Genomic DNA, 53998 nt, shown 5'->3' with positions numbered 1-53998 from the left:
CGGGCCCCGCCGTTCACTTCGAACGGCGGGGCCCGGCGTCGTCGTACCCCGACCGGAACCGACGTTCCCCGCCCCCGGTTCCGCCGTCGTCGTCCCGGCATCGGGCCCGTTGTGTCACCCAGGTGTGACATGTGTACGAAACCATGGCGTGAAGCTGCGTAGTCTGCTGTGCGTCGGTGGAAAGAACGAGATGGGGAAGGGAGAAGAGCCGTGTCGATGCCCGAGGATCACCAGCGGGACAAGAAGGACGACAAGGAAATCCTCCGGGTCGGCACCGCCGTCCGGAGGCGGCGCCGCGCCCTGGAGCTCACCCTTGCCGTGGTGGCCGAGCGCAGCGGCCTCTCCGTGCCCTTCCTCAGCCAGATAGAGAACGAGCGGGCCCGCCCCAGCATGCGCTCCCTCCAGCGGGTCGCCGAGGCGCTTGAGACCACCGTCGACCAGCTGCTCGCCGCCGCCGACTCGGCGCTCTCGGTCGGCCTGGTGCGCGCCGACGACGACCCCGGGCTCGAACTCGGTGCGGGGGTACGCCCGTTGGTGCGCGGACACCACCAGCTGCACGCGCTGGAGTTCACCGGCATGCAGGACGCGGGCCGCGAGTACCAGCACCGCAACGACGAGCTGATGTACGTAGCGGAGGGCGCCGTCGAGGTCGAGGCGGAGGGCCGCGCCTACCGGCTCTCGCGCGGCGACGCACTGCACCTCTCCGGGGGTGTGCGCCACCGGTGGCGGGCCACCGAGCCGGACACCAAGATCCTGGTGGTGGCGGTCGCCGAGCACATCGACGCGGCCGACGAATCGCGGAGGTGAGGGTGCGGCCCCGGGTGGTCTCCCTCGTCCCCTCCCTGACCGAGGCGATCGCCGTCACCGCGCCCGGCGTGCTCGTCGGCGCCACCGACTGGTGCACCCACCCGGCCGACCTCGGGCCCGGCGTCGTCCGGGTCCGGGGCACCAAGAATCCCGACGTGCCCGCGATCCTCGCCCTGCGCCCCGACCTCGTCGTCGCCAACGAGGAGGAGAACCGGGAGCCCGACCTCGCCGCCCTCCGCGCGGCGGGCCTGGACGTCCTGGTCACCGAAGTGCGCACGCTGGAGCAGGCGTTCACCGAGCTGGAACGGGTACTGCGGGCCTGCGGCGCGAACCCTGGGCCGCACTGGCTGGAGACGGCGCGCACCGCCTGGGCGGACCTGCCCGAGGCGGCGGTGCGCCGGGCCGTCGTGCCGGTCTGGCGCAAGCCCTGGATGGTCCTCGGCCGCGACACCTTCGCCGGTGACCTGCTGCGGCGGCTCGGCGTGGTGAACGCGTACGCCGGTCACCCGGACCGCTACCCGCGCGTCCCCCTCGACGAACTCCTCTCCTGCGGGGCCGAGTTGGCTGTCCTCCCCGACGAGCCCTACCGCTTCACCGCCGACGACGGCCCCGAGGCCTTCCCCGGCCTCCCCTGTGCGCTCGTCGACGGGCGGATGCTCACCTGGTACGGCCCCTCGCTCGCCGAAGCCCCTACGCTGCTGGGCGCGGCGCTGCGAGCAGCACACCGCTGAGCAGGCCCCGTACCGTACGGAAAGCGGTCACGGCCCACGCCAGGGCCAGCAGTGCGAACAGGGCCGCCGCCAGCCAGCCCAGCGCGTCCAGACCGGTGTGCCTGGCCAGGCCCGCCGCGCCCGTCACGCACGTACCGACGGGGAAGGTGAAGCCCCACCAGGTCATCGCGAACGGCATCCCGGCGCGGGCGGCCCGCACCACCAGCGACACCGCCAGGGCCAGCCACAGCAGGGCGAAGCCCAGCACCGGCACCCCGTAGACGACCGCGAACGCCTGGAAGCCGTGCGCGTACGCGGGCCCGATCGCGCCCGGTGCGACGTCCGCGAGCTGGTTGACGGCGGTGGTCGACTGGCCGAGGGGGCCGAGCACCAGGAAGAGGGTGGGGGTGAGCGCGAGCGGCAGCGGGCCGTGGGTCAGCAGCCGGGCGAAGACCAGCGGCAGCAGGAGGAGCGTCGCGAGCAGGCTCAGCCCGAACATCGCGTAGCAGCCCAGCAGCATCGCCGTCCTGGCCTGCCCCTCGGGCAGGTGCGGGATCAGCTGCGGGCCCAGCGCCGCCGCGACCATCGGGGCGACCACCGGCAGCAGCCACACGGGGGTGGCGCTGCCGACCCCGTCGATCCGGTGCCGTACGACCATGAGGTACGGGACGACCAGTGCGGCCAGCAGCGACAGGGCCGTGCCCGCCGTCCAGAGCACCCAGGCGACGGCGAGGGCGGCCGGCTCCCCGACGACGTCCTTCCCGGCGGCCATGGTCGCGCCGCCCACCGCCAGCACGCCCATCGCGAAGCAGCCGTAGAAGGGGGCGACGGAGGCGTCCAGGAGGTGGGCGCGGGCCTGGTCGCGGTGGTGGCGCCAGTGCAGGGCGCGGGCGGCCAGGAGGACGAGGAGGGCCAGCGCGGACAGCGCCCAGGCGGCGTCGAGGAGGGGGCGGGGCGGGGTGAAGGGGGCCGGGAGGGAGTTTCCGGCGGTCGCCAGGATCGCGGTGCCCATGACGGCGGCGTACCAGTTGGGGCCGAGGTGGCGGGTGAGGGGGGCCGGGGGACGTGCGGTGGTGACCATGCCTTTTATGCTCCGCCGGATGGATTGCCCCTGGTAGAGGACGGTTTGCGATGGGGGCATAAGCTGGCTTTATGAGTCAGGAGCCGTCGATACCGCTGTCCCACCGGGTGCCCGATCTGGGGGCGCTGGAGCTGCTGCTCGCCGTGGCCCGGCTGGGGAGTCTGGGGCGGGCCGCCAAGGAGCTGGGCATCACCCAGCCCGCCGCGAGCGGCCGCATCCGGTCGATGGAGCGGCAGCTCGGGGTGACCCTGGTGGAGCGCTCCCCGCGCGGGTCGCGGCTGACGGCGGCCGGGGCGCTGGTCACCGACTGGGCGGGGCGGATCGTGGAGGCGGCCGAGGCCTTCGACGCGGGCGCGCGGGCGCTGCGCGGGCGGCGGGACTCGCGGCTGCGGGTGGCGGCCAGCATGACGATCGCGGAGTACCTGCTGCCGGGCTGGCTGGTGGCCCTCCAGGCGGAGCGGCCCGGGACCGCCGTCTCCCTGCTCGCCGGGAACTCGGCGGCCGTGGCCCGGCAGTTGCTGGAGGGGGCGGCGGACCTCGGGTTCGTGGAGGGGCTCGCGGTGCCGGAGGGGCTGGACGGGGTGGTGGTCGCCCGGGACCGGCTGATCGTGGTGGTGGCCCCCGGACATCCGTGGGCGCGGGCGGGCCGGGTGGTGACGGCCCGCGAACTGGCGGCGACCCCGCTGATCCTCCGGGAGGAGGGGTCGGGCACCCGGCAGGTCCTGGACGCGGCACTGGCCGAGCACGGCGGCCTGTCCGCCCCCCTCCTCGAACTCTCCTCCACCACGGCCGTCAAGGCGGCGGCCGTGAGCGGGGCGGGCGCGAGCGTGCTGAGCGAACTGGCCGTGGGCGAGGAGGTCGGGGCGCGGCGGCTGGTCCGGGTGGAGGTGGCGGGCGTCGCGCTCGCCCGCGACCTGCGCGCGGTCTGGCCCACGGGACCGGCCCCGGCGGGCCCCGGCCGCGACCTGCTGGCGCTGACCCGGCGGGGGTAGCTGCCTAGACCGTACGGGCCACGCCCAGGGCGTCGAGGCGGTCGCCGTGGGAGGCCAGGCGGCGGGTGAAGTCCGGGAAGGAGCGTTGGCCGGGGGCGGCCCAGGCGACCTCGGCCAGGGCGCACAGGCGGGGGAAGGCCAGGTACTCCGCGTGGGAGGGGGTCGACCAGTATTCGCTCCAGAGCTGGGCCTGTGTGCCCAGGACCCGTGAGGCGGTCTCGGGGGGCCAGTCGGAGGGCGCCGGTTCGAAGGCGTAGACGTCTTCGAGGGTGACGATCACGCCGGGCTGGGCGGGGGGTTCGGTGGGGGCGGGGGACTGGGCGTAGTCCAGGTAGGTCGAGCGGTGGGGGGCCATGATCACGTCGTGGCCCGCGTCCGCCGCCGTGCGGCCGTGGTCGGCGTCCAGCCAGCTCATCGAGGTGAAGCGGGGGCCGAGGTCGGAGCCCGTCGAGGTCCAGCCGATCGCCGTGCGGCCGTGCGAGGCGAGGAAGGCGGCGATCTCGTTCATGAACCAGCCGTGGAGGGCCTGCGGTCCCGGCAGGCCGAGTGCGGCGGCGCGCTCGCGGGCGTAGGGGGTCGCCTCCCACTCGGCCGTCGGGCATTCGTCGCCGCCGACGTGGAGATGGCGGGAGGGGAAGATCGACATGGTTTCGCGCAGGACGTCGCGGCAGAAGGCGAGGGCGTCCTCGTGCACGCCGAAGGTCGTCTCGCAGACGCCCCAGCGGGTCCAGACGTCGAGGTGGCGGGTGGGGTCGTTGCCGAGGGCGGGGTAGGCGGCGAGGGCCGCCCGTGCGTGGCCCGGCATTTCGATCTCCGGGACGACGGTGATGCCGCGTTCCGCCGCGTGGGCCACCAGGCCGGTCAGTTCGTCGCGGGTGTACGAGCCGCTGTGCGGCGTTCCGTCGCCCAGCGTCTCGGACCGTACGGACCCCACTTCCGTCAGTCGCGGCCAGCCGGGTACCGGCAGCCGCCAGCCCTGGTCGTCGGTCAGGTGGAGGTGCAGGACGTTCAGCTTGTGGAAGGCGAGCAGGTCGACGAAGCGGTGCAGGAAGGACACCGGCTGGAAGTGGCGGGCCACGTCCAGCATCGCCCCGCGCCAGGGGAAGCGGGGCACGTCCGTGATCTGGGCGCAGGGGAGTGTCCAGCGGACGCCCGGCACGGGGGCGTTCAACAGGCACTCGGGCGGGAGGAGTTGGCGCAGGGTCTGGATGCCGTTGAGGAGTCCCGCCGGGCGGGCCGCCCGCAGCATCACCGCGTCCGTGCCCACCGTCAGCCCGTACCCCTCCTCGCCGAGCCCGCTCAGCGCCGGGTCCACCGCGAGCACGATCCGGCCGTCCGGTGCGGCGGGGAGGGGGAGCCCCGTGGCCGGGCGGAGCAGTGTGCGCAGCAGTGCGGCGGCGGCCTCCGCGCCGGGTCCGACGCGCAGGGCGGTCTCCCCGTCGAGGACGAACTCGCCCTGGATGCGGGCGAATTGGGTGGGGCGCGGGACCAGGTTCAGTCCCGGGGAGGTGCGAGGTGCGGGCATGGCGGGTGGGGGCTCCCTTGGAGAGGTGGTGAGTGGGACACGTACAGCCGTGGCGCCGTACAGCCATGGCGTCGTACAGCCATGGCGCCGTACAGCCGTACAGGCGTACAGGCGTAGCGCCGTACAGCCGTAGCGCTGTCAGCCCTTGACGGCTCCGCCGGTCATCCCCGCGGCGACCCGCCCCTGGAGCACCAGGAAGAGGATCAGGACCGGCAGGGCGAAGAGGGTGGAGGCCGCCATCGTGGCGCCCCAGTCGGTGCCGAAGACGTTGGAGAAGGAGGACAGCCAGACCGGGAGCGAGCGGTCGTCCTGGCTCTTGATGATCAGCATGTTGGCGTACGCGAACTCGTTCCACGCCGTGATCGTCCCGAAGAGCGAGGTGGAGAGCAGGCCGGGTGCGAGGAGCGGGAAGGTGATGCGGCGGAAGGCCCCGGCGCGGGTGCAGCCGTCGACCTGGGCGGCCTCCTCCAGCTCCACCGGGATGCCGACCAGGAAGCTGCGCAGCGTCACGATGGTGAAGGGCAGGTTGATCATGAAGTAGATCAGGGTCAGCATCGGGAGCTTGTCGAGCATGTCGGTGTCCCGCGCGATGATGTACATCGGGATCAACAGTGAGCCCCAGGGAGCCACTTGGGCCATGAAGACCAGCAGGTAGAAGCCGCGCCGGCCGTGCCAGCGCAGGCGGGCCACGGCGAAGGCCGCACCGAGCGCCACCACCAGCGCCATCAGCACGCTGCTGAAGGTCAGGAAGAGGCTGTTGCGCCAGAACATCCAGAAGCCGTCCGCCGCGATCGCCTTCGAGAAGTGGTCGAGGGTGAAGGAGGTCGGGAAGAAGAGCGGGGTGTCGGCCTGGATGTCCTGGGTGGGCTTGAAGGCGGTCGTCACCATCCAGTAGACGGGGAAGACCGAGAGGACGAAGGTCAGCAGGGCCGCCAGGTTCAGCGGCAGGCGGCGCAGGAGGCGGCGGGGCTCGCGGGCCGTCGCCGCCGGGGCGGCGGAGGCGGCACGTGCCGTGCCGGGCAAGGTGGTTGTCGGCGCGGTGGTGGTCACAGGTCCGCCTCTTCCTTGAACATCTGCCGGGCGTACGCGATGAGCATCACGACCAGGATCAGCACCGTGACGGTCGACGCCGCGCCCGCCAGGTCGTACCGGTGCAGCGACTGCGCGATCTGGTACGCGTACACCGGCAGGGTGGTGGTCGAGCCGTCCGGGCCGCCCTTGCTGATCGCCCAGATCTGCGCGAAGCAGGTGAACGTCCAGATGATCTCCAGGCTCAGGACGAGGCCGAAGATGGGGCGCAGGATGGGCAGGGTGATCGAGCGGAACATGCGGGAGCCGCTCGCCCCGTCCAGCCTGGCCGATTCGTACAGCTCGGTCGGCACCGTGATCAGCGCCGAGTGGATGGTGATCGCGGCGAAGGGCACCGACTGCCAGACGATCAGGACGACGAGGATCGCGAAGGTGGCGGGGCCGTTCGCGAACCAGGAGTAGTTCTCGTAACTCTCGAAACCGAGGTGGACCAGGACCCAGTTGACGACGCCGTAGCGGGAAGCGAAGAGCCACTGGAAGACGGTCGTGGTCGCGATGACCGGGCTCGCCCACGCCAGGACGAGCCCGCTCATCACGAGGATGCGCATTACTTTGCGCAGCCGCTGGATCATCAGCGCGACCAGGGTGGCGATCACCATGATCAGCGCGGTGTTCAGGGTCGTCCACCACAGGGTGCGCCAGACGACCGTCCAGAACTCCCCGTCGCCGAGGATCTTCTGGTAGTTCTCGAAGCCCACGAACTTCGCGTCGCCCCGGATGAGTTCGCCCATGCCGTAGCGCTGGAACGAGATCACGATGTTGCGCACCAGCGGATAGACCAGCAGGTACGCGGCTCCGGCCACCGCCGGTGCGATCAACAAGTACGGCCGATACGTGCGCGGCAGTGCGCGCGGCAGGGTGAGACTCATGGTCCGGGGCGCCAACCTTGCTTGTGTCAGGGCTGCTTGGGCTCAGTGGCTACTTGGTCAGGGTCTTGGTGATGTTGTCCGAGGCCTTCTTCGCCTCGGCGGCCATGTCCTTGCCGGTGAGCACCGCCGTCATGTAGCCCTTGATCGGGTTGGTGGCCTCGACGGCCGCCCACTCGGGGGAGTTGGGGGTGGCCCGGCCGTTGGCGGCCGCGGCAGCCATCGCGGCGCCGCCCGCGTCGCCGTCGAGCGCCTTGGCGAAGGACGTCTTGTTGGGGACGTAGCTCATGGTCTTGGCCATGTCCGTCTGCCACTTCTCGCCGGTGAACGCCTTGATCACCTCGTACGCGGCGTCCTGGTGCTTGGACGCCTCCGGGATGATCAGGTCGGAGCCGCCGGTGAAGGACGCACCGGGCTTGTCGGCGGTCTTGCCGGGGACCGGGAAGAAGCCGAACTTGCCCTTGAGGGCCGGGTTCGCCTCCTCGACCAGCTTCACGTTGCCGGGGACGGCGATGTACTGCGAGACGTCGCCCTTGGAGACCACGTCCGCCAGGTTCGGCTTGGCCTCGTCGGAGTCCTTGGGGCCCTTGCCGAGCGCCTGGAGCTGCTTGTAGAACTCCATGCCCTTGAGTGCCTCGGGGGTGTCGAGGGCGCCCTTGTAGTTCTTGCCGTCCTTGACGGCGAGGTCGCCGCCTTCGTCCCAGATGAAGCCGGCGAGGGTGTACCAGGTCTGGCCGGGGAGGTAGATCCCCTGGTTCTTGCCCTTGTTGAGCTTCTCGGTGATGGTGATCCACTCTTCGCGGGTCTTCGGCGGGGCCTTGATCCCGGCCGCCTCGAAGTGGTCCTTGTTGTAGATCACCACGCGGTTGGCCGCGTACCACGGGATGCCGAACTGCTTGCCGTCGATGTTGCCCGGCTCGGCGAGACCGGGCAGCCAGTCGTCGCCCTTGAGGTCGGCCTTCTTGTCGCTGAGGTCCTTCACACCGCCGCTCGCCGCGTACTGGGCGACCTGGGTGTTGCCGACCTCGATCACGTCGGGGGCGTCATTGCTGGCCAGCGCGGCGGTGACCTTCTCGCCGATGCCGTCCCACTCCTGGATCTGGACGTCCAGGGTGACGTTCTTGTGGGTGGCCGCGAAGTCCTTCTTGAAGCGGTCGAGGTACTCCTTGGTGACGCTGTCCTTCATCATCCACATCGTGACCTTCTGCGGTCCGTCGGTGGAGGGTTCGTCGGAGGAGCCGCCGCACGCGGAGAGGGCCAGGGTCAGTCCGAGGACCGCGCAGCCCGCGACGAGGCGGAACGTCCGGGGGAGGGCTGAGGATGCAGAGGGCGCTGTAGGCACTGAGGACACCTCGAAGGGGATGTGACCAGTTGGTCAATTGGTCAACTGGTATAGACATTTCCAGAAGGTGGCACGGAGGTGGCGTCCCGTCAATACCCTTGCGCACAAGGGGTTTTCGACATGCCGCCAATGGTTACGATGGCTTTACCAGTTCGCAATGAGTTGACCAGTTGACCGGAGACACCCCGTATGGAGATCCACAGTCAGGGCGGGCCGCCCGGCGCCGTGCTCAAGCGCGAATGGGTGCGCGAGCATCTGCTCGGCATGATCGAGACGCGCTCGGCCGGCGACCCGATCCCCTCCGAACGCGCCCTGAGCGCAGAACTCGGCGTGTCACGGCCGACGTTGAGGGCCGCCGTCGACGAGCTCGTCGCCACGGGGCTGCTGGTGCGGGAGCACGGACGGGGCACCTTCGTCGCACCCGCGAAGATCACGCAGGAGCTCGTCCTGGACGACGCACGGTCCCCCCGCTTCCACGCCCCGATCGCCACCGGCGTCTGGACGAGTTCCGTACTGGAACTCATCACCCGGCAGGCCGGCGCCCGCATCGGCCGCAAGCTCCGCATCTCGCCCGCCGCGGACCTCGTCTACATCGCCCGCCTGCAACGCGTCGACGGCATCCCCATGGCCATCGAACACCTGCATTTCCCGGCGGAGTTGGTGCCGAACCTGAGTCGGGAGGAGCTGGAGGCGGGCGAGCTGTACGACCACCTCCGCGACCGTCATCAGGTGTACGTCCGCGAGGCCACCCAGTCCATCGAGCCCACCGTCGTCAACGAGGCGGAGGCAGCGGTGCTGGACGTGCCCGTCCTCTCCCCGGCCCTGCTGATCGAACGCCTGACGACGGACACCTCCGGCCGCCCCATGGAGTACGTCCACTCCCTCTACCGGGGCGACCGCTACCGCATCATGTCCCGCCTCTCCTTCGGTACGTCACCTGGGGCGCCGGCGGTGCCGTCCGCGCCGGAGGCGCACCTGCCGGGGCTGCCGCCGGGGGACTTCGCGGCGGGGGGCGGGATCCTGTCGTCGACGCGGGGGGATGTGCAGGACGGGGGGTGAGGGGCGGTTTGCGAAGCTCACTTGCGGTTACCCGATGGCCATGACTGCACAGAACGCCAACGCCAAGTCCACTGCTGCCAAGTCGACCGCCGCCGCGGCGAAGAAGACCGCGGCGAGCGCCACAGGTCAGGCCAAGGAGGCCACGAGCACGGCGAAGGACGCCACGACGAAGGCCTCCACAGCGGCCCAGACGGCGACGTCCGCGGGCCTCAAGGGAGTTCAGGCCGGGAAGCAGGCCCTGGAGTCAGCCTCCGGCAAGGTCGTCTCGACGGCGACCACGGCCTGGACCTTGATCCAGAACCGCAAGGCGATCGTCGCCGGGGCGGGGGCCGGAGTGGTCGCCATCGGCGCGGTCTCCTTCGCGGTGGGCCGCAAGGTGGAGCAGCACAGCCGGGGCCCGCTGACGAAGATGCTGGCGGGCACGAAGCTCTGACGAGGTGCGGGTGCGTCGTGCCCGGCGCTTCGCGCAGTTCCCCGCGCCCCTGGAAGGGGCGCGGGGAACTGCGCGAGCAACCCAAAAACAAGCCGCGCGGCGAGCGCTTTAGGTGAAGGGGCGGGACAGGGGCACAAACCGGGGGTCCGGGGGCGGAGCCCCCGGCAGGAACANGGGCGGAGCCCCCGGCAGGAACAGCACCCCCCACCGTCCCGCACGGCGGCTCCCCGGCCCCACGCCTAGTGGCTCGCCGCCGCCGCGATATTCCGCACCATCCCCCCGAACACCACCCCGTGGAACGGCGCCACACTCCACCAGTACGCATGCCCCGCCAGCCCATGCGGATGGAACACCGCCCGCTGCCGGTACACCGTCCGTCCCTCCCCGTCCCGCTCCACCCCCAGCTCCAGCCACGCCAGCCCCGGCACCCTCATCTCCGCCCGCAGCCTCAGCAGCCGGCCCGGCTCGATCTCCTCGACCCGCCAGAAGTCCAGCGAGTCCCCGACCCGCAGCCGCGCCTTGTCCCTGCGGCCCCGGCGCAGGCCCACTCCTCCCACGAGGCGGTCCATCCAGCCCCGTACCGCCCAGGCCAGCGGGAACGAGTACCACCCGTTCTCGCCCCCGATGCCCTCGATCACCTTCCACAGCCGCTCCGGCGACGCGTCCACGACCGTCTCCCGGACGTCCGTGTAGAGGCTGCCGCCCGCCCAGTCCGGGTCCGTGGGCAGCGGGTCGCTGGGCGCGCCCGGCACCGAGGCCGACGACCAGCGCGTGGTCACGTTCGCGTCCTGCACCCGCCGCAGCGCCAGCTCCACCGCCCGCTCGAACCCGATCGGCGCGTCGGGCGGGGTGGGGACGTACGTCTCGATGTCGTGCTCCGCGCACACCACCTCGTGCCGCAGCGACTCCGACAGCGGCCGGGCGATCGAGGCGGGGACCGGGGTGACGATCCCGACCCAGTGGCTGGACAGCCGCGGGGTGAGCACCGGGACCGGCAGGATCAGCCGCTTCGGCAGGCCCGCCACCCGGGCGTAGCGCTGCATCATGTCGCGGTAGGTGAGGATGTCGGGCCCGCCGACGTCGAAGGTGCGGTTGACGTCCGCGGGCAGCTTTGCGCAGCCCACGAGGAGCCGCAGCACATCCCGTACGGCAATGGGCTGGATACGCGTACGGACCCAGCTCGGCGTCACCATGAGCGGCAGCCGCTCGGTCAGGTACCGCAGCATCTCGAACGACGCCGAGCCCGAACCGATGATCACCGCCGCCCGCAGAACGGCCGTCGGCACCCCCGAATCCAGCAGGATGCGGCCGACCTCCGCCCGCGAGCGCAGATGCGGGGAGAGTTCGCGCTCCGGTACGCCCGACGGGGTGAGCCCGCCCAGGTACACGATCCGCCCGACCCCCGCCCGCTGCGCCTCCTCGCCGAAGACGCGTGCGGCGCGGCGGTCGGTCTCCTCGAAGCGGGTGCCGGTGCTGAGGGCGTGGACGAGGTAGTACGCCACGTCGACGCCCTCCATGGCCCGCCGCGTCGACTCGGGGTCGGTGACGTCGCCCCGGACCACCTCGACCTGCCCCGACCAGGGGAAGTCGCGGAGTTTGGCGGGGGTGCGGGCGAGACAGCGGACCCGGTGGCCGGCGGCGAGGAGTTCGGGGACGAGCCGGCCGCCGATGTAGCCGCTGGCTCCGGTCACCAGGCAGTGCATGCGCGCTCCTTCGGTGGGGTGGTGCTTCCACTGTGGTCGACGGCCCGGATACCCGCCTTTCCGCCCTGCTGACGAGCCGGCCCCGCCTGTCACCCTTCCGGCGCCCGGGTGAAGCGCACGGGCCCGGTGCCGACTGCCGGGCCCCGGCTGCGGGAATTGTCTTGCCGGGAGGCGGGGGAGCAGCCGACCATGAGCCATGGAAAAGCCGTCTCCGCAGCTCACCGCCCCACCGGCCACAGGCGTCCGCCTGGAGTGGGACGCCCTGCCGCCCCACGTCCGTACCGCCGTCGAGCGCGACATTCTCGGCGCGCCCGTCGTCGAGGCCCGCACCCAGCAGGGCGGTTTCTCCCCCGGCGTCGCCGCCCGGCTCACCTGCTCCGACGGCAGCCGCGCGTTCGTGAAGGCGGTCAGCTCCGAGACCAACCCGCACTCCCCGAAGCTCCACCGCCGCGAGGCCCGCAACACCGCCGCGCTGCCGCCCGGTGTCCCCGCCCCGCGCCTGTTGGGCTCGTACGACGACGGGACCTGGGTGGTCCTCGTGCTGGAGGACGTCGAGGGCGTCCAGCCCCGCATCCCCTGGCGGCGCGACGAGCTCGACCGCGTGCTGGCGGCCCTCGCCGACCTCAGTGCCGGGCTCACCCCGGCACCGTACGAGGCCCCGCGCACGGAGGAGGCGGACGCGCACACCTTCCGGGGGTGGCAGCAGCGGCTGGAGTCGGGGGAGCGGGACGGGCTCGACCCGTGGGTGTCCGCCAACCTCCCCCACCTGGTCGAACTCTCCGCCCGCTGGGCCGAGTTCGCCCACGGCGACACCCTCTGCCACGCGGATCTGCGCGCCGACAACATCCTCCTCACCCCCGACGGTGGTGCCGTCTTCGTCGACTGGCCGCACACGGTGCGCGCTGTGGCGTGGTTCGAGCTGCTGGTGATGCTGCCGAGCGTGGCCTCGCAGGGTGGGGGCGACCCGGAGGAACTCTTTGCCGCCCACCCGTCGGCGGTCGGGGCGGATCCGGACGGTGTCACCTGCGTGCTGGCCGCGCTCGCCGGGTACTTCGTCCACCACTCGCTGCTGCCCGCCCCTCCCGGCCTGCCCACGCTGCGGCCCTTCCAGGCCGCCCAGGGCGCGGTCGCGGTGGCGTGGCTGCGGCGCAGGCTGGGGGAGTGAGGGGGGGGCCTGACGGGCCGGGTGCCCGGTGCCGGGGTGAAAACACCCCGGCACCGGGCCCGTGCTCAGCCCTGCCCCACCGCCACACGCTCCGCGTGCTCGGCCGCCCCCACCAACGCCCTCATCACCCGCAGATCCTCACCCATCTCCGGATGCCATTGGACTCCCAACGTCCAGGTGGAGAAGGCAAGCTCGATGGCCTCGATCGTCCCGTCCTCCGCATGGGCGGAGGCCACGAGCCCCTCCCCGAGGCGCTCCACCGCCTGGTGGTGGTACGCGGGGACGACGTCCAGGTCCGGCACGACGGACGCGTAGAGGGTGCCGGGGACCGGCGTCACCGGATGCTCCCCGAAGACACCCACCGTGTCGCCGTGCCCGTCCAGGTGCTGGACGAGGGTCCCACCCAGCGCCACATTCAGCAGCTGCATCCCCCGGCAGATGCCCAGCAGCGGCGTCCCGGACTCCAGCGCCGCCCGGATCAGCGCCAGTTCCCACGCGTCCCGCTCCGGCGCGGCCGGCCCGGTGCGCGGGTCGCGCTCGGCCCCGTACCGTACGGGATCCACGTCCTGCCCGCCCGCGATCACCACGGCGTCCAGCCGCGCCACCACCTCGGCCGCGCAGTCCGGGTCGTCCGGCGGCAGCAGGACCGCGTGGCCGCCCGCCGCCTGCACCAGCCGTGGGTATCCGGCGGGGACCAGCGCGGCGGGCAGGTCCCACACCCGCCACTTCACGGACGGCTCCAGATACGTGCTGACACCGACGAGGGGCTTGCTGGGCACGGGCGGTTCCTCCAAGAGCAAAGGCGTGTGCGGTACGGGAGTTACTTGCGTTCGAGTTCCGCCTCGGCCGCGGCGAGCGCCGCGAACTCCTCCTCCGGCGCGGACGCGACGAGACGGTGCCGAGAGTAGAGCGCGAAGTAGCCGAGCGCGACGACGTACACGATCAGTGCGATGACCGCCGCCGTGATGTCCACCAGGAACGTCGCGACCAGCGCGAACAGGGCCAGCACGAAGGCCGTCCCCGACGTCGCGATTCCGCCGGGTGTGCGGTAGGGGCGCGGGAGTTCGGGCTCGCGGCGGCGCAGCACCAGATGGGAGAGGGCCATCAGGGCGTAGGAGATGGTCGCGCCGAAGACCGCGATGTTGAGCATGCGGGCGCCGTCGCCGGTGGCGGCGGCGAGGGTGAAGCCGATCGCGCCGGGGATGAGGAGGCCCAGGTAGGGGGCCTTGCGGCGGCTGGTGAGGGAGAGGAAGCGGGGCAGGTAGCCCGCCCGGGAGAGCGCGAAGAGCTGGCGGGAGCCCGCGTAGATGAGCGAGAAGAACGAGGCGACGAGCCCGGCGAGGCCCGCGTAGTTCACGAAGCGGCTCAGGCCGGTCGCGGGGCCGTCGCCCTGGAGAGCCACGACCAGGGGATTTCCGGCGTCCTGGACCGCCGCCGAGCCACGCGCACCGGTCGCCGCGAAGAACGTCAGCATGGCGAGGAGGACCAGGATGCCCATCGCGATGGAGAGTGCCTTCGGCATCGAGCGCACCGGGTCCTTGGCCTCCTCGGCGGCCAGCGGCACCCCCTCCACACCGAGGAAGAACCACATGCCGAACGGGAAGGCGGACCAGATGCCGATCAGCCCGAACGGCAGCCAGGAGCTGGCCCCCAGCGCGTCCTTGTCGACCGGGATGTCATTGAGGTTGTCCGCGTTGAACTCGGCGAACGCGCCGATGGCGAAGATCAGCAGCGCGGCCACCGCGATGGCGGTGACGACCAGGCTGAAGCGCAGAGCCTCGCCGACGCCCCACAGGTGGATGCCGATGAAGATCACGAAGCAGGCCAGGTAGACCGGCCAGCCCGCGGTCAGGCCGAAGAGGTTGAGCGACTCGACGTAGTCGCCGATGAAGATGGAGATCGCGGCCGGGGCGAGGATGTACTCGATGAGGATCGCCGTGCCGGTCAGGAAGCCGCCCCAGGTGCCCAGCGCCCGGCGGGCGAAGCCGTAGCCGCCGCCCGCGGTCGGCAGGATCGCGGACAGCTCCGCGAGGGCGAAGACCAGGCAGGCGTACATCACGCCCATCAGGAGGGTGGCGATGGCGAGCCCGCCGAAACCGCCCTTGGACAGGCCCACGTTCCAGCCGGAGTAGTCCCCGGAGACGACGTACGCGACGCCGAGTCCGGTCAGCAGCAGCCAGCCGGCGCTGCCGCGGCGCAGGGCGCGCCGTTTGAGGTAGTCGGGGTCCTGTGTTCCCGGTGCTCCTGGAGTTGCTGGTGTTCCCTGTGAGGCCATCGCCTCGTGTCCCGCCGGTCCGTCCGTGGCCATGGGCCGCTCCCGCCGTCGCCTGGCAAAGGTGTGGCTCCACACCATTGCGGTCGGGGTCGCGGTTGACAACCCCTCGGCGATTACGGGGGAGTTACGTCAGCACCTCACGTCAGAAATCCCCGCAGCAGCGCCGCCGTGCCCGAGCAGTGCTCCCGCATCGTCGCGCGGGCGGCCTGCGCGTCCCCGGACAGGACGGCGTCCACCAGGGCGGTGTGCTGGGACTGGGAGTGCTCCAGGTTGCGGACCAACAGGGGTATGCAGTCCAGGAGTTCGTTCACCTCGGCCCGCACCGCCGCGTACTGCGCGGCCAGCCGGGGCGAGCCCGACAGCTCCGCCAGCGTGAGGTGCAGCAGGGTGTCCCGTCTGCGGTAGTCCGCCAGCGGGGCGTCGTGCGTGGCGGCCAGGGCCTCGCGCAGCCGGGTCGCGTCCTGGTCGTGCAGCGGGCGTGCGGCGCACAGCCCGGCCGCGCCCACCTCCAGCACCTCCCGGAAGCGCAGGGCGTCCTCCACGTCCAAGTCGCCGATCCTGCGCCGCAGTTCCGCCCCGCCGGGGCTGTCCGGGCGGCGGCACACGAACGTACCGCCGTAGCGGCCGCGCCTGCTCTCCACCAGGCCCTGCTCCTGGAGGACCTTCAGCACCTCGCGCAGGGTGACCCGGCTGATCCGCAGCCGGTCGGCCAACTCCCGCTCGGCGGGCAGCCGTTCACCGGCGGGCACCAGACCCAGGCGCAGCACCTGGAGCACCTGCTCCAGTGCCTCCTCGAAACCGTTGCCCGCCCGCACCGGGCGCAGGACGGCCGTCAGCCGGTCGTCGTGACGGGCTTCGTGGCCCTCGTCGTGGCCCTCGTCCGGCCTGTCGCCCTCGTCGTACTTTTCGTTGCTCGACACGCGCCCGAACCCCCTTCCCAATCAATGGTCTTGGGCCATACCTTAGGGCTCCCGGTGGCTTCCGGCTGACCCAAGGAGGAACTTCCCGTGGCAGACCGCACACCCCCGCTCCCGCTCGAAGAGCTGCGCGCCCTGGTGGCGGGCGGAGAGATAGACACCGTCGTCCTGGCCTTCCCCGACATGCAGGGCCGGCTGACGGGCAAGCGGTTCGCCGCCCCCTTCTTCCTCGACGAGGTCCTGGAGCACGGCGCGGAGGGCTGCAACTACCTCCTCGCCGTCGACGTCGACCTCAACACCGTCGACGGCTACGCCATGTCCTCCTGGGAGAGCGGGTACGGCGACTTCGGGATGCGTCCCGACCTGAGCACCCTGCGCCGGGTGCCCTGGAACGACGGCACCGCGATGCTCATGGCCGACCTGACCTGGCACGACGGCTCGCCCGTCGTCGCCGCGCCCCGGCAGATCCTGCGCCGGCAGATGGACCGGCTGGCCGAACTGGGCTACACCGCGCACGCGGGCACCGAGCTCGAATTCATCGTCTTCAAGGACACGTACGAACAGGCGTGGGACGCCGGGTACCGGGACCTGGTCCCGGTGAACCAGTACAACGTCGACTACTCCATCCTCGGCACCGGGCGTGTCGAACCGCTGCTGCGGCGCATCCGCAACGAGATGGCGGCGGCGGGCCTGGTCGTGGAGTCCGCCAAGGGGGAGTGCAACCCCGGGCAGCACGAGATCGCCTTCAAGTACGACGAGGTGCTCAGGACGTGCGACCAGCACGCGATCTACAAGAACGGTGCGAAGGAGATCGCGGCGCAGGAGGGCGTCTCCCTCACCTTCATGGCGAAGTACAACGAGCGGGAGGGGAACTCCTGCCACATCCACCTCTCGCTGAGGGACGGGGAGGGGCGCAGTGCGATGGCGGGGGACGACCCGCAGGCCATGTCCCCGCTGATGCGGCACTTCCTCGCCGGGCAACTGGCCGCGCTGCGTGACTTCTCACTGCTGTACGCGCCGAACATCAACTCCTACAAGCGTTTCCAGCCGGGGTCCTTCGCCCCGACCGCCGTCGCCTGGGGGCACGACAACCGGACGTGCTCGCTGCGGGTCGTCGGGCACGGGGCGTCGATGCGGTTCGAGAACCGGCTGCCGGGCGGCGACGTCAACCCGTACCTCGCGGTGGCGGCGATGATCGCGGCCGGGCTGTACGGGGTCGAGCACAAGCTCGAACTCCCGGAGGCGTGCGAGGGGAACGCCTACACGGCGGACTACGCGCACGTGCCGAGCACCTTGCGGGAGGCGGCCGAGCTGTGGGGTGCGAGTCCCATCGCGCGGGAGGCCTTCGGGGAGGAGGTGGTGGCGCACTACGCGAACATGGCGAGGGTGGAGTTGGCGGCGTTCGACGCGGCGGTCACGGACTGGGAGCTGAGGCGCTCCTTCGAGCGGATGTAGGGGTACGGGGTCCCCTGTGTCCCGTGCCGGGTGGGGGCGGCGGAGGGGGCTGGGCCTCTCCGTGCCGGTCCCCGTGCGGGGGTGTTGTGGTCTCTGTCCTGTGCGGGTACGTCGTGGCTGGTCGCGCAGTTCCCCGCGCCCCTGGAAGGGGCTGCTTCGCAGCCGCCTTCCCCTTTCCCCCGCAGCCCCCTTGGGCGGCGGGTCCGCCCCCCTCCCTTCCCCAGCCCCCTTGGGCGGCGGGGCCGCCCCCCGGGGGCGGGACGGGCGGGCAAGGGGGCGGCCCGCCCGATCCGGGCCCAGCCGGACACCGCCCCCTGCCCGCACCCACCGGCACCGGCTCACCCGGACACCGCCCCCCCGCCCGCACCCTCGAGCACCGGCCCCCCCCGACACCGCAACCCACCCACCCCAAAGCCCCCACCCCCCGACAAGGACCCCCGTGCAGATCCTCAACCCCGCCACCGGCGAGACCCTCACCACCGTCCCCGCCTCCACCCCCGCCGATGTCGACGCCGCCGTCACCCGCGCCACCGCGGCCCAGCGCGCATGGGCCTCCGCCGCCCCGGCGACCCGCGCCCGCCACCTCCACCGCTTCGCCGCCCTCGTCGACGACCACATCGAGGAGCTCGCCCGACTGGAGGTCCAGGAAGCCGGGCACACCCTCGGCAACGCCCGCTGGGAAGCGGGCAACGTCCGCGACCTCCTCACCTTCTCCGCCGGCGGCGCCGAGCGGCTGAACGGCCGTCAGATCCCCACCCCCGGCGGCCTCGACGTCACCCTCCACGAACCCCTCGGCGTCATCGGCGTGATCGCCCCCTGGAACTTCCCCATGCCGATCGCCGCCTGGGCCACCGCCCCCGCCCTCGCGGCGGGCAACGCCGTCGTCCTCAAGCCCGCCGAGACCACCCCGCTGACCGCCCTGCGCCTGGCCGAACTCGCCCTGGAGTCCGGCCTCCCGGAGCACCTCTTCCAGGTGCTCCCCGGGGAGGGACCCGTCGCGGGCAACGCCCTCGTCGAGCACCCCGGCGTCGCCAAGATCGTCTTCACCGGGTCGACCCGCGTCGGCAAACAGATCATGGCCAAGTGCGCCGACCAGGTGAAGCGCGTGACCCTCGAACTCGGCGGCAAGAGCCCCAACATCGTCTTCGCCGACGCGGACCTGGAGGCCGCCGTCGCCGCCACCCCGATGTCCTTCCTCGACAACTCCGGGCAGGACTGCTGCGCCCGCACCCGCATCCTGGTCGAACGCAGCGTCCACGACCGGTTCCTGGAGCTGCTCGCCCCGCTCATCGAGGGGATCGTCGTCGGGGATCCGTACGACGAGAAGACCCAGATGGGCCCGCTCATCTCGCAGGCCCAGCTGGAGAGGGTGCGCCAGTACGTTCCGGAGGACGCCCCCGGCATCCGGGGCAAGGCCCCCGACGGGCCCGGGTTCTGGTTCCCGCCGACCGTCCTCACCGGGCTCGCCCCCGACGCCCCCGCCGCCGTCGAGGAGATCTTCGGCCCGGTCGCCGTCGTCCTGCCCTTCGAGGACGAGGCCGACGCGATCAGGCTCGCCAACGACACCGAGTACGGGCTGTCCGGGTCGATCTGGACCCGCGACGTCGGGCGCGCCCTGCGCGTCTCGCAGGCCGTGCGGGCGGGCAACCTGTCCGTCAACTCCCACAGCAGCGTCCGCTACTGGACGCCCTTCGGCGGCTACCGCCAGTCGGGGCTCGGCCGCGAGCTCGGCCCCGACGCCCTGACCGCATTCACCGAGACCAAGAACGTCTTCATCAGCACGGAGGCCTGAGAACCATCATGAGCATCGACACCAAAGACGCCAACGACATCGTCTGCCGCCGGCTCGTCGGCCGCACCGCCGTCATCACCGGCGCCGGCAGCGGCATCGGCCTCGCCACCGCCCGCCGTCTCGCCTCCGAGGGGGCGAACGTCGTCTGCGGCGACATCGACGAGACCGCCGGCAAGGCCGCCGCCGAAGCCGTCGGCGGGACCTTCGTCAAGGTCGACGTCACCGACGCCGAGCAGGTCGACGCCCTGTTCACGGCCGCGTACGACACGTACGGCAGCGTCGACATCGCCTTCAACAACGCGGGCATCTCGCCGCCCGACGACGACTCCATCCTCACCACGGGGCTCGAGGCCTGGAAGCGCGTCCAGGACGTCAACCTCACCTCCGTGTACCTGTGCTGCAAGGCCGCCCTGCCCTACATGCAGCGCCAGGGCCGCGGCTCGATCATCAACACCGCGTCGTTCGTCGCGATCATGGGGGCCGCCACCTCCCAGATCTCGTACACCGCCTCCAAGGGCGGCGTGCTCGCGATGTCCCGCGAGCTGGGCGTGCAGTTCGCGCGGGAAGGCATCCGGGTCAACGCCCTGTGCCCCGGGCCCGTCAACACCCCGTTGCTGCAGGAGCTGTTCGCGTCCGACCCCGAGCGGGCCGCCCGCCGCCTCGTGCACATCCCGCTCGGCCGGTTCGCCGAGGCCGACGAGATCGCGGCGGCCGTCGCCTTCCTCGCCTCCGACGACTCCTCCTTCGTCAACGCGACCGACTTCCTGGTCGACGGAGGCATCTCCGGGGCCTACGTCACACCCCTCTAGACCCACCCGGCACGCCGTCTAAGGTGTGCCGCATGAGCATGACGACCCCGCCCGGCTGGTACCAGGACCCCAGCGCTCCCACCCAGGAGCGCTGGTGGGACGGCAATGCCTGGAGCGCGCACACCCGGGCCCCCGGCCAGCCGCAGCAGGCTCCGCAGACTCCGGCCGCCCCGCAGTACGGATATCCCCAGCAGCAGCCGCAACAGCAGCAGGGGTACGGATTCCCGCCCGCCCCCGCGCAGCCCGGCGTCCCGGCACCCCCGGCGGCGCCCCCCGGCAGCGGCGGCGGGGGCGGCGGGCTCGGCAAGGGCGGCCTGATCGCGGTGATCACCGCCGGAGTCGTCCTGGTCGCCGCCATCGTCACCGGCGTCGTCGTCCTCGGCGGCGAGGACGACCCCAAGCCGCCGCCGGTGGCCGCCACCACACCGCCCGTCCCCGGCGGCAGCAGTGCCCCCACCCCGCCGCCCGCCACCACGAACCCCTCGGCGGACGCGTCCGTCCTCGCCGACCAGCTCAACGGCATCACCCTGCCCATCCTCGACGGCTGGGAGATCCCCGAGTTCGGCGGCGACCGCGAGGCCGCCTCCATGCAGACCAAGGAGTCGTACGACTGCCCGGGCGAGCGCGGCTTCTGCTTCCACGGCGCCGTCACCTCGCGCACCGCCCCCACCGGGCAGACCACCCCCGAGGCCGTCGCCAAGGCCGACATCTCCCAGGCGACGGAACTCGCGTACGGCAAGGACGTCCTGGACCGCCAGAAGTACGGCGGCATCAAATCCCACCAGGAGGTGAAGGCCGAGGCCGTCACCGTCGCCGGCAAGCAGGGCTACCTGGTCCGCTGGAAGGTCGTCACGGGGAAGGGCCCCGGCGGGTACGTCCAGTCGCTGGCCTTCCCCAGCAGCATGGGCCCGTCCTCGATCGTCCTCGTCCGGTTCTCCTTCGACGCGGGCCCCGACGGGCCTCCCCTGGACGGCATGGACAAGATCACCCAGGGGATCCGCAACGCCACCTGAGCCCTAGAGGAACGTGCGGCCCTCGCCCCGGTACGTCGGCGCGGTGCCCGTCACGCGGTCGCCCTCGACGAGCTGCAACTCCTCGAAGCGCTCGCAGAGTTCACCCGCCTTGGCGTGCCGGAACCACACCTTGTCGCCGATCAGCAGATCGTCCGCCGCCGCCCCCAGCAGCGGCGTCTGCACCTCTCCCGCGCCCTCCTGCCCGTCGTAGCGCAGCCCCTCGGGCAGGTAGGGCACGGGGGAGCGGTCGGGCCCCGCCACGCCCGACGCCGGGTAGCCGCCGCCGAGCACCGTCACCACGCCCACCCCCGGACGACGTACGACAGGCATCGCGAACAGCGCCGCCGGACGCCCGTCGAACGCCCGGTAGTTGTCGAACAACCGCGGCACGTACAGCCCCGACCCGGCCGCCACCTCCGTCACCGCGTCCTCCGCGACCGTGCTCTCCACGCTCCCGGTCCCGCCGCCGTTCACGAACTCCAGATCCGGTACGACGCCGCGCACGGCCCGCACCACGGCCGCCCGCCGCACCGCCAGCTCCCGGCGCGCCGCACCCTGCATGGCCCGCACCATCCGCGAGCGCACCGGCCGGCCCGGGACCAGGTCGCCGACACCGGCCACATGCCCCTCGTACGCCATGATCCCGACCAGCCGGAAGCCCGGCCGGCGGTCGATCGACCGGGCCAGCTCGGCGAGTTGGTCCGGCTCGCGCAGCGGCGAGCGCAGGGCCCCTATCCGCACCCGCCCGCCGAGCATCCGCAGCGAGGTGTCCATCTCCAGGCAGACCCGGATCTCCTCGGTGCCGCCGTCCCGCGCCCGGTCGATGAGTTCGAGCTGTGCGACGTCGTCCACCATCACCGTCACCGCGGCCGCCAGCTTGGGGTCCGACGCCAGCTCCGCGTACCCCCTGCGGTCGGGCGACGGATAGGCCAGCAGTACGTCCTCGAAGCCGGACCGCGCCAGCCACAGCGACTCGGCGAGCGTGTACGACATCACGCCCTCGAAGCCGTCCATCGCCAGCACCCGCTCCAGCAGCGCCCGGCAGCGCACCGACTTGCTCGCCACCCGCACGGGCTTGCCGCCCGCCCGGCGCACCAAGTCGGCGGCGTTGTCGTCGAACGCCTCCAGGTCGACGACGGCCAGCGGGCCGTCCAGGTGGGCGGTCGCACGGTCGTAGCGGGCACGGTCGGCGGCCCGGGGGGCCTGGGCATGAGCAGCACGGAGAGTCATGGGCGCAGCTTGCCAGAGTCGATTACCGCCCGGTAGGGCCTGTTCGGAGGACGGCTTGGGAAAACCGCCGTTCGGACCGGCGGACAGATCCCGAAGGGACGTTCCGGTCAGATCCGCCCCACGCCGCGCATCGGTTCCCGCCCCGGCGCGGCCAGCCCGTAGAGTGACGGAACTCCGCTGGAAGCCCCGGGTGCCGGGACCCCGGCGGGGTACGAGTCGGGAGTACGCGCAGAGACGGACCTGGGGGCCGGATGACCACCGAACCACACCGCCCCCACCTCCCTCCCCGACCCTCCTCCCCGCCTCCTCCGCCCGCTTCCCGGCCGGGCCCGCCGGACGCGCAGACCCTCCCGCCCGGAACCCGCCCGGCACCCCCGCACAACGTTCCCGGGGCCGCACCCCACACCGCCCCGGCCCCCGCACACGGCCTTCGGGGGCGCACGGCCGGTGCGGATCCTGCTCCCGCGCACGGCCTCCGGGAGCGGGCGGCCGGTGCCGGTCCGGGAGCGCCGTCCGGCACCCTCGGGCCCGGCAACCCCGCATTCGGCGCCCCGGCGCCTTCGCCGTCCGACCGCGCGGAGGGGCAGCGCGGCGTCCCGGCACCCCCGCACGCCGAGCGTGCGACGGTGACGGCGCCGCAGCCTTCCGAACCGGAAGGTGCGCCCCGGGCCCAGCCGCCGTCGTCCGGCCCGTCGGGCGCGGGTGCAGGTGCGGGTTCCGTGCCCGCGGCGCCCCCGTACCCGCCCCAACTGCCCTCCGGTCGGGAGGCCTTCGCGTACGCCGACACCGTCGAGCGGCCCGGTCCCTCCGGGGGCGGGAAGGCCGAGGGGCAGGCACCGCCCCCGCGCGAGGCCGGGCGCGTCGACCTCACGCCCCGTACCGACGGAGCCGCCCCCCTCGCCTTCGCGCCGCCGCAGCACTGGGCGCGCGACGACGAGGAGACCTCCGCCGAGCGCACCACCCGGCTGCGCCCCGTGGGAGCGCGAACTCCCGCCCGTATCGCGGCAGTTGCCGCCTGCGCGGTCCTCGGTGCCGGACTCCTCGGCGGGGCCGTCGCCGGGAGCCTCCTCGCCGTCGACGACCCGGCGGCAGCCACCCCCGACAGCCGCTTCCAGGACGCCCGCAACGCCTGGCACAGCATCCCCGTCGACACCTTCTTCCCCCGCACCCTCAAGGGGCAGGGCGCGGGCCCCGGCGGCGCCGACCGGGCCTGGACCCGGGTGGCCGTGGCCCCCGACGGGACCTGCGCGGACGCCCTCGACCCGCTGCTGGCCAAGGCGCTCGGGCCGGTCGGCTGCGCACGGCTGCTGCGGGCCACGTACACCGACGCCACCACCAGCAGCGTCACCACCGTCGGCATGGTCTTCACCCAGGGCGACCGCGCGGCGACCAGCGCCCTGCGCACCCGGTTCGTACGCGAAAAGCTGGCGGAGCGCGCCGATCTGATGCCGCGTACGTTCCCGGTGCCGGGAACCGTCGCCGCCGGATTCGGCGATCCGCAGCGGGCGAGCTGGACGGTGCGCGTCCTGAAGGACGTACCCGTCGTCGTGTACGCGGTGTCCGGCTTCGCCGACGGGCGCGCCGTCACCGACCCCCAGCCCGCCCCCCGCGCCACCGTCGACGGAGCGACCACCGCCCCCGCCCAGTCCGGCCTCGGCCACGAGGCCAAGGGCATCGCCGACCGGGTCGAACGCGGCCTGCGCAAGACCGTCGAGACGCCCACGGAGACGCCCGGATGAACCACCGCCGCACCGTCCTCGCGGGCGCTGCCGCCGCCCTGCTGGTCGCGCTGCCCGTCGCGCCCGCGCACGCCGACGCCATCCGCGACAAGCAGTGGGGCCTGACGGCGATGCACACGCAGGAGGCGTGGCGCACCACCAAGGGCTCCGGCGTGACCGTCGCCGTCCTCGACACCGGTGTCGACGCCTTGCACCCCGACCTGGCCGGCAACGTCCTGCCCGGACACGACCTCGTCGGCTTCGGCGCGAAGAGCGGCGACCGCTCCTGGGCCCGGCACGGCACCGCGATGGCCTCCATCATCGCGGGCCACGGACACGGCCCCGGCCGGGGCGAAGGGGTGCTCGGCGTCGCCCCCGAGGCGAAGGTGCTGCCGGTACGGGTCATCCTCGAAGGCACCGACCCGGCCCGGGACAAGGCCCGCGAGTCCCGGGGCAACGCCCTGGCCAAGGGCATCCGTTGGGCGGTCGACCACGGCGCGGACGTCATCAACCTCTCGCTCGGCGACGACAGCGAGTCCGCGCACCCGGAGGCCGAGGAGGACGCGGCCGTCCAGTACGCGCTGAAGAAGGGCGCGGTGGTCGTGGCCTCCGCCGGGAACGGCGGCGAGAAGGGCGACCACATCTCCTATCCGGCCGCCTACCCGGGCGTCATCGCGGTGACCGCCGTGAACGCGGCCGGCACGCACGCCTCCTTCTCCACCCGCCGGTGGTACGCGACGGTCGCCGCCCCCGGGGTCGACATCGTGATCGCCGATCCCGACCGCAGTTACTACGAGGGGTGGGGGACGAGCGCCGCCTCCGCCTTCGTCTCCGGGGCGGTGGCGCTGGTCCGCGCCGCCCACCCCGACCTTCCGCCGGCGGAGATCAAGCGGCTTCTGGCCCGGACGGCCCGGGACTCCCCGTCCGGTGGGCGGGACGACTCCCGGGGGCACGGCATGGTGGACCCGGCGGCGGCCATCGCGGCGGCGGGGCGGGGCCGCACTCCGGTCCGCTCCACGGCTGCCGGTTACCCGAACCCGTACTTCGGGCCCGGCCCCACGGCCACCGCCTCCGGCTCGGCGGGCCCGGAGACCTGGGCCCTGGTCGCCGGCAGCGCGGGCCTGCTGCTCCTTGCTGCGGGCGGAGTCCTGTGGCGCGTGTCCCGCTCCCGCTGACCCTGCCGGGGGCTTCCGCCCCCGGACCCCCGTTTTTCGCCCCAGCCCCGCCCCTTCACCTAAACCCTGCGGGGCGTGTGGCGGGCTGCTGTTCCTGATGGGGCTACGCCCCTTGCCCCCTGCACGGGCTTCGCCCGCGCGTCCTCAAACGCCGGACGGGCTGAGTGCCCGCCCGCCCCACCGGCTACCCTCGACCCCGTGCAGCTCAAGAACATCCCGGACCCCGGTTTCTCCGACGACGACGGCTCCGCCCACCCCGCCCTCGCCTCCGCCCTCGCCGCCTGGGCGGAAGGCCCGAAGGACGCGCAGACCCACCAGCGGGTCGTCGAGGCCCTCCCCGGGGCCCGCCTCCTCGTCCCCGTCGTCGCCGTCCTCGGCGAGGTCGAGATCGACCCGGAGACCGGGCTGAAGCAGGAGAAGACCAGCGACATGGCCATGCCGACGCTCCGCGCGGGGGAGCGCAAGGCCCTTCCGGCGTTCACGTCGACCGAGGCGCTCGCCCTCTGGGACCCCGCCGCCCGCCCCGTCGCCGTCCCCCTGCACCAGGCCCTCCAGGCCGCCGCCCACGAGCAGGCCGACACCGTCGTCCTCGACCTCGCCGGGCCCGTGCCCTTCCAGCTCACCGGGCCCGCCCTGCGCGCCCTCGCCGAGGGACGCACCAGCGTCCGGCCGCTGGACGACCCGGCCGTCGTCGAAGCCGTCCGCGCGCTGGTCACCGCCGAGCCCGCCGTGCTCCGTGCCCACCTCCGCCCCGGCGACGCCGACGGCACCCTCGCACTGGTGCTGGCCCCCGACGCAGCCCCCGCCGAGGTCGCACGCCGCATCGCGGAAGCCCTCGCCGCCGACGAGGTGCTGCGCGCCCGGCTCGTACAGGGACTGGACCTGGCACTGCTGCCGCCCGGCAGCACGCCTCCCGGGGAGCCGCTGCTCACCCGCTGAACAGGCGCGTATCCGCACACCGGCAGACAATGCGAAGACAGTCAACGATCTTCGCGAGGTGTGTCATGGACAGACGGACACTGGTCTCCGAATTCCTCGGAACACTGCTTCTGGTCTTCTTCGCCGTCGGCTCGGCCGTCCTGGCGGGCGCCTTCATCGGGACCCTCGGCATCGCGCTGGCCTTCGGCTTCACCCTGCTCGCCCTGGCGTACGCGGTCGGCCCGATCTCCGGCTGCCACGTCAACCCGGCGGTCACGCTCGGCATGCTGACCGCCGGGCGGATCAACGCCCGTACGGCCGTGGGCTACTGGGTGGCCCAGTTCCTGGGCGGCATCGCGGGCGCGGCCCTGCTGTTCCTGCTGGCCAAGCAGGTCCCGGGGCTGAAGACCAGCGGGGCCTTCGGCTCGAACGGGTTCGGCGACCGGTCCGCCGTCGGGATCAACACCGGCGGTGCGTTCCTCGCCGAAGTGGTGCTGACGTTCCTGCTGGTGTTCGTGGTGCTGGCCGTCACGCACAAGGTGGCCGTCCTCGGCTTCGACGGGCTGCCGATCGGCCTCGCCCTCGCCGTCATCCACCTGGTGGGCATCCCGCTCACGGGTACGTCCGTGAACCCGGCCCGCAGCCTGGGGCCCGCCCTCTTCGCCGGGGGCGCGGCGCTCTCCCAGCTGTGGCTGTTCATCGTCGCCCCGCTGGTCGGCGGGGTGCTCGCGGCGCTCGCGCACCGGCTGACGCACCCCGTCGACGCACCGCGCCTCCACGCGGACGACGCGGTGTCTCTGTAAGGAGTACGGATCCTGAGGAGTACGGCTCAGCCGTAGACGGGGCCCGTGTACTTCTCGCCCGGACCCTGACCCGGCTCGTCCGGCACGACCGAGGCCTCGCGGAAGGCGAGCTGGAGGGACTTCAGCCCGTCCCGCAGCGGGGCCGCGTGGAAGGAGCTGATCTCCGTGGCGCTGGCCGTGATCAGGCCGGCCAGCGCCTGGATCAGCTTGCGGGCCTCGTCCAGGTCCTTCTGGTCCTCGCCGCCCTCGGCGAGACCGAGGTTCACGGCGGCGGCGCTCATCAGGTGCACGGCCACCGTGGTGATCACCTCGACGGCGGGAACGTCCGCGATGTCGCGGGTGATGTCGTCGAAGCCCGGCCCCTGCTCGAGGCCGGTCGTGGAGTCGGTGCTGCTGGTCGCGTCGCTCATGCCGTCAACGATAGGTCCCGGCGCACGGGGCTCCGTACACAGGACCGGTTCGCCCGTTCCGCGTACCCCTGGTAGGCTGGTCAAGCGACCGGCCGGACACCTGTGTGCCCGGCCCACAAGTGGAGGCTCCGATCTCCCACCTGACCGTCCCCCGGGACGGCGGGTCACCGGTCAGACGACGGTCCCCATCGTTCCGTACGGACGATGGAACTGTCCGATGTGTGCGCCCCGCGGTTTCAGACGCGGCGGTGCTCCGGTATATCCAGGAGCCCTGCCTGTGTCCCGTCCGGGGCATTTTTTGTATCCCGATGCGGTTGGTCCCAAGAGATAAGACGTCTCGCGGCTGTCTGCCAGACAGTCGTGTGGTGCTACTGAGGAGGATCCATCAGCGCCGAGCCCCGCATCAACGACCGGATTCGCGTTCCCGAGGTGCGACTTGTCGGACCCAGCGGCGAGCAGGTGGGCATTGTCCCGCTCGCGAAGGCCCTGGAACTGGCGCAGGAGTACGACCTCGACCTGGTCGAGGTCGCGGCGAACGCCCGTCCGCCCGTGTGCAAGCTCATGGACTACGGGAAGTTCAAGTACGAGTCGGCCATGAAGGCCCGTGAGGCGCGCAAGAACCAGGCGCACACGGTCATCAAGGAAATGAAGCTCCGCCCGAAGATCGACCCGCACGACTACGACACCAAGAAGGGTCACGTCGTCCGGTTCCTCAAGCAGGGTGACAAGGTCAAGATCACGATCATGTTCCGTGGTCGTGAGCAGTCCCGTCCCGAGCTTGGCTTCCGGCTGCTTCAGCGACTCGCCTCCGACGTGGAGGAACTGGGCTTCATCGAGTCCAACCCGAAGCAGGACGGCCGGAACATGATCATGGTTCTTGGCCCGCACAAGAAGAAGACCGAGGCGATGGCCGAGGCCCGCGAGGCCCAGGCCGCCCGCAAGGCGGAGCGTCAGGGCGTTGCCCAGGACGACGAGCCGGCGGCTGCCGAGGTCGTCGCCGAGGCCCCGGCCGAGGCACCCTCCGAGGCGTGACCCTCGGGGCCGCCACCCAGGCGGCCCCCGGGTCCCGGACCGGAAACCCCAACCAAAGATCTGACGCTCCCGCAGTCCGGTGCCCGCACCGGGGACCGGGGGAGCGGCACTGACGAGGAGATACGGCGCGATGCCGAAGAACAAGACGCACAGCGGTTCCAAGAAGCGCTTCAAGATCACCGGCTCCGGCAAGGTGCTCCGCGAGCGCGCCGGCAAGCGCCACCTGCTCGAGCACAAGTCGTCCCGCGTGACGCGCCGCCTCACCGGCACCGTTGAGCTGGCCCCGGGCGACGCCGCGAAGATCAAGAAGCTTCTCGGCAAGTAATTCCACTGCTCCGGCCATCCCCGGAGCGCTGGAACGAGACCGGGACCAATTCATTTCCGGGTCGTGTGAACACCCCCACGACCCCGCTACAAGGAGTCAAAAGTGGCACGCGTCAAGCGCGCAGTAAACGCCCACAAGAAGCGCCGGGCAATCCTCGAGGCGGCCAAGGGCTACCGCGGTCAGCGTTCGCGCCTGTACCGCAAGGCCAAGGAGCAGGTCACCCACTCCCTGGTCTACAACTACAACGACCGCAAGAAGCGCAAGGGCGACTTCCGTCAGCTGTGGATCCAGCGCATCAACGCCGCTGCCCGCGAGAACGGCATGACGTACAACCGCCTCATCCAGGGTCTGAAGGCCGCCAACATCGAGGTGGACCGCAAGATCCTCGCCGAGCTGGCCGTCAACGACAGCAACGCGTTCGCCGCGCTCGTCGAGGTTGCCCAGAAGGCGCTTCCGAGCGACGTCAACGCCCCGAAGGCCGCCGCCTAAGTCCTCCCGGACAGGCAGCAGAACCCTTCTTGGCTTGAAGCCGGACCCGCAGGCGCACTGAGCGCCTGCGGGTCCGGTTGTTTCCCCGGGGTCCGGGGGTCGCTCCCCGGGAGGGCGCAGCCCGCCCCTTTCGTACGTACGTAGAAGAAGTGAGCCGCACACCCATGGGCACCCCCGAGCTGATCTCCCCGCGTTCCCCCCGCGTCACCGCCGCCAAGCGGCTGGCCAAGCGCAGCTTCCGGGGCAAGGAGCGCCGGTTCATCGCCGAGGGACCGCAGGCCGTGCGCGAGGCCGTCGGCCACCGGGGTCCGGACGGGACGCCGACGCTGATCGAGCTGTTCGCGACCGTGGAGACCGCCGAGCGGTACGCCGACATCGTGGACGCAGCGCACGCCGCAGGGGCCCGGGTGCACCTGGCCGGGGACGACGTCCTCGCCGAGATCTCGCAGACCATCACCCCGCAGGGCATCGTCGGCGTCTGCCACTTCCTGGACTCGCCCTTCGAGGACATCCTCGCCGCCAAGCCCAAGCTGGTCGCCGTCCTCGCGCACGTCCGCGACCCCGGCAACGCCGGTACGGTGCTGCGCTGCGCGGACGCGGCCGGCGCGGACGCGGTCGTGCTGACGGACGCCTCCGTCGACCTCTACAACCCGAAGTCGGTGCGCGCTTCGGTCGGCTCCCACTTCCACCTCCCCGTCGCCGTCGGCGTCCCCGTCGAGCAGGCCGTCGCACAGCTCCAGGCCGCGGGGGTGCGCATCCTGGCCGCCGACGGCGCGGGCGACAACGACCTCGACGACGAGCTGGACGCCGGCACCATGGGCGTCCCCACCGCCTGGGTCTTCGGCAACGAGGCCTGGGGTCTGCCCGAGGAGACCCGCGCGCTGGCCGACGCCGTCGTACGCGTCCCGATCCACGGCAAGGCCGAGAGCCTGAATCTCGCTACGGCAGCCGCCGTGTGCCTCTATGCATCCGCGCGGGCACAGCGGGTACGCACCACTGCCTGAGGACCTCCCGGCCAGAGTAGGGTGACGGGCTCGGGGGCCCTACTGCGCTACTCGGAGAGTGGGGGTACGGGGATGGTCGCGGAGATCACGGAACAGGCCGCTGCGGTACGGGAGTTCGGCGCGTCAGGGATCGGGGCGGACGACCTCCCCGACGGTCTCGTCGTCGCCGACGAGCGGGGCCGCATCGTCTGCTTCAACGCCGCCGCCGCCCGGATCACCGCCGTCCCGGCCGACCTCGCGCTCGGGCGTGCGCTCGTCGACGTACTCCCGCTGGAAGACCTCAAGGGCCGGCGCTGGTGGACGCTCACCGATCCGTACGAAGGACTCGCCATCCGCGCCGGGCAGCCGGAGCGCAACCTCCTGCTGCCGGGCGGGCGCGAGGTGCTGGTGTCCGCGCGGTACGTGCGGGAGCGTCCGCGCGGGCCCGTGCGCCGCGTCGTGGTGTCGCTACGCGGCACCGAGGCCAGGCGGCGCACCGAACGCAGCCACGCCGAGCTGATCGCGACCGTCGCCCACGAGCTGCGCTCGCCGCTGACCTCGGTGAAGGGGTTCACCCGCACCCTGCTGAAGAAGTGGGCGCGCTTCACCGACGACCAGAAGCTGATGATGCTGGAGACCGTCGACAACGACGCCGACCGCATCGCCCGGCTGATCGCCGAACTGCTCGACATCGCGCGGATCGACACGGGGAGGCTGGAGCTGCGCAGGCAGCCCGTCGATGTCGCCGCCGCCGTCGGACGGCATGTCCACGCGCGCATTTCCGCAGGTCAGGCCGCAGACCGTTTCCTCGTACGGATGGAACACCCGCTGCCCGACCTGTGGGCCGACCCCGACAAGATCGACCAGGTGCTGGGGAACCTGCTGGAAAATGCGGTGCGCCACGGCGAAGGAATGGTCACCATTGAGGTGGCGCCCGCCACAGCCAAGGACGACGAGAAGGGAACGGCCGTGACCGTCAGCGACGAAGGCCCCGGAATTCCCGAGGAGTCGCTGAACCGTGTCTTCACCCGTTTCTGGCGGGGCAGCAAGCGCGGCGGCACCGGTCTGGGCCTCTACATCGTCAAGGGCATCGTCGAGGCGCACGGCGGCACGATCACGGTCGGCCGCGGGCCCGGCGGTGGCGCCGAATTCCGATTTATTCTGCCCGTCGGGGCTCCCGCCTATCTGGCCTGAGCGCCCCACGGGCTTCTTCGTACCCTGCGTCCCTTTAGACTCGACCTTTGGCACCTTTGCGTCCTCATGCGTCGAGCAGGGCCGCCCACCAGCCATCGGAAGTACGGGAAGAGATGTCCGCACCCAATAAGTCGTACGACCCTGTCGAGGTCGAGGCGCTGAAACCCGAAGAGATCGAGCGCATGCGGGACGAGGCGCTGGCCGCCTTCGAGGCCGCCGCCGACCTCGACGCGCTCACGCACGCCAAGACCGCGCACACCGGGCCCACCTCGCCGCTGTCCCTCGCCAACCGCGAGATCGGCGCGCTCCCGCCCCAGGCCAAGGCCGAGGCGGGCAAGCGCGTCGGCATGGCGCGCGGCGCCGTCAACAAGGCCCTCGCCGCCCGTCTGGCGGTGCTGGAGGCCGAGCGCGACGAGCGCGTGCTGGTCGAGGAGGCCGTCGACGTCACGCTGCCGTACGACCGCGTCCCGGCCGGCGCCCGCCACCCGCTGACCACGTTCATGGAGCGCGTTGCCGACGTCTTCGTGGCGATGGGCTACGAGGTCGCCGAGGGCCCCGAGGTCGAGGCCGAGTGGTTCAACTTCGACGCCCTGAACTTCGTGCCGGACCACCCGGCGCGGCAGATGCAGGACACCTTCTTCGTGCAGGGTGCCGACGGCAAGAAGACCGACGAGTCGGGTGTCGTGCTGCGCACGCACACCTCGCCGGTGCAGGCGCGCGCGCTGCTCGAGCGCCGCGAGCCGCCCGTGTACGTCGTGTGCCCCGGCCGCGTCTACCGCACCGACGAGCTCGACGCCACGCACACCCCGGTCTTCCACCAGATCGAGCTGCTGGCCGTCGACGAGGGCCTGACCATGGCCGACCTCAAGGGCACCCTGGACCACATGGTCCAGGCGCTCTTCGGCGAGGGCGTGAAGACCCGGCTGCGCCCGCATTACTTCCCCTTCACCGAGCCGTCCGCCGAGATGGACATGGTCTGCTACGTCTGCCGCGGCGAGTCCGTCGGCAACCCGGACCGTCCCTGCCGCACCTGCGGCAGCGAGGGCTGGATCGAGCTGGGCGGCTGCGGCATGGTCAACCCGAAGGTCCTTACGGCCTGCGGCGTCGACCCGGAGAAGTACAGCGGGTTCGCCTTCGGCTTCGGCATCGAGCGGATGCTGATGTTCCGGCACAACGTGGAAGACATGCGAGACATGGTCGAGGGTGACGTGCGTTTCACTCGGCCCTTCGGGATGGAGATCTGATGCGGGTCCCGCTTTCCTGGCTGCGGGAGTACGTAGACCTCCCCGCCACCGAGACCGGCCGTGACGTGCAGGCCAAGCTGGTGTCCGCAGGACTTGAGGTCGAGACGGTCGAGCAGACCGGCGGCGGCATCAAGGGCCCGCTGGTCGTCGGCCAGGTCCTGACCATCGAGGAGCTGGAGGGCTTCAAGAAGCCGATCCGCTTCTGCACGGTCGACGTCGGCTCCGCCAACGGCACCGGCGAGCCGCAGGAGATCGTCTGCGGCGCGCGCAACTTCGCCGTCGGCGACAAGGTCGTCGTGGTCCTCCCGGGCGCGGTGCTGCCCGGCGACTTCGCGATCGCCGCGCGCAAGACGTACGGCAAGACCTCGCACGGCATGATCTGCTCCGGCGACGAGCTGGGCATGGGCGACGACGGCACGCACGGCATCATCGTGCTGCCGCCGGAGTACGAGCCGGGCACCGACGCCATCGAGCTGCTGGAGCTCGTCGACGAGGTGCTGGACATCGCGGTGACGCCGGACCGGGGTTACGCCCTGTCCATGCGCGGCATCGCCCGCGAGACCGCCACCGCGTACGGGCTGCCCCTGCGCGACCCGGCACTGCTCGACGTCCCTGCCCCGAACTCGTACGGCTACCCGGTGAAGATCAGCGACCCGCAGGGCTGCGACCGCTTCACCGCGCGCACCGTCACCGGGCTCGACCCCGAGGCCCGTTCGCCGATCTGGATGCAGCGACGCCTCCAGAAGGCGGGCATGCGCCCGATCTCGCTCGCCGTCGACATCACGAACTACGTGATGCTGGAGCTGGGTCAGCCGCTGCACGCCTACGACCGCTCGCGCGTCCAGGGCACCATCGGTGTCCGCCGCGCCGAGCAGGGCGAGAAGTTCACGACGCTCGACGGCGCCAAGCGCGTCCTGGACGCCGAGGACCTCGTCATCACCGACGACCGGGGCCCCATCGGCCTGGCCGGCGTCATGGGCGGTGCGAACACCGAGGTCGCCGACGTCGAGATCGACGCGGAGACCGGTGAGGCCAAGGGCACCACCGAGCTGGTCATCGAGGCGGCGCACTTCGACGCGCTCACCATCGCGCGCGCCTCCCGCCGCCACAAGCTGTCCTCCGAGGCGTCCAAGCGCTTCGAGCGCGGCGTCGACCCCGAGGCCGGCCCGGCCGCCGTGCAGCGCACGGTGGACCTGCTCGTGCTGCTCGCGGGCGGCACCGCCGAGGCCGGGGTCACCGAGGTCATCGCGCCCTCCGCGCCCCGCACCATCTCCATGGGCGCGGACCACCCGGACCGCGTCGCGGGCGTCGCCTACGGCCGCGAGACCGTCGTGCGCCGCCTCCAGGAGGTCGGCTGCGACGTCTACGGCACCGACGAGCTCGTCGTGACCGTGCCGTCCTGGCGCCCCGACCTGGCGTTCCCGAACGACCTGGCCGAAGAGGTCATCCGGCTGGAGGGCTACGAGAACCTGCCCTCCACGCTGCCGACCCCGCCGTCCGGCCGCGGTCTCACCGAGCGCCAGCGGCTGCAGCGCCGCATCGGCCGTGCGCTGGCCGGTGCCGGTTACGTCGAGGCGCTGAACTACCCGTTCGTCGGGGACGCCGCCTTCGACCAGCTCCAGCTGGCCGCCGACGACGACCGCCGCCGTACCGTCAAGCTGGTCAACCCGCTCGCCGACACGGAGCCCGCGCTCCGTACGACGCTGCTCCCGGGCCTGCTCGGTGCGCTGCGCCGCAACGACGGGCGCGGCAGCCACGACCTGGCGCTCTTCGAGACCGGTCTGGTCTTCCTGCCCTCGGGCGAGGAGACCAAGGCGGTGCGCCTGCCCGTCGACCGCCGTCCCACCGACGAGCAGATCGCCGAGCTCAATGCCTCGCTGCCCGCCCAGCCCCGGCATGCCGCCGTCGTCCTCGCGGGCGCCCGCGAGCAGGCCGGCTGGTGGGGCAAGGGCCGCCCGGCGACCTGGGCCGACGCCGTCGAGTCCGCCCGTGCGCTGGCCCGCGAGGCCGGTGCCGAGCTGCTCGTGGCCGCCGCGGCGAACGCGCCGTGGCACCCGGGCCGGTGCGCCGCGCTGTCGGTCGTCGTGGACGGCGAGGCGAAGGTCATCGGGTACGCCGGTGAACTGCACCCGCGCGTCATCAAGGCGATGAACCTGCCCGAGCGCACCTGCGCGATGGAGCTGGACCTGGACGTGCTGGAGCAGGCGGGACAGGGCGCGCTCGTCGCACCCAGGATCTCCACCTTCCCCGTCGCCACCCAGGACGTCGCCCTGGTCGTCGACGCGGACATCCCGAACGTCGTCGTCGAGGGATGGCTGCGCAAGGGAGCGGGTGAACTCCTGGAGGACATCCGCCTGTTCGACGTCTACACCGGCGAGCAGCTCGGCGAGGGCAAGAAGTCCCTCGCGTACGCGCTGCGCTTCCGCGCCGCCGACCGCACGCTCACCGTCGAGGAGGCCTCGGCCGCCCGCGACGCGGCGGTGGCGCTCGCGGCCGAGCACACGGGCGCCGTGCTTCGCGGCGCGTAACACCCGTATGAGTAACTCCCGTTGAGGGCGTTACCGAGGGGCACATCCGGGACACGGGTGTGCCCCTCACTCATTTGGGTGAGATCCACGGGCGATGTACGCATAGCGGCACGAACGGTAGACACAATCGTTCCGGCCGACCGGCCGCACCGCTGCCTAGCGCTCCGAGGGGGCCGTCCGGAAATGATCCGACACAGGACGGGGCTCCGGTACGGCTCCGGCGAAGCCCCCGGGCGGCGGGCGGGCCCGAGCCTCCGGCAGCGACTGGTCCACAGGTGCGCGGGCGGCTCCGGCAGGCGGTACGGGGAGGGCTTCGGGCACCGGGCCGCGCGCCGCGTGCTCGCCTGGGCGCGGTCCGCCTGCCTGGCCGCGCTCCTCGTCCTGTGGGTCGCCGTCGTCGTCCTGTGGGAACTGGTCTGCCCGCTCTCCGACAGCCCCGGCGTCCTGCCCGGCCTCCTCACCTGCTGCGGCTTCCTGCTGGCCGGCGCGGTCCTGATGCTGCGGGTGCGGATCGGGCCGCTGCGGGACCTGCGCCGGGCCAAGGAGGTGGCCCGGGCCGCGCAGGAGGTGCTGCTGCGCCCGCTGCCCGCCCGGCTCGACGGACTCGCCCTGGCCGCGGGGCAGTTGTCGGCCGGTGAGGGCGCGGTCGTCGGCGGGGACCTGTACGAGGTGATGTCGACGGTGCACGGGGTGCGCGTGGTCATCGGCGACGTGCGGGGCCACGGACTCACCCCGATCGGCACCGTCGCCGCCCTCCTCGGCAGCTTCCGCGAGGCCGCCCATGACGAGGCCGAACTCGCCGGTGTGATGCGGAGGTTGGAGCGCGCCCTGCAACGCCACCTGCGCGAGCGGGCCCGCGACGAGCACCCCGCCACCGAGGGGGCCCCGGCGGACAGCCCGCTGCTGGAGGAGTTCGTCACCGTACTGCTGCTGGAGATCCACGAGAACGGCGAGGTGCGCGCGCTCAACTGCGGCCACCCCTGGCCCTACCGGCTGCGCAGGACGGCCGAACCGGTGGCGGGCGGGGACCCGCTGCCGCCGCTCGGCCCCTTCCCGCTCCCCGCCGACCTGCCCGTGCAGCACTGCGTGACCCTGCTGCCCGGTGACTTCTTGGTGCTGCACACGGACGGCGCGGAGGACGCCCGTGACGCGAACGGCGCCTTCTTCCCGCTGCGGGAGGCGCTCGCCGGGGCGGCGGCGGTGCTGCCCGCCTCGCCCGGCGCGGTCGTCGAGCGGGTGCAGCGGGCGCTGCTGCGGCACACGGGCGGGCTGGTGTCCGACGACGTGGCGCTGGTGGTGCTGCGCAACGACCGGCTGCGGGTGCCCACCCAGGGCGGCGGCCCGTCCGCCAGGCAGCAGCACCCCGAACCCTCGCGGCACTGAGGGGAGTCGGCGGCGAGGCCGCCCGCCCCGGCCCGGAGATGCAGGTCGGCCGGGCGGGGCGGGCGGGGGTGGGGAACGGGCCGCCGCACTGATGGAGGGGGGAGCCGACGGCCCGGCCGCCTCTTGCGAGGCAGTTCAGTCAACCGATTCACGGGGTGCGGCGGGAGTGGGTGAAGGGGGTGGATGCAGGCATTCCGTTCACCCCCCGTGTGAATGCCCCGGTACTACGCTGGTCCACGACTGACGTCACCCGGAGGCGCTCCCATGCAGCCCAATGCACTCCTCGACGCCCTGCTCGACGAAGCGGGGATCTCCCAGGCGGGCCTTGCCGCCCACGTCAACCAGGCGGGAAAGAAACGGGGGTTGGCGCTCCGCTACGACCACACGGCGGTCCGCCGCTGGCTCAAGGGGCAGCGCCCACGCGGCCAGGCCCCCGACCTGATCTGCGAGGTGCTCAGCACCCGGCTGCACCGGCAGGTCGCCCTCGACGACATCGGCCTCGGCGGAATGCGGGGCGAGACGATGCCCCCGGACAGCGGTTCCCACTCCACCCTCTCCGGTTTCGTGGAGCGGGCCACCGCCCTGTGGCGCTCCGACGAACAGCAGCGCCCGCACGTCCTCGGTGCACCCGCCGTCACCGGCACACCCGCCGTGATGCCGGTCTGGGAGTGGGAGAACCCGCCCGAGGACAGCGACGTCTCCCGGTCCGGGCAGGCCCAGGTGAACCTCGCGGACATCGAGACCCTCAAGGCCGCCCGGGCGCACTACGAGCAGATGTATCGCAAGGCCGGCGGCATCGCGACCCGCACCCGCATCGTCGGCTTCCTCAACTCCGAGACCGCGCCCCTGCTGCGCGGCGGCTACAACGACGCGACAGGCCGTCAACTCCACCGCGCGACAGGGGGGTTGGTGGCCATCGCGGGCATCTGCGCCTACGACTCCGACGCCCAGGGGCTCGCCCAGCGCTACTTCCACCAGGCGCTGCGGCTCGCCAAGGCCAGCTGCGACCGGGGGCTCGGCGCGTACGTCATCGCCCTGCTCGTCAACCAGTCGCTGTTCATGCGGGAGTACCGCCAGGCGGTCGCCTTCGCCGAGGCCGCACTGCGGGCCGCCGGGCGTGAAATCACCCCGGCGCTCGCCGCAGACCTCTACGCCATGCAGGCCAAGTCCTACGCCCACCTCGGGGACCAGGCGAGTGCGCTCGCCTGCATCCGGCGGGCCGAGAAGGCCGCCGACCGCATCCGCCCCGGCAGCGAGCCGGACGAGACCGGGTACGTACAACCGGGCCTGGTCAACGTGCAGGTGGCGGAGGCGCTGCTCAGCATGGGGGACCTCACCACCGCGCGGGAGCACGCGGCGGCGGCGGTCGACACCCGCGCACACGACCGCGGCCGGGTGCACCGGCTCGCGATCCTCACCCATGTCGAACTGCGGCAGGGGGAGGCCGACCGGGCCGTGGCCACCGCGGTCGAGATGGCCGAGCAGGCGCGGGGCATGGAGTCCCAGCGGCTGAGAGACCGACTGCGGGCCGTGCGCGAACACCTGGCGGCCAGCGGCTGTGCCGAGGCCGACGAGGCGGCCGAAATGATCGACGGGGCACTGCGCATTCCCCTGTAAGGCACCTGCAAAGGGCCGCCGGGCGCTGGTTCCCCCAGCGCTGCGCTACTGCGATGTTGCCATCTACGTGCATCTCCATGCCGGAAGGTGGCAGAACTGTGCAGTGGACGAACCTAAACGAACAAACTGTGTACGAGAACCCGTGGTTCCGGGTGAATCTCGCGGACGTCGAACTCCCCAACGGCCGTCATCTGGACCACTTCCTCATCCGTCTGCGCGCGGTGGCCGTAGCGACCGCCGTCAACGAGGCGAACGAGGTGCTGATGCTCTGGCGCCACCGCTTCATCACTGACAGCTGGGGCTGGGAACTGGCCGCGGGCGTCGTCGAGGACGGCGAGGAGGTCGAAGCGGCAGCGGCGCGCGAGATGGAGGAGGAGACGGGGTGGCGGCCGGGGCCGCTGCGCCATCTGCTCACCGTCGAGCCGTCCAACGGCCTCACCGACGCCCGGCACCACCTGTACTGGGCGGAGGGGGCCACGTACACCGGCTACCCCGAGGACGACTTCGAGTCCTCGCGCCGTGAGTGGATACCGCTGAAGCTGATCCCGGACATGATCGCCCGGGGTGAGGTCCCGGCCGCCAATATGGCGGCCGGGCTGCTGATGCTCTATCACCTCAGGCTGGGCCAGGGGGAGTTGGCCTCCGGGTCCAGCAGGTAGTCGGGTTGTGGTTCAGCGCCCGAGGGCCTGCCACACGGCGACGGCGAGCGCACCGAGTGCGGTGAGCGCCGCCACCGCGGGCAGCGGCCAGCGGGTGTGCTCCAGGGCGCTGACGCGGGCGACCAGTTCGGCGAGGTCCTTGTCGTTCTGGTCGTCACGCAGCGTCTGCACGGCGAGCCGTCCCTCGATGTGGGCCAGTCCCACGTCGAGGCGTCGGCGGACCTCCGCGAGTTCGTCTACGACCACGCTCTGCTCGGGGTCGGTGGTCACGATGTTCCGCTCCTTCACGGGAGAGTCGACTCGGTTGTTGTGACGGTGAGTCAACTCCCTTTGTGTGCAGGGCGGGAGCGTGTGTTCGGGGCATATGCGAGCACACCCCGCACACCGCGCGCGCCCCCGCACACTCCGTGCGAATCAGGAGTGCGGGGGGCGTCGGTCACGCTGTGTACGAGGCGGGGATCAGCCGTACGGATCCGGTGGATCTAGCCGTACGGGTAGAAGCCCGAGCCCGTCTTGCGGCCGAGGCGGCCCGCGTCGACCATCCGCTGGAGCAGCGGCGGGGCCGCGTACAGCGGCTCCTTGAACTCGGCGTACATCGAGTCCGCCACCGAGGCGACCGTGTCCAGACCGATCAGGTCCGCCAGCTTCAGCGGGCCCATCGGGTGGGCGCAGCCCAGCTCCATGCCGTTGTCGATGTCCTCGCGGGACGCGATGCCCGACTCGAACATCCGGATCGCGGAGAGCAGGTACGGGATCAGCAGCGCGTTCACCACGAAGCCCGAGCGGTCCTGGGCGCGGATGGCGTGCTTGCCGAGGATCTTCTCCACCATGGCGTGCGCCCGGCTGATCGTGCCCTCGGAGGTGGTGAGGGCCGGGATCAGCTCGACGAGCTTCTGCACGGGGGCCGGGTTGAAGAAGTGGATGCCGATGACGGCGTCCGGCCGGGAGGTGGCGACGGCCAGCTTCACCAGCGGGATGGAGGAGGTGTTGGACGCCAGGATCGCGTCCGGGCGGGTCACCACCTGGTCCAGGACCTGGAAGATCTCCGTCTTGACCTGCTCGTTCTCCACGACGGCCTCGATCACGAGGTCGCGGTCGGCGAACTCGCCGAGGTCGGTGGTGAAGCTCAGGCGCCCCAGCGCCGCGTCGCGCTCCTCCTCGGAGATCTTGCCGCGCTCGGCGGCCTTCGAGAGGGAGTTGTAGAGGCGGGTACGGCCGATCTCCAGGGCCTCGCCCGTGGTCTCGGCGACCTTGACCTCAAGGCCGCTGCGGGCGCACACCTCCGCGATGCCGGCGCCCATCTGGCCGCAGCCCACCACTCCGACGCGTTCGATGTCGGTCACATCGTGCCTTTCGCTCTACGGTCACGCTCTGGTCGCGCTCTTGGGTCCGGGGGCCCTGCCGGTGTCTCCGGGGGCCCGCCGTGAACCCCCGACGTTACTCCGCGCCTGACGGGTTCAGGGCGGGAGGGCGGGCATGCTGTGCCGGACAGCGGGTCCGTACCGGAGCGGTGAGGTGTTGTTTTGTGGGACATGTCGCACGAAGGCGGCTTGTGGCCGGAGCGGTCGGGGTGCTCGGTGCGCTGGCTCTGACGGGAAGCTCCGCGGCCCGGCCGCGGTCGCCCCGGCAGCCGCGTCGGCGGACGGAGATGCGGGGCATGTGGCTGGCCTCCGTCGCCAACCGGGACTGGCCGTCCCGCAAGGGCCTCACCGCTGATCAACAGCGCGCTGAGCTGCTGGTTCATCTGGACACGGCGGTACGCAGGAAGCTCAACGCGGTGATCTTCCAGGTCCGGCCGACCGCCGACGCGCTGTGGCCCTCGCCGCACGAGCCGTGGGCGGAGTGCCTCACCGGGAAGCAGGGGCAGGACCCCGGCTGGGACCCCCTGGGGACGGCCGTGGAGGAGGCCCACCGCAGGGGGCTGGAGCTGCACGCCTGGTTCAACCCGTACCGGGTGGCGAATCACACAGACCCCACACGGCTCGTCCCGTCCCATCCGGCGCGGGTGCACCCGGGGTGGGTGGTCCCGTACGGCGGGAAGCTCTACTACCGCCCCGGGCTGCCGGAGGTCCGCCGCTTCGTGCAGGACGCGATGCTGGACGCGGTGCGGCGGTACCCGGTGGACGCCGTGCACTTCGACGACTACTTCTACCCGTATCCGGTGGAGGGGGAGACCTTCGACGACGCGGACGCCTTCGCGCGGTACGGGGGCGGCTTCGCGTCGGTGGGGGACTGGCGGCGCCACACGACGGATCTGCTCGTACGGGAGACGGGCGAGCGGATCCGGCAGGTGCGGCCGGGGGTGCGGTTCGGGGTCAGCCCTTTCGGGGTGTGGCGCAATGCCGACCGGGATCCGGAGGGGTCGCGGACCCGGGCGGGGGTGGGGACCTACGACGACCTGTACGCGGACACACGGAAGTGGGTGCGGGAGGGGTGGCTCGACTACGTCTGCCCGCAGTTGTACTGGAATGTGGGGTTCGGGCAGGCGGACTACGCGGAGCTGGTGGAGTGGTGGGCGGGGGCGGTGCGGGGCAGTGGCGTCGACCTGTACGTCGGTGAGGCGCTGTACAAGGCGGGGGACCCCGCGCAGCCGGCGGCGTGGCAGGACCCGGCGGAGCTGTCGCGCCACCTGACGCTGGCCGGGACCTTCCCGGAGGTGCGGGGGCACGTCTTCTTCTCGGGGCGGGAGGTGGGGGCGGACCGGATCGGGGCGATGGGGAGGGTGGTGGCGGACCACTACTGATCGCGGGGGCAGCCGTCGCCGCTGCCCGCGCGCCCCGCCCGGTCGCGCCGCAGAATGCGGCCATGAGCGATCACGTCACCCGTCCCTGGACCGCCCTCGATCCCGAAGCGCGTCGGGCCCGGCTCGCCGAGGTGCAGGACGCACACTTCGCCGAAGTGCTCCCCCGGGCCGACGACCCCGCCGGGACCACCTACACCCTCCACGGCAAGCACGTCACCGACCGGTCCGCCCTCTTCCTCGCCCTCGGGGAGGCGATCAACGGGCCCGGCGGGTACTTCGGCGGCAACCTCGACGCCCTCAACGACTGCCTGCGCGGCGGCTTCGGCGCCACCGCCCCCTTCACCCTGGAGTGGGAGGACTCCGAGGTCGCCCGCACCCACCTGGTCGCCTACTTCGACTCCGCCCTCGACGTCTTCCGCGAGCACTCCGTCGAGCTGCGGCTGAAGTGAGCCCCGGTCAGGCCAGGGATTCGCAGGCCGTACGCAGTCTTCGTACGCCCTCGTTGAGTTCCGCCGTGCTCGCCACCGCCGCGAAGCTCAGCCGGATGTGCGCCGCCGACGGCTCCGCGCTGAAGTACGGGCGGCCCGGTGCGACGGCCACCCCCGCGCGCAGTGCGGCGGACACCATCGAGGTCTCGTCCACCCCGTCCGGCAGGCGCAGCCACAGGTGGTAGCCGCCGGAGGGGATGTGGGGGAGGGACAGCTCGGGGAGGTGCAGGCGCAGGGCGGAGACCAGGGTGTCGCGGCGGTCGCGCAGCTGCGCCGACACCGTGCGCAGATGGCGCGGCCAGGCCGGGGAGCCGACCAGTTCGACCGCCGCTTCCTGGAGGGGGCGCGGCACGAAGAAGTTCTCCACGACCTGGATGGACCGCAGCCGCTCCAGCACCGGGCCGCGCGCCGCCAGCCCGCACACCCGGAAGCTGGGTGAGGTCGCCTTCGTCAGCGAGCAGACGTGCACGACGACGCCCTCGTGGTCGTCCGAGGCCAGCGGCCGGGGCAGCGGTCCCGCGTCCGCGTGCACCAGGCGTCGTACGAAGTCGTCCTCCACCAGGAAGGCCCCTGCCGCCCGCGTGATGCGCAGGACCTCCGGGCGGCGCGCGTCGGAGAGCACCGCGCCGGTCGGGTTCTGGAAGAGGGGCTGGCAGATGAAGACCCGGGCCCCGGTGGCCCGGAAGGCGGCTTCGAGGAGGTCGGGACGTACACCGTCCGCGTCCACCGGCACCGGTACCGGCCGCAGCCCGGCCGCCCGCGCGATGGCGAGCATTCCGGGGTACGTCGGCGACTCGACCAGCACGGCCGAGCCGGGCGGCGCGAGGGCGCGCAGCGTGGTGGTCAGCGCGCTCTGACCGCCTGCCGCGATCAGTACGTCGGCGGCGCCGATCGCCCCGCCGATGCCCCGCGCGAACCATTCGCGCAGCTCGTCGACGCCCTCGACGGGCGGCCGCCCCCACGCCCCCGGCCGCCGCCCGGCGCGGGCGAGGGCGGCGGCCATGGCCTGCTCCGGCTGGAGGGAGGCGTGCAGATAGCCCCCGTTGAACTCGATCACTCCGACGGCGGGCGCGGACAGGGTGACCAGCAGACCCGTCGCGTCGACCGCACGCGGCGCATGGTCGGTGGCCCCCTCGGCGCTGAGCGCGACCTCCTGCCAGGACGTGTCGCCGGGCGCCCGCGCCTCCGTACGCCGGTCGGCCGTCCGGAACGCCCCCGCGCCGGGCCGGGTCTCCACGAGCCCCTCGGCGGCGAGCCGGGCGAGCGCCCGGGAGACGGTCACCGGGCTGACCCGGTACCGCTCGACGAGGGCCCGGCTGGACGGCAGCTTTCCACCGGGGGAGTAGCGGTGAAGATCCGTGCGAAGGGCTGATGCCAGTTCAGAGACGCTGCTACGCTCGTGCATGAACGCAGACAATAGCGCTACTGCCCGTGAGGCGATAGCAGTTGACGGCTCACCGAAGCACTCGGGGCGCACGCCGGGGGAGCTCGCCGGCGCACACCGCACCCCGATCCCGGTGGGCGGCGGGAGTCCGGCCCGCACCGGCACCGTGCTCGCCGCGCTCGGGGTCGTCGCCTTCTCGCTCACCTTTCCCGCCACCGCCTGGGGGCTCGACGGTTTCGGGCCCTGGACGCTGGTGTCCGTACGGAGCGTCCTCGCGGCCCTCGTTGCGGGCGGCGCGCTGCTCGCCCTGCGCGTGCCCGTGCCGGAGCGGTGGCACTGGGGCGGCCTGGCCGTCGTCGGCATCGGGGTCGTCCTCGGCTTCCCGATGCTCACCACCCTCGCCCTGCGGACCTCGACGACCGCCCACGCGGCCGTGGTCGTGGGCCTGCTGCCTCTGACCACCGCGGTCTTCTCCGCCGTACGCACCGGGCACCGCCCCTCCCGCGCCTTCTGGGCGGCGGCGCTCGCCGGAGCGGCCGTGGTGATCACCTTCACCGTGCAGCAGAGCGGGGGCGCGCTGTCGGGCGCCGACCTCTACCTCTTCGGGGCGCTGCTGGTGTGCGCCGCCGGATACACCGAGGGCGGCCGGCTGGCCCGGGTGATGCCGGGCTGGCAGGTCATCGGGTGGGCGCTGGTGATGTGCCTGCCGGTGGCGCTGCCGACGGCGGCCGTCGCACTCGCCGCGGAACCGGTGCACCTGACGGCCAAGGCCCTGTCCGGGCTGCTGTGGGTGGCGATCGGCTCGCAGTTCCTGGGCCTGGTGGTCTGGTACCGGGGGATGGCGGAGATCGGGGTCGCCCGGGCCAGCCAACTCCAGCTCGCGCAGCCGCTGTTGACGCTGGTGTGGTCGGTGCTGCTGCTGGGTGAGGTGCTGCCGATGGCGGCGCCGGTCGCGGCGGTCGCGGTGCTGGTGTGCATCGCGGTCACCCAGCGGGTCCGGGCCTGAGAGGCGTCAACTCCTCTGCTCCGCACTAAACTTGGCGCTTCCGAGCCGACCTCTGGAGGTCAGTGGCGATGCGGGCGAACGTGGGCGATCTGTTACTGACGCACGGCAGGATCGTGGGGCAGCGGGACCGGGTCGCGGAGATCGTGGAGGTGCTCGGGGCGGACGGGCTGCCGCCGTACCGGGTGCGGTTCGAGGACGGGCACGAGACGGTGATGTCGCCGGGTCCGGACACGGTGGTGAGGCACCGCGAGGGGACGTAGCCGCGAGCGGCGGGGCGACGGCCCCGCCGGGTCAGTAGAAGTGGCGCAGCCGCGACGGCCCCGCCGGGTCAGTAGAAGTGGCGCAGTCGCGGCCACAGCGTGGACCAGGGGGACGCCGTCCCCGCGCACAGCTCCACCGTCGCGCCCTGCTCCTCGTTGGCGACGCCCGCCCCGTTGTCCACCCGCCCCACCCCCTCGCACCCGCGGAAGAAGCCCCCGGTCCCGCCCTCGGTGCCCCGTTGCAGCACCACCAGCACGCGCCCCGTCGCGCTGTCCGGCGGTGGACCCCAGTCGGCGAAGCTCATGTGCCCCGAGTACGGCGCGGGCAGCCCCCGCGCAGGCCCGTACCGTACGAGCGCACCCGCCTGCCCGTAGTTCTGCGTGAAGATCACCGACCGGGCCCGCTCGCCCGGCGGTATCCGCTGCCACCCCGCCGCCACCGCGTCGGCGAACTGCGGCCAGCCCACCTGTTCGCCCTGCTCCGGGTTGATCCCGTTCACCCACTCCACCTGGTTCGCCGGCAGCACCGGCAGCCCCACCGCCAGGCTCATCGCCGCCGTCACGGCGACCGCACCGGCCAGCAGCCCCCGCCGCACCCGGCGCGCCCCGCCCGCCAGCCACCGCACCGCCGGCGGGCACCCCGCCGCCAGCAGTACGAGCAGCAGCGGCAGCGCGTAGTACGGCTTGCCGCCCGTGCCGATCACCTGGAGGCACAGCAGCGGATACGCCCATGCCACCGCCCGCGCCCACCCCACCCGCGCGTCCCGCCACAGCCGCAGCCACCCCACCACGCACACCGGCACGTACAACGGCGACAGGAAGAGCAGTTGCTGCGGTACGAACAGGAGCCGGTTCTCGGTGCCGTCGTCGGCCACGATGCCGCCCGCGACGGTGAGCTGGGGCCACCCGTGCTGCTCCTGCCACCACAGATTGGGCCAGGCGATCAGCACGGCGAGGGCCACCCCCACCCCCAGCCAGCCGCTGCGGAACAGCCGTCGGGGCCCGGCCACCGCGAGCCCGCCGAGCAGGGCGGCGACCAGCATCGCCACCAGGTACTTGTTCTGGATGCCGATCCCGACGGCCGCCCCGACCGGCGCCCACCAGCGCGGGTTGCCGCTGCGCAGCAGCCGCAGGAACAGCCAGCCGATCGCCAGCCACGCCACCAGGTCGTACGTCGCCGTGGTCACGATGTGCCCCACGGCCAGCACGAACGTCGACGTCGCCGCGAGCACCGCCGCAAGAAGCTGCGCCCGCCGGTCCCCGCCCAGCTCCCGCGCCACCGCCGCCACCAGCAGCACCAGCAGTACGCAGGCCAGCGTCCCCGCCACCCGCAGCCCCGCCGGGCTGTCCCCGAAGACGGAACTGAACGCCCTGGTCAGCAGCGGGGTCAGGGGCGGCTGGTCCACGTACCCCCAGTCCGGATGGTCCCCGGCGACCAGGAAGTACAGCTCGTCACGGTGGTAGCCGTACCGGCCCGACAGGGCGGTGAGGAGCCCCGCCGCGACGACGCACACGGCGGCGACGGGAGCGGTGGCGAAGGGGTGGAGCGCCCGGGCCTCGAAGAGGGTCTGACCCTTGTCGTACACGGGCCGGAGCCTACGGCCGCGACGCCCCCGCCAGAAGACCTCGTACCGCAACGAATCGGTCAAGTCGGATACGTGGTGTCCCGCGGCCCCCTCCGGGACCGAAAACCCCGTGATCGCCGCCGGGGCGACCGCTACGGTGGCCCCTCGCCCACCCCGAGGAGTCCCGCCCGCATGCCGCAGCCCGCGCACCCCCGCCCCGCTCCGATCCGTGTGTGCGAGGGCCTCGTCCGGGGAGCGACGGCCGCCCCCGGCATCGTCTCCCACCTCGGAATCCCTTACGCCGCACCGCCGTTCGGCCCGCACCGCTTCCGGGCCCCTCAGCCGCCCGCACCCTGGGACGGCGTACGCGACTGCACCGCGTACGGTCCCGTCGCCCCGCAGTCCGCCGAACTGCCCGAAGCGCCCTCCTGGTCGCCCGGCGACGAGGACGTGCTCACCCTCAACATCTGGGCGCAAGAGGGAAGTTCGGTCGTCCCGGTCCTCGTGTGGCTGCACGGCGGCGCGTACACCTTCGGCTCCTGTGCCCAGCCCGACTTCGACGGTACGGTCCTGGCCCGCGCCGGACTGGTGGTCGTCACGCTCAACTACCGGCTCGGCTTCGAGGGGTTCGGGCAGGTGCCCGGGTTCCCGGAGAACCGCGGCCTGCTCGACCAGCTCGCCGCGCTGCGCTGGGTCGCCGCGAACATCGCGGCCTTCGGCGGCGACCCCGACCGCGTCACCGTCGCCGGACAGTCCGCGGGGGCCACGGCGGCGGCGAGCCTGCTGCTGCGGGAGGAGGCGCGCGGGCTGTTCCGCAGGGTCGTCGCGCACAGCGCGGTCGGGCCGTACTTCTCGCCGGAGCTGGCCGGGCACGTCACCCGTGAGGTCGCCGCCGAAGCCGGGGTCCCGGCCACGGCAAAGGGCCTGCTCGGGGCGTCCCCCGAGGCGCTGGTGGCCGCGTCCGACCGGGTGGCGCGGTCCTGGAAGCAGGACGCCGGGACGGGCCACAGGCACTACGACCCCGTGCTGTACGGTCCGGTCGCCGACGGCACCGACCTGCCCGCCGACCCCCTCGCCGCGCACGCCGCCGCCCCGCTCGCCGGAGTGGACCTGCTGGTCTGCCACACCACCGAGGAGAGCCGGCTCTTCGACGCCGTCGGCAGCACCGTGAAGGTGACCACCGAGGCGCAACTCGCGCAGTTCTGCGCCGACTTCGACTTCCCCGCCTCCCTCGTCGCCGCCTACCGGGACCGGCTGCCGGACGCGTCCGTCCTCGACCTCTACCTCGCGCTCCTGGGCGACCGGGCCTTCTGCGAGTACACCCACCGCGTCGCCGACGCCCACGTCCGCGCCGGGGGCCGCACCTTCCTCTCCCGCTTCGCCCGCCGCCGCACCGACGCCGACGGCACGCCCCTGGTGCGGGCCTGGCACTGCGCGGACATCCCCTTCGCCTTCGGCAACCACCACGATCCCGCCCTGGAATTCCTCATCGGCGGCCCCCCGACGGCCGAGGACGACGAGCTGGCCGCCCAACTGGTCAGTGCCTGGGCCGGGTTCGCGGCGACCGGCGACCCGGGCTGGAAGCCGTACGAGGGCGGGGAGGGCGACGCGGTGCGGATCTGGGGAGCGGCCACCGCAGACGGCCCGCCGCGAGCGGCCTGGCAGGGGGTGGACCTCGGACCCGAACGGCCCTGAGCGGGGCGGGCGTTACCTGCGGAGTAATCGACGCCCGTGCGGGGTTGGGAGACCGTGGGCGTGCCGCCGGGGAAACCACCGGCGGCACCTCCGGAACCGTACGAACGACACGACAGGGAACCCCGCCATGAGCATCGACTTCCGCACCGCCCTCCAGAACTACTTCGCCGCCTGGAACGCCGGCACCGGGCCCGACGACCTCGCCAAGGCCGTCGCGGTCGCCTTCACGGAGGACGCCGCCTACACCGACCCGGTCGCCGACGTGCGCGGGCACGCGGAGGTGACGGAGATGATCGCCGGGGCGCACGCCCAGTTCCCCGGCTTCGAGTTCCGGCTCGCCGACGAGCCCGACGGGCACCACGACATCGTCCGCTTCCACTGGGAGCTGGTCTCCCTCACGGACGGCTCCGCGCCCATCGCGGGCTTCGACGTGGCCACCGTCGCGGCGGACGGCCGGGTCGCGAACGTGAAGGGCTTCCTGGACCGCCTCCCGGGAGCCTGAGTTACCGTACGCAAGATCGTCCGTACGGTGCGGGCCGTGCGGGTCAAGTGGTGAGGCCGGGAGCCTTGTTGGCCCGGCCCGTCACATTCTCCGTACGGCGGTCGTCAACCAGTTGCGGCCGTACGAGAAGGGGCCGCGACCTCACGACGAGAGACACGGGGGCCCTGCGCCATGGAACCGATACGCACCGCAGCCGAAGGACCCGACTTCCTGGCGGGCCAGTTCGAGGCAAACCGGGACCGGCTGCGCGGGGTCGCCTACCGGATGCTCGGTTCCTCCGCCGAGGCGGAGGACGCCGTCCAGGAGGCCTGGCTGAGACTCGGCAGACAGGACCCCGCCACCATCGACAACCTGCCCGGCTGGCTGACCACCGTCGTCGCCCGGGTCTGCCTCGACCAGCTCCGCTCGCGCACCACCCGCCGCGAGGACCCGCTGGACCCCCTCTCCGACACCCACGTGCCGGACCCGATCCTGCGCAGGGACGACGAGGCGGACCCGGAGCAGCAGGCGCTGCTGGCGGACTCGGTGGGGCTCGCACTGCTGGTCGTACTGGAGACGCTCGGCCCGGCCGAACGGCTCGCCTTCGTCCTGCACGACATGTTCGCCGTCCCCTTCGAGGAGATCGCCCCGCTGGTCGACCGCACCCCGGCGGCCACCCGGCAGCTCGCCAGCCGGGCCCGCCGCAGGGTCCAGGGCACGGCCCCCGCGCCCGACACCAACGCCTCCCGGCAGCGCGAGGTGGTCTCCGCCTTCCTGGCGGCGTCCCGGGGCGGGGACTTCGACGGGCTGCTCTCCCTCCTCGACCCGCAGTGCGTGCTGCGGGCGGACGCGGGGACGTCGCCGCTGTCGAAGGTGGTCCGGGGGGCGCGGGAGGTCGTCTCGAACGCGCTCATGTTCCGGCAGGCGGCGCAGTACGCGCGGCCCGCGCTGGTCAACGGTGTCCCCGGGCTGATCAACGTGATCGACGGGAAGGTCATGGGCGTCATGGACTTCACCATCGTCGACGGCAAGATCCTCGAACTGAACATCCTGGCCGACCCGGACCGCCTCGCCACCCTGGACGTGAGCTTCCTGGAGGCGTGAACCGCAGGTCGCGGGGGCGGGCGCGGACTGCCCGCCCCCGGGGCCCGGCGGCCGGGCGGCCCCGAACCGCAGGGGGCGCGGCCCGGAACCCCGGGGGCCGCCGCCCCCACGTCACCCTCACCCCCGCCCACGAGATATCTTGACGTCAAGCAATGTTGCAGACGTGGAGCGGAGTACCCGGTGACTGACTCGACCATCATCTATACGCACACCGACGAGGCCCCGGCCCTCGCGACGTATTCGTTCCTGCCCGTCGTCGAGGCCTACGCCTCCACGGCCGGTGTCACGGTCGAAAGCCGTGACATCTCCCTGGCCGGCCGCATCATCGCGAGCTTCCCCGAGCGCCTGAAGGAGGAGCAGCGGATCGATGACGCCCTCGCCGAGCTCGGCGAGCTGGCCAAGACGCCCGGCGCCAACATCATCAAGCTGCCCAACATCTCGGCCTCGATCCCGCAGCTGAAGGCCGCGATCGCCGAGCTCCAGGCGCAGGGCTACGCGCTCCCGGACTACCCGGACGACCCGAAGTCCGACGAGGACAAGGACGTCCGCGCCCGTTACGACAAGGTCAAGGGCAGCGCCGTCAACCCGGTCCTGCGCGAGGGCAACTCCGACCGCCGCGCCCCCGCCTCGGTCAAGAACTACGCCAAGGCCCACCCCCACCGCATGGGCAAGTGGACCCCGGAGTCCAAGACCAACGTCGCCACCATGGGCGCCGACGACTTCCGCTCCACCGAGAAGTCCGCCACGATCGCCGAGGCGGGCTCGCTCCGCATCGAGCTGGTCGGCGACGACGGCAACACCACCGTCCTGCGCGAGTCCGTACCGGTCCTCGCCGGTGAGGTCGTCGACGCCTCCGTGATGCGCGTCGCCGCGCTGCGCGAGTTCTTCACCGCGCAGGTCGCCCGCGCCAAGTCCGAGGGCGTGCTCTTCTCCGTGCACCTCAAGGCCACGATGATGAAGGTCTCCGACCCGATCATCTTCGGCCACGTGGTCCGCGCCTTCTTCCCGAAGACCTTCGCCCAGTACGGCGACGTGCTCGCCACCGCCGGTCTGACCCCGAACGACGGCCTCGGCGGCATCTACAAGGGCCTGGAGGCCCTGCCGCAGGGCGCCGAGATCAAGGCCTCCTTCGACGCCGAGCTGGCCGAGGGCCCCGAGCTGGCCATGGTCGACTCCGACAAGGGCATCACCAACCTGCACGTGCCGTCCGACGTCATCGTCGACGCCTCGATGCCGGCCATGATCCGCACCTCCGGCCACATGTGGGGCCCGGACGGCAACGAGGCCGACACCCTCGCCGTCCTCCCGGACTCCTCGTACGCGGGCATCTACCAGGTCGTCATCGACGACTGCCGCGCCCACGGTGCCTACGACCCGGCCACCATGGGCTCCGTCCCGAACGTCGGCCTGATGGCGCAGAAGGCCGAGGAGTACGGCTCCCACGACAAGACCTTCGAGATCCCGGCCACGGGCACCGTCCGCGTCGTGGACGCCGCGGGCAACGTGGTCCTGGAGCAGGTCGTCGGCGCCGGTGACATCTTCCGCATGTGCCAGACCAAGGACCTCCCGATCCAGGACTGGGTCAAGCTGGCCGTCACCCGCGCCCGCGCCACCGGCGTCCCGGCCGTGTTCTGGCTGGACGAGGAGCGCGCCCACGACGCGCAGCTCATCACCAAGGTGAAGAAGTACCTCGGCGACCACGACACCGACGGTCTCACCATCGAGATCATGTCGCCGGTCAAGGCCATCGCGTACTCCCTGGAGCGCATCCGCCGCGGCGAGGACACCATCTCGGTGACCGGCAACGTGCTCCGTGACTACCTGACGGACCTCTTCCCGATCCTGGAGCTGGGCACCAGCGCCAAGATGCTCTCCGTCGTCCCGCTGATGAACGGCGGCGGCCTCTTCGAGACGGGCGCCGGCGGCTCCGCCCCGAAGCACGTCCAGCAGCTCGTCAAGGAGAACTACCTCCGCTGGGACTCCCTCGGTGAGTTCCTGGCGCTGGCCGTCTCCTTCGAGCACCTGGCCACCACCACGGGCAACGCGCGTGCCCAGGTGCTCGCCGACACCCTGGACCGCGCCACGGGCACCTTCCTCAACGAGGACAAGTCCCCGAGCCGCAAGCTGGGCGGCATCGACAACCGCGGCAGCCACTTCTACCTGGCTCTGTACTGGGCCCAGGAGCTGGCCAAGCAGACCGACGACGCCGCGCTCGCGGAGGCCTTCGGCTCGCTGGCCGCGAAGCTCGCCGAGCAGGAGGAGACCATCGTCTCCGAGCTGATCGCCGTGCAGGGTTCGCCGGTCGAGATCGGCGGCTACTACCAGCCGGACGCCAAGAAGGCCTCGGCCGTCATGCGCCCGTCGAAGACGCTGAACGAGGCGCTCTCCACGCTCGCCTGAGCCTCCTGACGCTGTGTCAACAGGACTGCCCCGGCCGGTGCTTCACCGGCCGGGGCAGTCCCGCGTTCAGGCCACGAGCCCCCAGGCCAGGGCTCCCGCCGCAGCCACTCCGTACGCCCACACCCCACCCCGCACGACCCGCTCCCGTACCTCCGCACTCCACGTCGTACGGACGTCCATCAGCCACGCCAGCGCGGGCAGCACCAGCACCGCGTGCAGGCTCACCCCGTGCAGGGGTTTGAGCACGCCCGTCGAGGCGTACGCGTCCACCTGGTGTCCGGTACGGGTCAGGATCACCCCGCGCGCGATCATCACCGCCCCCGAGGCCAGCCCCACCAGCAGGTACGCGAACCCGGCCCGCAGCGCGAGCGGCATCCCGGCGGGGCCTCCCGCTCCCCGCCGGAACACCGCCACGGCCAGCACCGTCAGCAGCACCACGAGCAGCACCCCGCCCACCGCGAGCCCCATGGACACCACGGTGTCGAAGGTGGTCTCCATGTTGAGGTGCGAGGGCCTGCGCCGCCACGCCTGGAGGGTGATCCCGCCGACCTCCAGCACGCAGTCCGCCGCGAACAGCCCGAGCACGACGTTCCGCGTCCGCTCGCCGATCCGCAGGTACGACGCCACCCACGCCACCGCGAGCAGCGTCACGCCGAAGGACAGCCCGAAGGTGACGGGCTTGCGCCAGGACACGGGCCCGTACCAGGGCCCGCCGTCCACCACGAAGACCGCGAGATGCAGCAGCCCGGCCGCGAAGAGCAGCAGACCGACCAGCACACAGGCACGCTCGACGGGACGCAGGGCACGCGGGGCGGGGGCGAGGGTCGTCATCATGTGCTCCAGCCTCCGCCGCAGGGGCTCGCGGGTCGTCGTCCTCGGGGAGGCAGGTGCACTGCTCCTGGGGCAGTACGGCCGAGGGGTCTCGCCCCTCGCCCCGGCGCTGTGGGGAGACCTCCCGTGCCGGGCGTGCGGGGTGGTTGATGAGGGGCGGGTCGCCGGGCCACGGGCCGTGGTCGATGCGCCCGTCAGCGGTGGTCGTTCCTCCCGGCGGGGAGGCGGGGGGCCCTCACCGGCCACGGCGGAGGGCGTCGGCCGTGCCGGGGTGGCGTGGCCTCGGCCGCGTGCCGTCGTCGTACGAGGCGGTCGTCAGCCGGTGTCGTACGAGGCGGCCGTCGGCCGGTCCCGTCCCCGGCGCCCGGAGCAGTCCTCGGCAGTCCTCGGCAGCCCTCAGGGCAGCCCCGAGTCGCCCTCAGCGGCCGCCGCTCGCCCCGGCGGCCCGGTCGTCCTGCGCTGCGGGCCGCTGCTCGGGGTCCTCCGCCGCCCCGGAAGCGAGCAGCTCGGCCAGGTTGTCGGTGGACAGCACCAGCACCGCCCCGACCAGCCCGGCGACGGACGCCGCCACCACCCCGGTCCAGTGGTACTCGGCCTCCCAGGGCGTCTGGCAGAGCAGCCCGGCCGCGACCACCGTCAGCAGCGCCACGTTGCGCACCACATGGCGCGGGCCGATCGGCGCGGTCGTGGAGCCGAAGCAGTTGCAGGACTGGTCCTTGCCGCGCAGGAGTACGCCCGCGATCCCGGCGGTGAAGGCGACCAGCAGCACCCCCGCCACCACGAAGCCCGCCACCCCGCCCGGCCACAGCACCAGCAGCGCGACGGAGCCGATCTCGCCCGCCACCACGCCCACCGCGACGGCGGGGGCGAGCGGCGCGGGCACCGCCATGTCACGGGTCGCGGTCACGAACGACCGGAACGACGCGGCCGACAGCAGCTTGCTCGCCGCCGAGGCCACGAACACCATCGCTACGAGTACGCGGCACGCCAGTACGACGTAGTCCACGGGCCGACCTCACTTCCCCCGGTATCTCGGCAGCCGCCATCTAACCCCATGCACCTCAGAGGCAACAGGTGCAATCCCGTCAACAGGGCTCCGCCCGGGCGCCCTTGGCCGACCGGCCCGAGGGCTCCCCACTCGACGGGTACCCGCCAAGCCGAGCCGGTGTTAGGTTTGCCTAACCTAAGTGCATCGGGGAGTGAACGGCATGGCCAAGGACGGCAAGTACCGCAAGCCCGAACAGCGGGAGTTTCTCGTCCTGCGCGTAGTGGCCCGCAAGCAGATCAGTCCGAACTTCGT

50 protein-coding genes (1 of these 50 only partly in view) are annotated in these 53998 nt (G+C 72.4%); 33 read left to right on the top strand and 17 right to left on the bottom strand.

Going from position 1 to position 53998, the window contains the following annotated elements; all coding sequences use genetic code 11:
- The first annotated feature begins 216 nt into the window (after positions 1 to 216).
- Together IE269_RS35920 and IE269_RS35915 are read left to right on the top strand one after the other, a co-directional pair.
- The gene (locus IE269_RS35920) at positions 217 to 807 is read left to right on the top strand and encodes a helix-turn-helix domain-containing protein (protein ID WP_189827487.1); all 591 of its coding nucleotides are present in this window, start codon (positions 217 to 219) and stop codon (positions 805 to 807) included.
- A 14-nt stretch (positions 808 to 821) separates the two neighbouring features.
- Positions 822 to 1538, top strand: a complete 717-nt coding sequence (locus IE269_RS35915) for a helical backbone metal receptor (protein WP_189827474.1) — start codon at positions 822 to 824, stop codon at positions 1536 to 1538.
- Here IE269_RS35915 and IE269_RS35910 read toward each other — a convergent pair.
- Complete coding sequence (locus IE269_RS35910; RefSeq protein ID WP_189827473.1) at positions 1498 to 2598, bottom strand: TDT family transporter; 1101 nt, start codon at positions 2596 to 2598, stop codon at positions 1498 to 1500. The two genes, IE269_RS35915 and IE269_RS35910, sit on opposite strands and share 41 nt — an antisense overlap.
- A 71-nt stretch (positions 2599 to 2669) precedes the next feature.
- On the opposite strand from IE269_RS35910, the gene IE269_RS35905 reads away from it, so the two are divergent.
- The gene (locus IE269_RS35905) at positions 2670 to 3590 is read left to right on the top strand and encodes a LysR family transcriptional regulator (protein WP_189827472.1); all 921 of its coding nucleotides are present in this window, start codon (positions 2670 to 2672) and stop codon (positions 3588 to 3590) included.
- A gap of 4 nt (positions 3591 to 3594) precedes the next feature.
- On the opposite strand, the gene IE269_RS35900 is transcribed toward IE269_RS35905, so the two are convergent.
- From IE269_RS35900 to IE269_RS35885, 4 genes are all read right to left on the bottom strand, one after another.
- A complete protein-coding gene (locus IE269_RS35900; RefSeq protein WP_189827471.1) occupies positions 3595 to 5115 on the bottom strand; it encodes a beta-N-acetylhexosaminidase in 1521 nt (506 codons plus the stop codon).
- 138 nt (positions 5116 to 5253) lie between these two features.
- Positions 5254 to 6165, bottom strand: coding sequence for a carbohydrate ABC transporter permease (locus tag IE269_RS35895; RefSeq protein WP_438817611.1), 912 nt, complete (start codon positions 6163 to 6165; stop codon positions 5254 to 5256).
- Positions 6162 to 7073 (bottom strand): carbohydrate ABC transporter permease, encoded by a 912-nt coding sequence (locus IE269_RS35890; protein ID WP_189827470.1) that lies wholly within the window; start codon positions 7071 to 7073, stop codon positions 6162 to 6164. The genes IE269_RS35895 and IE269_RS35890 overlap by 4 nt, the downstream gene beginning before the upstream one ends.
- Before the next feature lie 49 nt (positions 7074 to 7122).
- Complete coding sequence (locus IE269_RS35885; protein WP_438817610.1) at positions 7123 to 8412, bottom strand: extracellular solute-binding protein; 1290 nt, start codon at positions 8410 to 8412, stop codon at positions 7123 to 7125.
- 189 nt (positions 8413 to 8601) lie between these two features.
- On the opposite strand from IE269_RS35885, the gene IE269_RS35880 reads away from it, so the two are divergent.
- Both IE269_RS35880 and IE269_RS35875 read left to right on the top strand, forming a co-directional pair.
- Complete coding sequence (locus tag IE269_RS35880) at positions 8602 to 9471, top strand: GntR family transcriptional regulator (RefSeq protein ID WP_189827469.1); 870 nt, start codon at positions 8602 to 8604, stop codon at positions 9469 to 9471.
- A gap of 40 nt (positions 9472 to 9511) precedes the next feature.
- Complete coding sequence (locus IE269_RS35875; protein ID WP_229898139.1) at positions 9512 to 9904, top strand: hypothetical protein; 393 nt, start codon at positions 9512 to 9514, stop codon at positions 9902 to 9904.
- A 239-nt stretch (positions 9905 to 10143) separates the two neighbouring features.
- On the opposite strand, the gene IE269_RS35870 is transcribed toward IE269_RS35875, so the two are convergent.
- Entirely contained in the window at positions 10144 to 11607 is a 1464-nt protein-coding gene (locus IE269_RS35870; RefSeq protein WP_189827467.1) for an SDR family oxidoreductase, read from the bottom strand.
- A 196-nt stretch (positions 11608 to 11803) separates the two neighbouring features.
- Here IE269_RS35870 and IE269_RS35865 point away from each other — a divergent pair, with 196 nt between their 5' ends.
- Positions 11804 to 12772: a phosphotransferase family protein gene (locus IE269_RS35865; protein WP_189827466.1), complete on the top strand. Its 969-nt coding sequence runs from the start codon at positions 11804 to 11806 to the stop codon at positions 12770 to 12772.
- Between the two features lie 65 nt (positions 12773 to 12837).
- On the opposite strand, the gene IE269_RS35860 is transcribed toward IE269_RS35865, so the two are convergent.
- The 3 genes from IE269_RS35860 to IE269_RS35850 all read right to left on the bottom strand — a co-directional run bounded on the left by IE269_RS35860 (position 12838) and on the right by IE269_RS35850 (position 15883).
- Positions 12838 to 13551 carry a gamma-glutamyl-gamma-aminobutyrate hydrolase family protein gene (locus IE269_RS35860; protein ID WP_189827465.1) on the bottom strand — a complete coding sequence of 238 codons (714 nt, stop codon included), beginning with the start codon at positions 13549 to 13551 and terminating at the stop codon, positions 12838 to 12840.
- A gap of 41 nt (positions 13552 to 13592) precedes the next feature.
- Positions 13593 to 15047: an ethanolamine permease gene (gene eat, locus IE269_RS35855; protein ID WP_189827484.1), complete on the bottom strand. Its 1455-nt coding sequence runs from the start codon at positions 15045 to 15047 to the stop codon at positions 13593 to 13595.
- A gap of 137 nt (positions 15048 to 15184) precedes the next feature.
- Complete coding sequence (locus IE269_RS35850; protein WP_229898164.1) at positions 15185 to 15883, bottom strand: FadR/GntR family transcriptional regulator; 699 nt, start codon at positions 15881 to 15883, stop codon at positions 15185 to 15187.
- Between the two features lie 171 nt (positions 15884 to 16054).
- Here IE269_RS35850 and IE269_RS35845 point away from each other — a divergent pair, with 171 nt between their 5' ends.
- The 4 genes from IE269_RS35845 to IE269_RS35830 all read left to right on the top strand — a co-directional run bounded on the left by IE269_RS35845 (position 16055) and on the right by IE269_RS35830 (position 21033).
- Positions 16055 to 17419 carry a glutamine synthetase family protein gene (locus IE269_RS35845; RefSeq protein ID WP_189827463.1) on the top strand — a complete coding sequence of 455 codons (1365 nt, stop codon included), beginning with the start codon at positions 16055 to 16057 and terminating at the stop codon, positions 17417 to 17419.
- Between the two features lie 439 nt (positions 17420 to 17858).
- Complete coding sequence (locus IE269_RS35840) at positions 17859 to 19211, top strand: aldehyde dehydrogenase family protein (protein WP_189827462.1); 1353 nt, start codon at positions 17859 to 17861, stop codon at positions 19209 to 19211.
- A gap of 8 nt (positions 19212 to 19219) precedes the next feature.
- Entirely contained in the window at positions 19220 to 20020 is an 801-nt protein-coding gene (locus IE269_RS35835; RefSeq protein ID WP_189827461.1) for a 3-oxoacyl-ACP reductase, read from the top strand.
- Positions 20021 to 20052: 32 nt separating this feature from the next.
- Positions 20053 to 21033 carry a DUF2510 domain-containing protein gene (locus IE269_RS35830; protein ID WP_189827460.1) on the top strand — a complete coding sequence of 327 codons (981 nt, stop codon included), beginning with the start codon at positions 20053 to 20055 and terminating at the stop codon, positions 21031 to 21033.
- 3 nt (positions 21034 to 21036) lie between these two features.
- Here the strand turns inward: IE269_RS35830 and IE269_RS35825 are convergent, their stop codons facing one another.
- Positions 21037 to 22263, bottom strand: a complete 1227-nt coding sequence (locus IE269_RS35825; protein WP_189827459.1) for an amino acid deaminase/aldolase — start codon at positions 22261 to 22263, stop codon at positions 21037 to 21039.
- Positions 22264 to 22982: 719 nt separating this feature from the next.
- On the opposite strand from IE269_RS35825, the gene IE269_RS35820 reads away from it, so the two are divergent.
- The 4 genes from IE269_RS35820 (at position 22983) to IE269_RS35805 (ending at position 26877) form a co-directional block, all read left to right on the top strand.
- Positions 22983 to 24002: a hypothetical protein gene (locus IE269_RS35820; RefSeq protein ID WP_229898137.1), complete on the top strand. Its 1020-nt coding sequence runs from the start codon at positions 22983 to 22985 to the stop codon at positions 24000 to 24002.
- Complete coding sequence (gene mycP, locus IE269_RS35815) at positions 23999 to 25156, top strand: type VII secretion-associated serine protease mycosin (protein WP_189827458.1); 1158 nt, start codon at positions 23999 to 24001, stop codon at positions 25154 to 25156. The genes IE269_RS35820 and mycP overlap by 4 nt, the downstream gene beginning before the upstream one ends.
- Positions 25157 to 25354: 198 nt before the next feature.
- Entirely contained in the window at positions 25355 to 26095 is a 741-nt protein-coding gene (locus IE269_RS35810; RefSeq protein WP_189827457.1) for an SseB family protein, read from the top strand.
- Between the two features lie 65 nt (positions 26096 to 26160).
- Positions 26161 to 26877 carry an MIP family channel protein gene (locus tag IE269_RS35805; RefSeq protein WP_189827456.1) on the top strand — a complete coding sequence of 239 codons (717 nt, stop codon included), beginning with the start codon at positions 26161 to 26163 and terminating at the stop codon, positions 26875 to 26877.
- A 26-nt stretch (positions 26878 to 26903) separates the two neighbouring features.
- Here the strand turns inward: IE269_RS35805 and IE269_RS35800 are convergent, their stop codons facing one another.
- The gene (locus IE269_RS35800) at positions 26904 to 27287 is read right to left on the bottom strand and encodes a DUF1844 domain-containing protein (RefSeq protein ID WP_189827455.1); all 384 of its coding nucleotides are present in this window, start codon (positions 27285 to 27287) and stop codon (positions 26904 to 26906) included.
- Positions 27288 to 27671: 384 nt separating this feature from the next.
- Here IE269_RS35800 and infC point away from each other — a divergent pair, with 384 nt between their 5' ends.
- The 10 genes from infC (at position 27672) to IE269_RS35750 (ending at position 38741) form a co-directional block, all read left to right on the top strand.
- Positions 27672 to 28319, top strand: coding sequence for a translation initiation factor IF-3 (infC, locus tag IE269_RS35795; protein ID WP_229898163.1), 648 nt, complete (start codon positions 27672 to 27674; stop codon positions 28317 to 28319).
- Positions 28320 to 28449: 130 nt separating this feature from the next.
- Positions 28450 to 28644 (top strand): 50S ribosomal protein L35, encoded by a 195-nt coding sequence (gene rpmI, locus IE269_RS35790; protein WP_189827454.1) that lies wholly within the window; start codon positions 28450 to 28452, stop codon positions 28642 to 28644.
- Between the two features lie 102 nt (positions 28645 to 28746).
- On the top strand, positions 28747 to 29133 hold the full coding sequence (gene rplT, locus IE269_RS35785) for a 50S ribosomal protein L20 (RefSeq protein WP_189827453.1): 387 nt from the start codon (positions 28747 to 28749) through the stop codon (positions 29131 to 29133).
- 164 nt (positions 29134 to 29297) lie between these two features.
- Positions 29298 to 30137 (top strand): TrmH family RNA methyltransferase, encoded by an 840-nt coding sequence (locus IE269_RS35780; protein WP_189827482.1) that lies wholly within the window; start codon positions 29298 to 29300, stop codon positions 30135 to 30137.
- A 72-nt stretch (positions 30138 to 30209) separates the two neighbouring features.
- Positions 30210 to 31310, top strand: coding sequence for a sensor histidine kinase (locus IE269_RS35775; protein WP_189827452.1), 1101 nt, complete (start codon positions 30210 to 30212; stop codon positions 31308 to 31310).
- 113 nt (positions 31311 to 31423) lie between these two features.
- Positions 31424 to 32554 (top strand): phenylalanine--tRNA ligase subunit alpha, encoded by a 1131-nt coding sequence (pheS, locus tag IE269_RS35770; protein ID WP_189827451.1) that lies wholly within the window; start codon positions 31424 to 31426, stop codon positions 32552 to 32554.
- A complete protein-coding gene (pheT, locus tag IE269_RS35765) occupies positions 32554 to 35082 on the top strand; it encodes a phenylalanine--tRNA ligase subunit beta (RefSeq protein ID WP_189827450.1) in 2529 nt (842 codons plus the stop codon). Before pheS ends, pheT begins: the two co-directional genes overlap by 1 nt.
- Positions 35083 to 35265: 183 nt before the next feature.
- Positions 35266 to 36465 (top strand): PP2C family protein-serine/threonine phosphatase, encoded by a 1200-nt coding sequence (locus tag IE269_RS35760; protein ID WP_189827449.1) that lies wholly within the window; start codon positions 35266 to 35268, stop codon positions 36463 to 36465.
- 264 nt (positions 36466 to 36729) lie between these two features.
- On the top strand, positions 36730 to 38082 hold the full coding sequence (locus tag IE269_RS35755; protein ID WP_189827448.1) for an NsdA family TPR-like regulatory protein: 1353 nt from the start codon (positions 36730 to 36732) through the stop codon (positions 38080 to 38082).
- Between the two features lie 98 nt (positions 38083 to 38180).
- A complete protein-coding gene (locus tag IE269_RS35750) occupies positions 38181 to 38741 on the top strand; it encodes an NUDIX domain-containing protein (RefSeq protein ID WP_189827447.1) in 561 nt (186 codons plus the stop codon).
- Between the two features lie 12 nt (positions 38742 to 38753).
- Here the strand turns inward: IE269_RS35750 and IE269_RS35745 are convergent, their stop codons facing one another.
- Positions 38754 to 39011 (bottom strand): hypothetical protein, encoded by a 258-nt coding sequence (locus tag IE269_RS35745; RefSeq protein WP_189827446.1) that lies wholly within the window; start codon positions 39009 to 39011, stop codon positions 38754 to 38756.
- Between the two features lie 212 nt (positions 39012 to 39223).
- On the bottom strand, positions 39224 to 40084 hold the full coding sequence (locus IE269_RS35740; protein WP_189827445.1) for a 3-hydroxybutyryl-CoA dehydrogenase: 861 nt from the start codon (positions 40082 to 40084) through the stop codon (positions 39224 to 39226).
- A 182-nt stretch (positions 40085 to 40266) separates the two neighbouring features.
- Here IE269_RS35740 and IE269_RS35735 point away from each other — a divergent pair, with 182 nt between their 5' ends.
- Positions 40267 to 41484, top strand: a complete 1218-nt coding sequence (locus IE269_RS35735) for a glycoside hydrolase family 10-like protein (protein WP_229898135.1) — start codon at positions 40267 to 40269, stop codon at positions 41482 to 41484.
- 62 nt (positions 41485 to 41546) lie between these two features.
- Positions 41547 to 41933, top strand: coding sequence for a barstar family protein (locus tag IE269_RS35730; protein WP_189827444.1), 387 nt, complete (start codon positions 41547 to 41549; stop codon positions 41931 to 41933).
- A gap of 7 nt (positions 41934 to 41940) precedes the next feature.
- Here IE269_RS35730 and IE269_RS35725 read toward each other — a convergent pair whose 3' ends face one another.
- On the bottom strand, positions 41941 to 43377 hold the full coding sequence (locus IE269_RS35725) for an aminotransferase-like domain-containing protein (RefSeq protein ID WP_189827443.1): 1437 nt from the start codon (positions 43375 to 43377) through the stop codon (positions 41941 to 41943).
- On the opposite strand from IE269_RS35725, the gene IE269_RS35720 reads away from it, so the two are divergent.
- Both IE269_RS35720 and IE269_RS35715 read left to right on the top strand, forming a co-directional pair.
- Positions 43376 to 44362 carry a DMT family transporter gene (locus tag IE269_RS35720; protein ID WP_189827442.1) on the top strand — a complete coding sequence of 329 codons (987 nt, stop codon included), beginning with the start codon at positions 43376 to 43378 and terminating at the stop codon, positions 44360 to 44362. The two genes, IE269_RS35725 and IE269_RS35720, sit on opposite strands and share 2 nt — an antisense overlap.
- Positions 44363 to 44430: 68 nt before the next feature.
- On the top strand, positions 44431 to 44622 hold the full coding sequence (locus IE269_RS35715; protein WP_189827441.1) for a DUF1918 domain-containing protein: 192 nt from the start codon (positions 44431 to 44433) through the stop codon (positions 44620 to 44622).
- 68 nt (positions 44623 to 44690) lie between these two features.
- Here IE269_RS35715 and IE269_RS35710 read toward each other — a convergent pair whose 3' ends face one another.
- Complete coding sequence (locus IE269_RS35710; RefSeq protein WP_189827440.1) at positions 44691 to 46208, bottom strand: glycosyltransferase family 39 protein; 1518 nt, start codon at positions 46206 to 46208, stop codon at positions 44691 to 44693.
- Between the two features lie 171 nt (positions 46209 to 46379).
- Between IE269_RS35710 and IE269_RS35705 the strand changes: the two genes are divergently transcribed.
- From IE269_RS35705 to IE269_RS35690, 4 genes are all read left to right on the top strand, one after another.
- Positions 46380 to 47882 (top strand): carboxylesterase/lipase family protein, encoded by a 1503-nt coding sequence (locus tag IE269_RS35705; protein WP_189827439.1) that lies wholly within the window; start codon positions 46380 to 46382, stop codon positions 47880 to 47882.
- Positions 47883 to 48009: 127 nt separating this feature from the next.
- Positions 48010 to 48384 carry a nuclear transport factor 2 family protein gene (locus IE269_RS35700; RefSeq protein WP_189827438.1) on the top strand — a complete coding sequence of 125 codons (375 nt, stop codon included), beginning with the start codon at positions 48010 to 48012 and terminating at the stop codon, positions 48382 to 48384.
- 171 nt (positions 48385 to 48555) lie between these two features.
- On the top strand, positions 48556 to 49467 hold the full coding sequence (locus tag IE269_RS35695) for a sigma-70 family RNA polymerase sigma factor (RefSeq protein WP_189827437.1): 912 nt from the start codon (positions 48556 to 48558) through the stop codon (positions 49465 to 49467).
- A gap of 180 nt (positions 49468 to 49647) precedes the next feature.
- Entirely contained in the window at positions 49648 to 51867 is a 2220-nt protein-coding gene (locus IE269_RS35690) for an NADP-dependent isocitrate dehydrogenase (protein WP_189827436.1), read from the top strand.
- Positions 51868 to 51933: 66 nt separating this feature from the next.
- Here the strand turns inward: IE269_RS35690 and IE269_RS35685 are convergent, their stop codons facing one another.
- Positions 51934 to 52701, bottom strand: coding sequence for a hypothetical protein (locus IE269_RS35685; protein ID WP_189827435.1), 768 nt, complete (start codon positions 52699 to 52701; stop codon positions 51934 to 51936).
- 415 nt (positions 52702 to 53116) lie between these two features.
- Positions 53117 to 53704, bottom strand: a complete 588-nt coding sequence (locus tag IE269_RS35680; protein WP_189827434.1) for a MauE/DoxX family redox-associated membrane protein — start codon at positions 53702 to 53704, stop codon at positions 53117 to 53119.
- Positions 53705 to 53906: 202 nt separating this feature from the next.
- Between IE269_RS35680 and IE269_RS35675 the strand changes: the two genes are divergently transcribed.
- Positions 53907 to 53998: the 5' portion of a siderophore-interacting protein gene (locus tag IE269_RS35675; protein WP_189827433.1), read on the top strand. 721 nt of this gene lie beyond the right edge of the window; 92 of the gene's 813 nt are visible here — the first part of the coding sequence; its start codon is at positions 53907 to 53909; the stop codon falls past the right edge of the window.

This window comes from Streptomyces spiroverticillatus (assembly GCA_014650415.1).
Classification (GTDB): domain Bacteria; phylum Actinomycetota; class Actinomycetes; order Streptomycetales; family Streptomycetaceae; genus Streptomyces; species Streptomyces spiroverticillatus.
The sequence above is the reverse complement of the archived record's forward strand: the minus strand, read 5'-3'. Positions and strand labels throughout refer to the sequence as shown.

Coding starts and splice junctions, on each gene's coding strand:
- IE269_RS35920 (WP_189827487.1), top strand. CDS start 217: ATGCCCGAGGATCACCAGCGGGACAAGAAGGACGACAAGGAAATCCTC.
- IE269_RS35910 (WP_189827473.1), bottom strand. CDS start 2,598: ATGGTCACCACCGCACGTCCCCCGGCCCCCCTCACCCGCCACCTCGGC.
- IE269_RS35905 (WP_189827472.1), top strand. CDS start 2,670: ATGAGTCAGGAGCCGTCGATACCGCTGTCCCACCGGGTGCCCGATCTG.
- IE269_RS35900 (WP_189827471.1), bottom strand. CDS start 5,115: ATGCCCGCACCTCGCACCTCCCCGGGACTGAACCTGGTCCCGCGCCCC.
- IE269_RS35890 (WP_189827470.1), bottom strand. CDS start 7,073: ATGAGTCTCACCCTGCCGCGCGCACTGCCGCGCACGTATCGGCCGTAC.
- IE269_RS35880 (WP_189827469.1), top strand. CDS start 8,602: ATGGAGATCCACAGTCAGGGCGGGCCGCCCGGCGCCGTGCTCAAGCGC.
- IE269_RS35875 (WP_229898139.1), top strand. CDS start 9,512: ATGACTGCACAGAACGCCAACGCCAAGTCCACTGCTGCCAAGTCGACC.
- IE269_RS35870 (WP_189827467.1), bottom strand. CDS start 11,607: ATGCACTGCCTGGTGACCGGAGCCAGCGGCTACATCGGCGGCCGGCTC.
- IE269_RS35865 (WP_189827466.1), top strand. CDS start 11,804: ATGGAAAAGCCGTCTCCGCAGCTCACCGCCCCACCGGCCACAGGCGTC.
- eat (WP_189827484.1), bottom strand. CDS start 15,047: ATGGCCTCACAGGGAACACCAGCAACTCCAGGAGCACCGGGAACACAG.
- IE269_RS35835 (WP_189827461.1), top strand. CDS start 19,220: ATGAGCATCGACACCAAAGACGCCAACGACATCGTCTGCCGCCGGCTC.
- IE269_RS35830 (WP_189827460.1), top strand. CDS start 20,053: ATGAGCATGACGACCCCGCCCGGCTGGTACCAGGACCCCAGCGCTCCC.
- IE269_RS35825 (WP_189827459.1), bottom strand. CDS start 22,263: ATGACTCTCCGTGCTGCTCATGCCCAGGCCCCCCGGGCCGCCGACCGT.
- mycP (WP_189827458.1), top strand. CDS start 23,999: ATGAACCACCGCCGCACCGTCCTCGCGGGCGCTGCCGCCGCCCTGCTG.
- IE269_RS35805 (WP_189827456.1), top strand. CDS start 26,161: ATGGACAGACGGACACTGGTCTCCGAATTCCTCGGAACACTGCTTCTG.
- IE269_RS35800 (WP_189827455.1), bottom strand. CDS start 27,287: ATGAGCGACGCGACCAGCAGCACCGACTCCACGACCGGCCTCGAGCAG.
- rpmI (WP_189827454.1), top strand. CDS start 28,450: ATGCCGAAGAACAAGACGCACAGCGGTTCCAAGAAGCGCTTCAAGATC.
- IE269_RS35780 (WP_189827482.1), top strand. CDS start 29,298: ATGGGCACCCCCGAGCTGATCTCCCCGCGTTCCCCCCGCGTCACCGCC.
- IE269_RS35775 (WP_189827452.1), top strand. CDS start 30,210: ATGGTCGCGGAGATCACGGAACAGGCCGCTGCGGTACGGGAGTTCGGC.
- pheS (WP_189827451.1), top strand. CDS start 31,424: ATGTCCGCACCCAATAAGTCGTACGACCCTGTCGAGGTCGAGGCGCTG.
- pheT (WP_189827450.1), top strand. CDS start 32,554: ATGCGGGTCCCGCTTTCCTGGCTGCGGGAGTACGTAGACCTCCCCGCC.
- IE269_RS35760 (WP_189827449.1), top strand. CDS start 35,266: ATGATCCGACACAGGACGGGGCTCCGGTACGGCTCCGGCGAAGCCCCC.
- IE269_RS35755 (WP_189827448.1), top strand. CDS start 36,730: ATGCAGCCCAATGCACTCCTCGACGCCCTGCTCGACGAAGCGGGGATC.
- IE269_RS35730 (WP_189827444.1), top strand. CDS start 41,547: ATGAGCGATCACGTCACCCGTCCCTGGACCGCCCTCGATCCCGAAGCG.
- IE269_RS35720 (WP_189827442.1), top strand. CDS start 43,376: ATGAACGCAGACAATAGCGCTACTGCCCGTGAGGCGATAGCAGTTGAC.
- IE269_RS35725 (WP_189827443.1), bottom strand. CDS start 43,377: ATGCACGAGCGTAGCAGCGTCTCTGAACTGGCATCAGCCCTTCGCACG.
- IE269_RS35715 (WP_189827441.1), top strand. CDS start 44,431: ATGCGGGCGAACGTGGGCGATCTGTTACTGACGCACGGCAGGATCGTG.
- IE269_RS35705 (WP_189827439.1), top strand. CDS start 46,380: ATGCCGCAGCCCGCGCACCCCCGCCCCGCTCCGATCCGTGTGTGCGAG.
- IE269_RS35700 (WP_189827438.1), top strand. CDS start 48,010: ATGAGCATCGACTTCCGCACCGCCCTCCAGAACTACTTCGCCGCCTGG.
- IE269_RS35695 (WP_189827437.1), top strand. CDS start 48,556: ATGGAACCGATACGCACCGCAGCCGAAGGACCCGACTTCCTGGCGGGC.
- IE269_RS35685 (WP_189827435.1), bottom strand. CDS start 52,701: ATGATGACGACCCTCGCCCCCGCCCCGCGTGCCCTGCGTCCCGTCGAG.